This window comes from Xanthobacter variabilis (genome assembly GCF_043831965.2).
GTDB lineage: Bacteria > Pseudomonadota > Alphaproteobacteria > Rhizobiales > Xanthobacteraceae > Xanthobacter.
Map to the genome: position 1 here is coordinate 4321220 of NZ_CM195533.1, position 57671 is coordinate 4378890.

A 57671-nucleotide genomic window follows, 5' to 3' on the forward strand; every position below is an offset into this window, starting at 1 on the left:
AGGCCCAGGGAGAACTGGCGCACGAACGCCTTGGTGCCGCCATAGACGTTGCTGCCGGGATAGGGCCAGTTGGACGCGATGGAGGCGAGATTGACGATGACGCCCCGGGTGGCGATGAGCTGATCCAGCACCAGCCGGGTGACGGTGACGAGGCCCGTCACATTGGTGTCGATCATCATCTTCCACTGGTCGAGGTCGCTGTCCTGCGCGCCTGCAGTCCCCAGCGCGAGGCCGGCATTGTTCACCAGCGCGGAAATGGGCCGGAAGTCCTCGGGCAACCCGGCGAGGGCCGCCTTGGTGGCGGCTTCGTCGCGGATATCGAAGGCGAGCGCGTGCACCACCCGCGGCCCGCCCAGCTCGGCCACCAGCGCGTCCAGCCGCTCGCGGCGCCGGCCGGTGGCGATGATGCGCCAGCCATCGCCCACCAGGCGGTGCGCGATGGCGTCGCCGAAGCCGGCGGTGGCGCCCGTCACAAGTGCGATCTTCGACATTCTGTCGCCCTTCATTTTCATGGGAGGAGGTCCCGGCTGAGCGCGAGGACGGTCTGAATGAGGCCGGCGGCGGCAATGGCGAGAAGGCCCCCGGTCGAAATGCGGCGCCAGGTCTCGAAGCCCATGCGGCTACTCAAAGCCCGGCCGAGCGCGAAGCCCGCGAAGGTGGGCAGCGCATAGATGGCGATGTGGCCGGGAAGGTCCGGGCCCAGCGCGCCGACGATCCCGCGCGCCAGAAGGCTCAGCGCATCCACCGCGCCGAAGAAGACGGCCAACGTGCCCTTCACCAGGCGCCGGTCGGAACTGCGCGCCAGCAGCCAGGCGGCGATCAGCGGCCCCCCGACCGCGAAGGCGGCGAGCAGCCCGCCCACCAGGAAGGCGATGCCCGCGCCGAAGGCGGTGTGCCGCAGCCACACGGGCGGCCGGCGGATCATGGCCACACACGCCGCGAGGAAGATGGCGAGGGCGACCACCTGCTTGGACGTCTGGTCGTCGAGATGGACCGCCAGCAGGCTGCCGCACAGCGCCCCGGCGGCCCCCATGACCAGCAGCAGCCGCGTCACCGGCCAATCCACCCGGCCATGGTCCCGATCCAGCAGGAGGAGAACCGTCAGCACCAGGTCGATGAAGAGGATGAAGGCGACGCCATCGGCCGGCGACGGAAAGATGAACAGGCCCAGCGCCGCGATGAGCGCATAGCCGAAGCCGGTCAGTCCACGAAAGGCCGCGGCCAGGAAGGAGATGCCGCCGAAAAGGAGCATGGACATGGAATTCGGCACCTGGTCCCGGAACATCGCGCGGCGGCGATCAGAAGACATGCGAAGGGGTGCGGGGGAACGCGGCCGGCGCAGTGGCCGGACGCCGCGGGGCGGAGCGCGCAACGGCGGCGGCCTTCAGGCCGAACGCTTTCGAGCGGAGGGAAGGCTGCGGCGCATAACAAATCGTTTCGAATCAATGCGCTATGGCTATCCCGCCCATGGAAGGGGCATGCGCCTTAGCCGCTGGCGCGGACGTTCGTTCCGGATCGTCCCATGGCGGGCGCCCTTTCTTCCGGCGCGCGTTGCGCCTGTTGGATCGTGGCTCCCATTTGTGGTGCGATCGGCCATGGGCATAAGGTCCAGTCGGCGGTCAATGACGGGGCCACCGGCCCACATGCCAGGGTTCAGGCCCAAGCGGCGACGCGGCCGAGCAGGAACAGCGCGAGGCAAACGCAAACGAAAAACCCCGCGAACGCGCGGGCGCTCGCGGGGCTGGTCGGGCACTCATGGAAGGTGGGCGCACCTTGAATCTCGGCCCGCGTGACGAACGCCACACGGGCATTTCGCGGCAGGCATTTCAGGCGGCGTAGCGGCCCAGATCCAGGCCCTCGGTGGAGATGTCGGGCTTGCGCCCGGACATGATGTCGGCCAGCAGCCGGGCCGAGCCGCAGGCCATGGTCCAGCCGAGCGTGCCGTGGCCGGTGTTCAGGAACAGGCCCTTGCAGGAAGTGGCGCCGATCACCGGCGTGCCGTCCGGCGTCATGGGCCGAAGGCCGCACCAGAATTCCGCCTTGGCAAGATCGCCGCCCTTGGGGAACAGGTCCGACACCACATGGGCCACCGTGGCGCGGCGCTGCTCGCGCAGCTTCAGGTCAAAGCCGCAGATCTCCGCCATGCCCGCCACGCGGATGCGGTCGCCGAGCCGGGTGATGGCCACCTTGTGGGCCTCGTCCATCACCGTGGACACGGGCGCCGCGTCGGCATCCACGATAGGCAGGGTGAGGGAATAGCCCTTCACCGGATAGACCGGCAAAGAAAGGCCCAGCGGCCGCACGAGATCGGGCGACCAGCTCCCCAGCGCCACCACCACCGCGTCTGCCCGCAGGGTGCCGGCGGAGGTGACGACGCCGCTCACCCGCCCGCCCGACGACACGATGCGCTCGATGCCGGTGCCGAAGCGATAGGTCACGCCCAGGCCCTTGGAGATCTCCGCCAGGCGCTGGGTGAAGAGGAAGCAATCGCCGGTCTCGTCACCGGGCAGGCGCAGGCCGCCGAGGATCTTCTCACCCACCAGGCCGAGCGCCGGCTCGGCGGCGATGCAGCCGGCCCGGTCCAGCACCTCATAGGGCACGCCGAAGGAATCGAGCACCTTGAGATCGCCGGCGATGGAATCGATCTGCTTCTGATTGCGGAACACCTCCAGCGTGCCCTGGCTGCGCTCGTCATAATGAATGCCGGTCTGCGCCCGCAGCTCCCGCAGCACGTCCCGGCTATATTCGGCAATGCGCACCATCCGCCCCTTGTTCACGGCGTAGGCGGCAGCGTTGCAATTGGCGAGCATCTTCAGCATCCAGCTCCACATCCCCGGATCGAGGGTGGGGCGGATGACCAGGGGCGCGTGGCGGGCGAACATCCACTTCACCGCCTTCCAGGGAATGCCGGGAGCCGCCCACGGCGAGGAATAGCCGGGCGAGACCTCGCCCGCATTGGCGAAGCTGGTTTCCAGGGCCGGCCCCTCCTTGCGCTCGATCACCTCCACCTCGTGGCCGGCGCGGGCAAGGAAATATGCGGTGGTGGTGCCCACCACGCCGCTACCCAGAACAATGACCTTCATGGCGTGCTTCCCGGTTCCGGAATCCAAAATCAGCAAAATCAGAGGGTGTGCCCGGCGCCGTGCCAGCGGCGCTCATAGCGGGCACCCAGCGAGGTGAGCAGCTCGTAACCGATCGTTCCGGCGGCCGTGGCCAGGGTGTCCACGCCATCCGCATCGCCGCCGATCACGTCGATAAAGGCGCCCTCGCGCAGGGCATCGGGCGGCAGGGCGCTCACATCCACGGTGATCATGTCCATGGAGACGGCCCCGACCACGGGCAGCTTCACACCCGCGAACCCCGCATGGGCCTTGCCGGCGAGCGCCCGGAAGAAGCCATCCGCATAGCCGACCGAGACGGTGGCGACGCGCCGGGGCGCGGGGGTCACATAACGCCCGCCATAGCCCACCGCCGTGCCCTCCGGCAGCTCGGCCACGCGCAGCACCCGGCCGGAAACGCGCACCACCGGCGCCATGGGATTGGGCGCGCCGGGGCGCGGCGCGATGCCGTAGAGGGCCGCGCCCGGCCGCAGCAGGTCGAAATGATAGGGCGCGCCCAGGAACACGCCGGAAGAGTTCGCGAACGAGGCTTTCGCCGCCGGCAGACGGGCGCGCAGCCGCTCGAAGGTGACGCGCTGGCGCTCGTTAGAGGGATTATCAGGCTCTTCCGCCGAGGCCAGATGGCTGATGACCAGCCGCAGGTCGAGCCCCTTCAGCCGCTCGGGCTCGGCGGCGAGGCGCTCCACCTCCGCTTCCGACAGGCCGAGCCGGGCCATTCCCGTATCCACATGCAGCGCCGCCGGCAGGGCCCGGCCGCAGGCGCGGGCCTCCGCCGACCAAGCCGCGATCTGGCCCAGGGTGGACAGGACCGGCGTGAGCCCATGGGCGCGCATGTCCGCCTGCAGACCCGGCACCAGACCGTGCAGCACGAGGATATCGGCCCCCGGGACCGCCGCGCGCAAAGCGAGCCCTTCTTCCGGGTGCGCGACGAAGAAGGTCCGGCAGCCGGCCCGCGCCAGGGCCGATGCGACAGGACCAGAGCCGAGCCCATAGGCATCCGCCTTCACCACCGCGGCGGCGGGCACGCCTGCGGCCACCGCCATGAGGTGCCGCCAGTTGCCGACGATGGCCTCGAGATCCACATGGACCACGGCGCCGGCTCGCGTCGGCACGGCAAGGCTTTCACCCCCGCCGGCGACGATGCGGGGGGTGGGTTCGGCAGAGGTTTTCGGAAGCGGCCTGGACATTGCGGGGCACCTGCTGGACGGGCTTCCCCTTCCTCCGCATCATCCGTGCCAAGACGCTTTTCCTGCAAAATCAAGGCATTGATACCAGGACCACAGCCCTGCACGTCCGGAAATCCGTACACCCACGCTCAAGGATGTAGAGTTTCCGCTTATTTCTCAATGGCCTGCCGCAACTGTCCGGAAACCCGTCCGACGTACGGATTTCCTTACGATCGCGTCAGCCCATAGCGCCGCAGACGATCGGCGATGGTGGTGTGCGAGGTGGCGAGGCGCGCCGCCAGTTTGCGGCTGGATGGGAATTGCGGATAAAGGCGCGCCAGCAGGGCCTTCTCAAAGCGCTCTATGGCACTGTCCCAGCTCATGATTTCCTCTTCCGCCAGGACCCGGACCGTGGCTGCGTCGCGGTCGGCGAGGATCAGGTCGGCGGGCTCCAGCACCGGCTGATCAGACATGGTGACCGCCCGGAAGATCACGTTCTCGAGCTGGCGGACATTGCCCGGCCAGGGCTGGCGCTGCAGTGCCGCTTCCGCCTCGGGCGAGAGCTGCGGTGCCGCCCGGCGCGACTGCACTGCGGCGCGGGCCACGAAATGGCGGGCAAGGCGCACCACATCCTCGCCCCGCTCCCGCAAAGGCGGGACATCGAGCGTGAGCACGTTCAGCCGGTAATAGAGATCCTCGCGGAAGGTGCCGGCCGCGACCATGGCGGCCAGGTCGCGGTGGGTGGCGGAGATGATGCGCACATCCACCCGGCTCTCGCGTTCCGCGCCCACCCGCCGGAACGAGCCGTCATTGAGAAAACGCAGCAGCTTGGATTGCAGATAGGGGGACATCTCCCCCACCTCGTCCAGGAACACGGTGCCCGTGTCCGCCAGCTCCATGAGCCCCGGCTTGCCGCCCCTCTCGGCACCGGAAAAGGCGCCGGAGGCGTAGCCGAACAGCTCGCTTTCGGCGAGATTTTCCGGCACCGCCGCGCAGTTGAGCGCCAGGAAGGGCGCCTCGCGCCGGCGGCTGGCCCGGTGGCAGGCCTGGGCCACCAGCTCCTTGCCGGTGCCCGTCTCCCCAAGAATGAGGATGGGGGCATCCACCTCCGCCACCCGCGCCGCCCGCTTCCTCAGCGACTGGATGGCGGATGAGCTGCCCAAAATGGCGTCGAAGCCCCGCTCCGGCTGGGTCTGGAGCCCGCGCATGCGGGCCCCCAGCCGGTGGGGCGAAAGCAGGGTCACCACGCCACCCGCCAAAAGCCCCCCATCGAAGACCGGCACCACGTCGAGCTGAAACGGCACCCCGCCGAACGACACCTCCCGCGGGGCGGCGCGAAAGCCCGAGCGCACCAGATCCGCGAGCAACCGGCCGTCGGCCAGGAGATCCCCCAGGCCCTGCCCGCAGATCTCCTCCACCCGTCGGCGCGAAACCGCAGCCGTGGCCGCGTTGGCGATGAGCACCGTGCCCTGCGCATCCACCAGCAGCACCGGATCCGGCATGCCGGCCAGCAGCGCTTCCAGATGCAGCCGATCCCGCGTGACGGGCAGGATGTCCACGCGACGCGCGGCGGTCACCCCATCCACGCACAGCAAGGCGTCGCACAGATCGACCCAGGCAGCTTCCGAGAGATCCGGCGCATCAATGAAGACGTGGGGCGGGGCTACCTCCACCGCCGTCACATTGAGGCGGCGGGTGGCGAGCGCCGCGAGGATTTCGTGTGCGATGCCGACCCGATCGCAAAAGGCCACGTCAATGCGCATGACAATCCGAGTTCGGCCGAGAATTTGACGGCGGGTGGCGCGGCCAGCCGGGGGCGCCGGTCCCCCAGGGTTAGCCGTCCCCAGAGCGCGCGGCAAGCCGGGGCGGTACGGCCACCAAGGGCCCACCGCGCTGGCCGGAGACGCCGCGCCGCCGGAGCACCGCATACGTCTGCGGCACATGCCGCGAACCGCCCCGCGAGCCGAGCCTCCGTCAGCCCTTCTGGCGCAGCCGCGCCAGGGGCGCATGGGCGGGCATGATGGCGGCGAGGCGCCGGAGCCCCGGCTCGATCCGGTTCGTGGCGATGGAGGTGAAGCCCAGCCGGAAGAAGCGCCGCGCCTCCTCCGGGCGGTCGAAGAAAATGTCGCCGGGCTCGATGAGCACCCCATGGGCCTCGCGCGCGGTCTCGGCCAGGGCCCTCATGTCGGTGCCCTGCGGCGCCTCGATCCAGAAACTGGTGGCGCTGGCGTCGCGGCGCCATCGGCACTGGGGAAACAGCTCCGGCAAAAGTGAGCTGATGAGGTCCGCCCGCTCCTTCAGCACCTCCCCGCTCCGCCGCAGATGGTGGCGGTAGTGCCCAAGGGCGATGAACATGGCGAGGCTGCGCTGATTGTTGGAGGGCGGATGGCGCAGCATCAGGCGCCGCAGCACCCGCAATTCCGCCACCACCGGCGCCGGCGCGACGATGTAGCCGACCCGCAGCCCCGGCGCGAGCACCTTGGAGAAGCTGCCCACATAGATGACCCGCCCGGCCGTATCGAGGCTCTTCAGGCAGGGAATGGCCTGTCCGCCGTCAAAGGCCACGTCGGCCTCGTAATCGTCCTCCACCAGGACGACATCGTGGCGCTCGGCCATGGCCAGCAGCTCCCGCCGCCGGGAAAGCGGCATCACCGCCGTGGTGGGGCATTGATGGCCCACGGTGACGAAGGCCACCTTGCGGCTCGCCAGCCGCGCATCCGGCACCACGCCGTGCATGTCCACGTCCAGGTTCACCACATCGTCGGTGGCGAGCCGGGCCATGTTGCGGATGTCCGTATAGCCGGGATTTTCCACCCCCACCGGGGTGTCGCGGCCCACCAGAAGCTGCACCAGCATGGACAGGGCCTGCTGCGAGCCGATGGTGACGATGATTTCGTCGGGACTGGCGATGATGCCCCGCCGGGAAAGGATCTGCAGCCGCAATTGCTCGACGAGATCAGCGTCGTCCTCGTCGATGAGGTCGCCGGCCCAGCCGTTGATCTGCCGCACATGGGAGGCGGCCCGCACGCTCTCGCGCCAATTGTTGCTGGGAAACAGGGCCGGGTCGAACTGGCCGAACAGGAAGGGATAGGGATAGGAGAGCCAGTCCCGCGGCTTGGCGATCTGGGGCTGGGCCGAGGGCCGCACCGCGAAGCGCGCCGACCAGTCATCGCCGTCGGCCTTCGGCACCAGACGGGGCGTCCGGCTCGGCGCCGACAAGGCCACGAAAATGCCGCAGCGCTCGCGCGCCACCAGCACGCCTTCGTCCACCAGCTGCTGATAGGCGGCGTTCACCGTGTTGCGCGCGATACCCAGCAGGCTCGCGAGCTGCCGCGAGGACGGCAGGCGCACATCAGCGCCCAGAGTGTTGGTCTCCACCGCGTGCACGATGGAGCGCCGAAGCTGCACATGCAAAGGCACGCCGCTGCGGTCCGGCTCTCCAAAAATGCGCTTCCAGCGGAGTTCGTCTTCCACGTCGACCCCTGCTCTTCCAAGACGTTGACCATCTTGAAAAGCAAGTTCGATGCCACGAGCCACCTTAATACCTTCGCGTGGTATTCCAGGGGAGCGAGCCGCTGCACAGGGGGCGAGCAAGGCCGACCCGAAATCCGGCATTGCCTGCCTATTGTGCAGATCGCTGGAGCCGTGCCCCGCGACGGGCGAAGGGTCGTTCATGCCGACAGGGCCATTTCCCCGCTGGAGAAATCCGGGGCCTCGATCTCCCCGGCACGGTGGCAGGCAACGAAATGGCGGGGCGCCACGGGGCGGGGCAGCGGCGTCTCCGCGCAGCAGCGGTCCACCGCGAAGGCGCAGCGGCCGGCGAAGCGGCAGCCGGCGGGCGGATCGATGGGGCTCGGCGGCTCACCCTTCACCAGATACCGCGCCTTCAAGCGCTCGCGCAGGGGGCCGGCCGGCACCGCGGCGGAGATCAGCGACCAGCTATAGGGATGTCGGGGCGCCGAAAAGAAGCTGGCGGTGGGGCCCTGCTCGATGATCTGGCCGAGATACATCACCGCGATCTCGTCGCACAGATGCTGCACCACGCCGAGATCGTGGGAGATGAAGATATAGGCAATGCCCCGCTCCTGCTGCAGCCGCCGCAGCAGATTGAGGATCTGCGCCTGGATGGCCACGTCGAGGGCCGACACCGCCTCGTCGCATACGATCAGCTCGGGTGCCGTAGCGAGCGCGCGGGCGATGCACAGGCGCTGGCGCTGACCGCCGGAGAACTGGTGAGGATAAAGGAAGGCCGCCTCCGGCGGCAGGCCCACCGTGGGCAGAAGCTCGGCCACCCGATCGGCAGCGGCCCGGCGCGAAAGGCCCTCCAGCAGGCGCAGCGGCTCGGCCACCAGTTCCCCGGCCTGACGGCGCGGGTCCAGCGAGGCGAACGGATCCTGGAACACCATCTGGATGCGCCGACGCGCCTCCCGCAGGCGGCCGCCGCGCATGGCGAGGAAGTCCTCGTCCCGCAGCACCACCTGCCCGGAGGTGGCCGGCACCAGCCGCATCACCCCCTGCGCCGTGGTGGACTTGCCCGAGCCGGATTCCCCCACGATGCCAAGGCTGCGCCCCTCATGCACCACGAAGCTCACGCCATCCACGGCATGGACCACCTTGCCGCCCGCAGCGGGGAAATGCACCGTCAGGTCATTGACCTGGAGGATGGGGCGCGGGCGCACATTCTCAACCGCCGTCATGCCACGGCCCTTTCTTCCGGATGCCAGCAGGAGACCTCATGGTCGGGCGAGATCGCCGCCAAAGGCGGCTGGTCCTGCGCCGAACATTTGTCGGTGGCCCGCGCGCAGCGGGGCGCGAAGGCGCAGGAGGGGGGCCGCTGGCCCAGAGGCGGCACCAGCCCGGGGATTTCCTGGAGCGGCTCGGGCACGCCGGCCGCCGCCGCGCCCAGCCGCAGGTGGGGCGAGCAGGCCATCAGGCCGCGCGTATAGGGATGGCGCGGTGCCTCCATCACCTCCAGGGTCGGGCCATGTTCCACGCAGCGCCCCGCATAGAGCACCGCCACCGTATCGGTGATGTCCGCCACCGCGCCGAGGTCGTGGGTGATGAGGACGATGGCCGTTCCCATCTCCTCCTGCAACTCCTTCAGGAGATCGAACACCTGGGCCTGGACGGTCACGTCGAGGGCGGTGGTTGGCTCGTCGGCGATCAGCAGCTTGGGCCGGCACGCCAGCGCCATGGCGATCATCACCCGCTGGCGCATGCCACCGGACAGAGCGTGGGGATAGGCCTGCAGGCGCTGCTCGGCGGCGGGGATCTGCACCGCCTTCAGCATGGCCAGCGCCCGCTCCATGGCGGCGTGCCGCCCGAGCCCCTGATGCAGCCGCAGCGCCTCGCAGATCTGGTCGCCCACCGTGAACACCGGATTGAGCGCCGTCATGGGCTCCTGGAAGATCATGGACATGGCATTGCCCCGCAGCGCCCGGAGGCGGGCGGGAGGAACCTTTGTGACGTCCTCCCCATCCAGGAGGATGGAGCCTTTCTCCAGGGCGAAGCCATCGGGCAGCAGGCCCATGATGGCGAGAGCCGTCATGCTCTTGCCGCAGCCGGATTCGCCCACCAAAGCGATGGTGCGGCCGCGATCGAGCTCGAACGAGAGGTGTTCGAGCACGGGCACCGTGCCGGAGGGGCGCTTCAGCGAGACGGTGAGGTCGCGAACGGACAGAATCGGGCTCATGCTCAGCGCTTCCTCAGGCGGGGGTTGATGGCGTCGTTGAAGGCATCGCCCACCAGGCTGGTCCCGAGCACCGCGAGGAAGATGGCAGCGCCGGGGAACATCACCGTCCACCACGCATCGAGGGCATAGGCGCGGTTCTGGCCCAGCATGAGGCCCCAGCTCATGACATTGGGATCGCCCAGGCCCAGGAAGCTCAGCGCCCCCTCGAACAGGATCGCGGTGCCCACCGCCAGGGTGGCGGAAACCACGATGGGCGGCGCCGCATTGGGCAGGATCACCCGCCAGATGAGATAAGCGGGCGCCGCGCCCGAGGCCCGGGCCGCCTTCACGAATTCCAGCCCCCTGAGGCGCAGGAACTCGGCCCGAGCCAGCCGCGCCGTCGGCGGCCAGGAGACGATGCCGATGGCAATGGTGGTGACCACGAGATGCTGGCCGAAAAGCGTCACCAGAACCATGGCGAACAGCAGTGTCGGCAGGGTCTGGAAGAATTCGGTGACCTTCATGAGCAGCGTATCCGCGGCGCCGCCGAAGAAGCCCGCGAGGGAGCCGAAGGCAACGCCGATCACCACCGTGATCAGGGCCGAGGTGAAGCCCACCGCCAGGCTCGCCCGCCCGCCCTGGAGCAGGCCCGCCAGGATGTCGCGCCCGAGATAATCGGTGCCCAGGAGGGGATCCTCACCCGGCGGCTGAAACGGCATGCCCACGATGTCGAGGGAATCCACCCCATAGAGCTGCGGCCCCGCCAGCGCGGCGAACACCAGCACCACCAGGATGATGAGCCCCCCAAGGCCGATGGGATTGGACAGGAACAGGCGCAGCGCCGTGCCCGCCGGAGAGGCGACGCCTTGCGGCGCACCGGTCTGTGTGGTCGGCAGCGAGGCGCTCATGCGGCCCTCCCGGTGCGAATGCGGGGATCGATCAGGCGGTAGACCAGGTCGGTCACGAGGTTCACCAGGATCACGAGCAGCGCCGAGAAGAACAGGATGCCGAGCAGGGTCGGATAATCGCGCCGCAGGATGGAATCGAACACCAGGCGGCCCAGGCCCGGCCATGAAAACACCGTCTCCACCAGCACCGCGCCGGCGAACATCTGGCCGAACTGCATGCCCACCATGGTGACGAGGGGAATGAGCGCGTTGCGCAGCGCGTGCTTGCCCACCACCACGCGCTCGGACAGGCCCTTGGCGCGCGCCGTGCGCACATAGTCCGCGTGGAGGGCGTCGATCATGCTGGCGCGCATCAGGCGGCTGTATTGGGCGATATAGACGATGGCGAGCGTCACCGTGGGCAGCACCATGTGGCGGGCCACGTCCAGCGCATGATCGAGGCCCGAATACTGGGCGGCGGGGTCCACCATGCCGGCCACCGGCAGGATGGGCCACATGGAGGAGAACAGCACCAGCAGCATCAGGCCGGTCCAGAACACCGGCGCCGCATGGGCCGCGGTCGACACCACCGAAACGAAGCGGCTCAGCGCCCCATCCGGCTTGCGCGCCGCCAGCACCCCCATGCCGCCGCCGACCACCACCGCCAGGACCAGCGCCGCGACCACCAGGAGCATGGTCGCCGGCAGGCGGTCCAGGATCAGCGTGGTGACCGGCTGGTTGAAGTAGAAGGAATAGCCGAGATCCCCATGGGCCACCTTCCCGAGATAGGTGAAAAGCTGCTCGGGAAGGCTCCGGTCAAGGCCGTATTGCGCGCGGATCTGGGCCAGGACTTCCGGCGAGGCGCCGCCCATCTCCCCGCCGATCACCTGCGCCGGATCACCCGGCGCAGTCTGGATCAGCAGGAAGTTGAGGACGACGACCGCCAGCAGCAGACCGACGATGTTGACGATTTGCCGGGCGGCACGCGCCCACAAGGCGGCGCCTCCCTTCATTTGGCGGCCCCGGACGACCAGGTGAGCTCGTCGAGCGGAGACAGCACGCCCCAGATGGAATCCGGAAGGCCGGTGAGGCGCGTGTCGTAGGCGGTCTCGTAGGGGGTCACGTTGATGAAGGTGATCGGCACCTCATCCACCACGATCTTCTGGAACTCGCTGTAGAGCGCCTTGCGCTTGGCAGGGTCGGTCTCGATGGCCGCCGCCTCCAGCAGTTCGTCCACGCGGGGGTTGCTGTATTGCTGGGTGTTGGACCAGATCACGCCCTTGCGGATATTGCTGCCGAGATAGGTGCGCGCCACACCGATCACCGGGTCACCCCAGTTGAACACGGAATCCATGGTCAGGTCGAAGTCGAAATTCGACACACGCTGTGCCCAGGTCGCGAAGTCGGGCGCCGCGCGCACCTCCAGGGTCACGCCGATGCGCTTGAAGGCGGAGCGCAGGTATTCGGCGATGTTGCGCTGGTATTCATTCTGATTGGGAATGTAGTCGATGGTCAGCGTCATGCGGCTTCCGTCGGCGCCCTTCTTCAGGCCCGCCTCGTCCAGCAGCTGCTCGGCCTTCTTCAGGTCCAGCTTGTACTGCTCCACATTGGGCTCGAACAGCGGGGAGCCGGACACAATGGGGCCGGTGGAGGGCTTTGCCGTGCCGCCCAGCAGCTTCTGGGTAATGAAATCGCGGTTCACGGCATAGGCCAGCGCCTTGCGCACGCGCACATCGTCCAGGGGCTTCTTCTTGGTGTTGAAGGCCAGCCAGTTGAGCGGGCCGATGCCCTCATAGCCCTTGGCGGTCACCTCCACGCCGGGCGCCTTCTGAAGGCGCTTCACGTCCAGAACGCCGGTCAGGAACGGCAGCATGTTCACCTCGTGCCGCTCCGTGGCGATCACCAGGCTGTTCTTGTCCGGCAGGATGCGGAAGATGACGCGGTCGAGCTTCGGGCGGCCCGGCAGGAAGAACTTGTCGAACCGCTCCAGCTCGATGGTCTCGCCCTGCTTGTACGACACCAGCTTGAAGGGGCCCGAGCCCACCACGGCGAGGTTGGCCGGATGGGTGCGGATGTCCTGGCCGTCGCCATAGATGTGCTTCGGCAGGATCGGCATCAGCGCCGGCGACATGGCCAGCAGCAGGGCCGGATGCGGCCGCGACAGGTGGATCACCACCGTATAGGCGTCCGGCGTGTCCACGCTCTCCACCGGCGCCAGCATGGTCTTGAACGGGTGGTTGTTCTTGATGATGTCGATGGAGAAGGCGACATCCGCGGAGGTCAACGGCTGGCCGTCGTGGAACACCGCGTTCTTCACCAGGTGCAGCGTCACCGTGCGCCCGTCCGGGGAAACATCCCACGTTTCAGCCAGATAGGGCTTGGGGGTCCACTTGTCGTCGAAGCGCAGCGGGCTGGCGAAGAGCTGGGTGGAGACCATGCCGGTGGCGAGGCCCGATTGCACGGCGCCGTTGAAGTGGCGCGGCACCTGGGTGGTGCCGATCACGAGGGGAGCGATGGTCTCGGCCCTGGCGGGCGCCCCGAGCGCGAGCAGGCACGAAAAGCCCGCGGCGATGAATGCGCGTTTGGTCAGTTGCATCGGGGATCGTCTCCGTAGGGGTTGCGGGACATGGCAGAAGAAAAGTCGGGCCCACCAGCGGCGGCGGGCACCAGGGCATGGTCAAGAAGATCGGCCAAAGCCTCGCCCGCATGGGCGTCACCGGCCGCGATGCCCACCAGCTCAATTCCCCGCGCGGGGGATGAGGCGGGTGCGAGGGTCCACCGGCGCCCCACCATTTGGAGCACGCGGGTTTCGGCAGGCGCGCCCAGGCGCACCCAGCCCTTCAGCCGCAGCACGGACGAAGGCGCGCGCTCCAGCACGCCGCGCAGGGCGCCGGCCTCGAAGGCGCCGGGGCGGCGATAGATGAAGCGATCGAATGCCGCCTCGTGATCGGCGGCGGACGTGGCGCGAAAGCGCGGGCGCTCTTCGCCCATAAGGCCGGGGGCAACGATGTCCGCCGGCATGCGGCCGCCCACCGTCTCCACCACCGGCCGCCCCGGCGCCAGCTCCGCGAGGAGAGCGCGCGCACGCGCCTTGGCTTCATCCCCCGCGAGGTCGCACTTGTTCAGAAGCAGGATATCCGCCGCGCGCACCTGCCGCGCCAAGGTATCGCCCAGGCGGGCATCCGCGATCTGGGCGGGGAAGGCTTCCGCGTCCACCACCACCACGATGGCACTCAGGCGCAGGTCCGGCTCGATGATGGCGATCTCGGCGATGGCCTCGGGGTCGCCGACGCCGCTCGCCTCGATGATGATGTGATCGAACGGCACCGGCTCCGCCAGCACCCGCGCCAGGGTGCCCAGGAAGCCGTCGCCGAGGCTGCAGCAGATGCAACCATTGGTCAGGCGCAGGGTTTCCCCATCGTGGCTGGCGATCAAATCGCTGTCCACGTTGACCGCCCCGAAATCGTTGACCAGGACCGCATAGCGACCCGCGCCACCGGCCAGCAGGCGGTTGACCAACGTGGTCTTGCCCGCCCCCAGGAAGCCGCCGATGACGGTGAGCGGCTGGCGCGGCCGCCCCAAGCGGGTGGCGCCCTGCATCATGGCCGCGCCGCCGGGAAGACCTTGCCGCCCACCACGGTGGCGACAACGGAAATATCCCGCAGCTTTTCCGGAGCCACCGCGAAGGGATCCTCCGCCAGCACCGCGAAATCGGCATGCTTGCCGGGGGTGATGGAGCCCACCTCGCTGTCCATATGCAGCGTATGGGCGGCCCCGAGGGTGATCGCGTGCAGCGCCTCGCCCACGCTCAGCCGCTCATCGGGACCGAGCACCGCACCGGACGACGAGATGCGGTTGACCGCGCACCAGGCCGCGAACAGGGGACCAAGCGGCGTCACCGGCGCATCCGAATGGATGGAGAATGGGATACCCAACCGGCCTGCGCTTTTGGCCGCATTCATGCGCGCCACCCGCTCGGGTCCCACGGTGAGGTCGCGGTGAATGTCGCCCCAATAATAAACGTGGTTGGCGAACAGGTTGAGGCACACGCCCAGCGCCTTGGCGCGCTCCAGCTGGGCGGGGCGGGCGAGCTGGCAATGCTGCAGCGTGTGCCGGTGATCCGCGCGCGGCTCGGCCTTCAGGGCCAGCTCGATGGCGTCGAGGGCGGCTTCCGTCGCCTCATCGCCATTGGTGTGAATGTGAAGCTGCACGCCGGCCGCGTGATAGATGCCGACGATGCGCTTCAAATCATCGGGCGCCACATACCACATGCCGTTGGGCGCGCCATTGTGATAGCCGGGCGCGCCGAGGCGGGCGGTGAAGCCCTGGATCGACCCATCCACGATGATCTTCACGAGGCCGAAGCGCAGCCGCTCCGTATTGTGGGCGCGCAAGGCGGCGATGCGCGCCACCCCGTCCTCTGGCGCGCAGGAGGCGGAGGCGAGCGCCGGCACGATCCGCACCGGCAGATCCTCCGTGCAGGCGGCCCGATAGATCTCAATGGTGCTGTCGGGCAGGTCATTATGCAGGTCGGCAATGGTGGTGATGCCCTGCACCCGGGCCGCCGCGCCGAAGCGGGCAACGTCCGCTGCCTCCAGCTCGCCCGCCCAGGAGGTCCAGCCCAAGGCGCGCAGCAGGCGCAGGCGGGCGGCGATGCCCTGGAGCTCGCCCGAGGGCTGGCCGTCGGCGCCCTTCACCACACCGGCGATGGGCGTGTCGGCATCGAAGCCCGCCATTTCCAGCACACGGCTATTGGCCACGATGATGTGCAGGCTGGCATGAAACACCACCATCGGCCGCTCGGCGGACACCTGGTCGAGGTCCTGCCGCGTGAGGCGCGCACCCTTGATGTGCAGCGGATCGAAGCCCCAGCCCACCAGGGTCTCGTCCGTGGGCGACGCCGCATGCGCCTGCGCGAGGCGCTCCACCACGCCGTCGATGGAGGAGAGGCCGGGAACCAGCTCTCCGGCGGGGTTGCGGCGATCGCCCGCGCCCACATAAGTGTGCTTCCAGAGGGTGCCTTCCATCACATGGGCGTGGCCTTCCACGAAGCCGGGCAGGATCACGCAGTCGGCGAAGCGGCAATCCACCGGCTGGCCCGCGAAATCCTCCGCCGCGCCGATGGCAAGGATGCGCCCGTCGCGCACCGCCACATGAGTCGCGTCCGGCCGGTCCGAGTCCATGGTGATGACGCGCCGGGCCTCGAAAACGGTCATTTCACTCACGTTGCGATCCCCTCATTCTTGGAAGGAGTATGAGGGCGGGCCCGTGAAACGACAGGGACCAGCCAGCCAGGAGCAATGGATCCAGAGCCGCGCCCGCGCAGCCGCGTCGACGGGTCCAGGATGATGGATGCTGTCGGGTGCTCCGCGCGGTGCCGCGCACAGCCTTCGGCCGCCGCCGGAGCCAGGGCGCCATTGCCCCGCCCCTCCACCGATCGGCCTCGCGCGTGGAACCCGCAAGGGGCATGTGCCCCGCGCCCGTCCATGCGTGCCGGCAATCATATCAGGTCTTCCGGCTTGTCCAATGTCCCGCCACGGAAGCCCCCCCGCGCCGCTCATCTCTCGGCAATCGCACCGGCGCGGGGTAGAAGAAAGGCGCGGCACCGGCCGGCGGTGCCGCAGCCGGTTCAGGAGTGTGCTGCCCGTGTCGCCCGAAGGTCACATCCTCATCGTGGATGACGATGCGGACATCCGCCGCCTCGCCGGCAAGTTCCTGCGCGAGAACGGGCTGAAGGTGTCCTCCGCCCAGGACGCCCGCGAGATGCGGGAGGTGATGGCGGCGGGCCCGGTGGATCTCATCATCCTGGATGTGATGCTGCCCGGCGTGAGCGGCCTGGACCTGTGCCGCGATATCCGGCGCAGCTCGCAGGTCCCCATCATCATGCTCACCGCCCGTGGCGGCGATGTGGACCGCATCGTGGGGCTGGAGCTCGGCGCCGACGACTATCTGGCGAAACCCTTCAACCCCCGGGAGCTGCTCGCCCGCATTCACGCAGTGTTACGGCGGGCGCGGCCGGCGGGCGGAGCGGCGACATCCGGCGGCGCCCGCCTCACCTTCCGCGGCTGGACGCTGGATACGCGCCGCCGGGAGCTGACCAATCCGGGTGGGGCGGTGGTGGACCTTTCCACCGGTGAATACGACCTGCTCGTCACCTTCCTGGAACACCCCCAGCGGGTGCTGAACCGCGACCAGCTCATGGACGCCGCCAAGAACCGCACCGCCACGGGCTTCGACCGGGCCATCGACATCCAGGTGAGCCGGCTGCGCAAGAAGCTCGGGGCCCAGCTCGATGTCCATGGCGGCCCGGAAATGGTGAAGACCGTGCGCGGCGCCGGCTACCTGTTCGTGCCCGAGGTCGAGCGCAGCTGACGCGCGCCGTGGTGCCCTGGAGGGCGAAGCTCCGGAGGGGCGCGTTCACCATGGCGGAGAAGCGCCAGCGACCGCCCGGCTTTGGCTAGGGCCATGCGTCCCGCTCACGGATGGGCGCGCGGGCCCTTGCCCTCCTGGTCCTTGAGAGCCGGCAACACTCCCCGCCGCAGGCCCCTTCGCCATCGGCCGAGGCGACACGCCGCCCGCGCCGCCAACCGTCGCGCGCCCGGTCAAATGGTTGCCCGCGAACCGCAGCCCGTATCATATGGCGCCCGGGTGATGACGATGGTGGAGCCAGGTGACGCCGCGCGAACAGACGACACAGCCGCAGGCCGGCCCGCAGCGCGCCGGTGCGCGCCCCGCCATTCCGCGCACCGTATGGGCGCTCGGCCTGGTGAGCATGTTCATGGACATCTCTTCGGAGATGATCCACGCGCTGCTGCCCCTGTTCCTCACGGGCACGCTGGGCGCGAGCATCGCCATGGTCGGGCTGATCGAGGGTGTCGGGGAATCCACGGCACAAATCGCAAAGGTATTCTCCGGCTATCTCTCGGACCGGTTCGGGCGGCGCAAACCACTCATCCTGCTGGGTTACGGGCTCGGCGCGGCCTCCAAGCCCTTCTTCGCCCTGGCCGGCGCGCCGGGCATGGTCCTGGCGGCGCGGTTCGCCGATCGCGTTGGCAAGGGCATGAGGGGCGCACCGCGAGACGCCCTGGTGGCCGATGTCACGCCCGACGAAATCCGTGGTCGCGCCTATGGCCTGCGCCAGGCCCTCGACACGGTGGGCGCCTTCGCCGGGCCCCTTCTCGCCATCGCCCTCATGGCGCTGTTCTCGGATGATATGCGCGCGGTGTTCTGGGTCGCCCTCATCCCCGGCGCGCTGGCGGTGCTCTGCGTGGTGCTGGGCGTGGAGGACCGGGCCGTGGCGGCCGAGGCCGGCGCCCGCCCGCCTCCGGTGAGGATGGCCGATCTCAAGCGCCTCGGCCGGCCGTTCTGGAGCGTGGTGGCCATTGGCGTGGTGTTCACCCTGGCCCGCTTCAGCGAGGCCTTCCTGGTGCTGAAGGCCCATGACGAGGGGCTGCCGCTGGCGCTCGCGCCCTTCGTCCTGGTGGCAATGAATGTGGTCTATTCCCTCGGCGCCTATCCGGCCGGTGCCTGGGCGGACCAGGCCCCGGCACAGCGCCTGCTGTTCAGCGGCCTTGCCGTGCTGGTGGCGGCGGATCTGGCTCTGGCCTTCGCGCCGGGCCTGCCGGGGGCATTCCTGGGCATCGTGCTATGGGGCGCCCATATGGCACTCACCCAAGGGCTGCTCGCCAAGCTCGTGGCTCAGCATGCCCCGGCGGAGCTGCGCGGCTCGGCCTTCGGCCTGTTCAACCTCGCCACCGGCGGCGCCACGCTGCTCGCCAGCCTTGCGGCCGGCCTGCTGTGGGAAAACCTGGGCGCCCAGGCGACATTCATCGGCGGCGCGCTCCTCGCGGTGCTCGCCGCCCTGCTCCTCATCGCGCCCGGCATGGTGCGCCGAAAGGAAGGGGTGAAAGCGCGCTAGCGGCCGAGATACTTGATGAGGGCGGCGATGCCCAGCACCACCAGCATCAGGACCAGCAGGCCGAAAAGCCAAAACCCCCACATGCCGAAGCCCATCATGCCGTCGCCATACATCATCGCATGATCCTCCTCCGGCCGCCGCGTCCGATCGAAGCAAATCGGCATGGACATGAGCCCACGGCGCCGGGTTCCGCCTGGGGCTCGCCCTCCCCGCTCAATCTAAACCCGGATCGACGCCTCCGGGCTGACAATCTCGCGCGCGGCCTCTCAGGCCCGGTTGTTCAGGCCTTGTCGCGTGGGTCGTCGGCGATGAGGGAGGGTTCGGCGGCTTCTTCCTGGGCCAGGGCTTCCAGCACCTCGCCCTTGGCCGCGCGGCCGCCGGCGATGAAGCCGATCACCACCAGCTGCAGGAAGTGGTAGATCATGATCGGCGTGATGATCAGCGACAGCTGCGGCGAGGTGCCGAACATCACCTTGGCAATGGGAAGCCCCGTCGCCAAAGACTTCTTCGAGCCGCAGAACAGCACCGCCGTCGTGTCCGCGTGGTTGAACCCCGCAAACCGGCAGAACAGCCCCAGCAGCCAGTACACCACCGCGAACAGCAGCCCCACACCCGCCACCATGCCGATCAGCAGCAGCGCGCTGTGCCCGCTCCACACCCCTTCCGCGACACTGTCGCAGAACGCGTTGTAGACGATCGCCAGGATCACCGCCCGGTCCGCGATCTTCACGATCAGCTTGTGCTTCTCCACGAACGACAGCAGCAGCGGGCGCACCAGCTGGCCCACCACCAGCGGCAGAATGACGATCATGATGAGCTTCACGATCACATCGCCCAGCGCCATGGAGCCGCCGGTTGCGTGCAGGTACCACGCCATCAGCAGCGGCGTGACGAACACGCCGATCAGCGAGGAGATCGAGGCGTTGAAGATGGCCACCGGCACATTGCCCTTGGCCAGCGACGTCATGGCCACCGACGACGACACCGTGGACGGCAGCGCCGCCAGGAAGAAGAAGCCGATGCCCACTTCCTCCGGCATCAGCCGGTTGATGAGCGGCATGGCCAGCACCACCACCAGCGGGAACAGCGCGAAGGTGGCGAGCTGCACCACCAGGTGCAGCTGCCAGCGGGTCGCGCTCTCCAGCAGCCGCCGGGTGGCAAGCGACACGCCATAGAGGAAGAAGATGACACCGATGCCCCAGGTGGCCGCGCGGTCCGCGTGGAGAAAGCCCCCGGTCACCCCCGGCTGCGGCCAGACCAGGGCAAGCACAACTACCGCCACAAGGGCAGGAAGAAACGGGTCAATCTTGATGCGCACGAACGTTGACCTTGGCAAATGGGAACGGGAACGGCCCCGGCGAGGAGAATAAATCCGATCCGGGGCGGGAAATCATGCGATGGCGTGCGCCGGTCACCCCTTGCGGTGCGGCTCGCCCAGGGTGTGCATCAGCCGGTTGGCCCAGCCGAAGATGGCGACCGCATGAATGAGATCCACGATCTCCAGATCGCTCAGCCCCATGTTGCGCAGATGATGGAGGTGATAGCTCGTCACTGACATGGGATCGGTGGTGATGTCCACCGCGAAGTCGAACAGCGCCTGTTCCTCAAGGGGCAGGTCGGCCTTGGCGCCGTTCTCGAAGATTTCGGCGACGATCTCGGGTTTGCGCGCCTGCTGGATATAGCGCGCCGCATGCACAGACGCACAGAAGACGCAATGATTGACCACCGAGGCCCCCAGCGCCCCAAGCTCACGACCGGCGCGGGAAAGACCGCCCTCGCCATACATGATCTCGTTGAACAAGGGCGTGCGCTCGCGCAGCATGTCCGGCTCGTGGGCCAGCACCAGGACATAGGGCGAAACGCCCTTGTTCGAGGGCGTCACCTTCATGGCGTCGAGCTGCTCGGGGGTCGCGCCGGCCAGGTCGACGGGGGTGATATGGGGGCGCCAGTCCAGCGGATCGGTGGTGAAATCAAGAACCGGATCTTGCATCTCAGTGGCCCTGCATCTCAATGGTCCCGCAGCAGTCGAAGGCCCGCGACGAGCACGATCTGATAGTTCACGAACGCGATGAGGCCCGAGAGCGCGACGATGTCGCGCTCATCCAGCCCACTCGCTTTCAGGGCCTCGATATCGGCCCGCGTCGCGCTTTTCGGCTTCAGGGTCACGAGGTCGGCGTGGCGCAGCACGGCAGCCAGCCGCCCGGCGGGCGCGGGCGGGGACCATGCAGGGTTCGCCATGGCCGCTTCCGCCTCCCCGCCCCCTTCGGCCACCATCCGGGCACGATAATGGGTGGCGAGCTCCTCGCAACGCCACGCGGCGGCCATGCGCGCGGCCAGGGCCGCCCGCTCGGCGCGAGAGAAGTTGCACGGCTCCTCGGCCTCGAGAGCGGCGGCGTAGCTGGTCTGCGACAGATGCTTCAGCATCGGCCGCAGCCCGCGCAGTTCCGGGATCGGCGAGGAGGGCGTGAGACCGAGAACGCTCTCGATCACATCGCCATTCTGACGGGCGGACATGGGATCTCCCTTCGCGGTGCCGGCCGCCATCACTGGGGCGCGGCCTCGGCGTGGCCCGGCGGTGTCCAGTTGCGGCCGGGAACCGCCCCGATCAGCATCTGGGTATAAGGGTGGCGCGGGTTTTCGAGGATGTCGCTCGCCCGGCCAGCTTCCACCATCTCGCCGTTCTTCATCACGATCAGCTCATCCGTCACCTGCGCCGCCACGCGCAGATCATGGGTGATGAACAGCACTGAAAGGCCGAGCCGCTGGCGCAGGCTTTCCAGAAGATCCAGCACCTGCGCCTGCACCGACACGTCCAGCGCCGAGACCGCCTCGTCGGCAATCAGCACCTGCGGTTCGGGCGCGAGCGCCCGAGCGAGGCCGATGCGCTGGCGCTGGCCACCGGAGAATTCGTGCGGATAACGGCTCACCGCCTCGGGATCGAGGCCCACCATCTCGAACAGCAGCCGGGTGCGGTCCATGGCCTTGCCGCGATCGACGCCGCGGGCCACCAGCCCCTGCGCCACCAGCTCGCCCACCCGACGGCGCGGATTGAGCGAGGCGAAGGGATCCTGGAACACCATCTGCACCTTCTGGCTCTCCCGCCGCCACTGGCGCGCGGACAAGGCCAGAAGGTCTTCCGAACCCAGCGTCACGCTGCCGGTATCGGCCGCGATGAGGCGGGCGACGCAGCGGGCGGTGGTAGACTTGCCGGACCCGCTCTCACCGACGATGCCCAAGGTGGCGCCACGCCGCAGCTCGAACGACACGTCGCGCACCGCATGGGTCACGCGGCCCTTACCGAACAGGGTCTTGCGCCCATAGGTCTTGGACAGGCCACTCACCCGCAACAGCACCTCGTTGTCGCACGGCGGGCGCGCGGTGGGCTTCAGCGGCGGCACGGCGGCGATGAGGCTCTGGGTATAGGGATGCTGCGGATTGTTGAGGATCTCGCTGGCGGGGCCCTGCTCCACCACCTTACCCCACTGCATCACCGCGACCCGGTCGGCGATCTCCGCCACCACGCCGAAATCGTGGGTGATGAAGAGCACCCCGGTGCCCTTGCGCTTCTGCAGGTCGCGGATCAGCTTCAGGATCTGCGCCTGGGTGGTCACGTCGAGGGCGGTGGTGGGCTCGTCGGCGATCAGCACCGCCGGTTCAAGCGCCAGCGCCATGGCAATCATGGCCCGCTGGCGCTGGCCGCCCGACAGCTCATGGGGAAACGCCTTGGCGGCCGCCACGGGATCGGGGATCAGCACCTCGCTGAGCAGCTCCTGCACCCGCTTGGCGGTCTCCGTCCGCGTCAGCTTGGTGTGGACGCGGAACACTTCGCCGATCTGGTCGCCGATGGTGCGCAGCGGGTTCAGGGCCGTCATCGGCTCCTGAAAGATCATGCCAATCCGGGAGCCCCGGATTTCGCGCATGGCGGGCTCCGGGAGGGAGAACAGCTCCTGGCCGTCCAGCCGGGCCTGCCCGGCCTGGATACGCACCGAGGGGGGCAGCAGGCGCATGATGGCGCGACCGGTGGTGGATTTACCGGAACCGCTTTCGCCCACCAGGCACAGGATCTCGTTCGAGCCCAGGGTCAGCGAGACGTTGTCCAGAGCGAGCGGCCGGTCGGCGCCCTTGGGCAGGGCGACGGAGAGGCCTTCGACGGCGAGACGATGGCTCATTGTTCATCCAGTCGAGGATTGAGGGCGTCGTTCAGTCCCTGTCCGACCAGAGACACGGCGAGAACGGTCAGCAGGATGGCGAAGCCGGGAATGGCGCTCACATACCATTCCGAGCGGAGCACGGAGCGGCCCAGGCCCACCAGATTGCCCCAGGAGGGCACGTTGGGGTCGGAGAGGTTGAGGAAGGCCAGGGAGCTTTCCAGCAGGATCGAGGTGGCCATCACCACGCTGGCATAGACGATCACCGGCGGCAGGGCGTTGGGCAGGATCTCGCCAAAGATCAGGCGGGTGTCGCTGAGCCCCGAGAGGCGGGCGGCCTCCACGAACTCGCGATTTCGCAGGGTCATGAACTCCGCCCGTGTCAATCGCGCGGGTGCTGGCCAGGAGACGACGCCGATGGCGATCACCACCATCTCGATGCGCGAGCCGAACACCGCGATGAGCAGCAGCAGCAGCAGGAAGTTGGGCAGGGTCTGGAAGGCATCGGTGATGCGCATCAGCACCTCATCCACCAGCCCGCCATAATAGCCGGCCACCGCGCCCACCAGGATGCCGACCGCAATGGCCAGCGAGGTGGCCACCACGCCGATGAGCAGCGAAATGCGGGCGCCGTAGAAGATCTGGGCGGCGATGTCGCGGCCCATATTGTCGGTGCCCAGCCAGAAACGCGGGTTGGCCATGGGCCATTGCAGGGGCCGGCCCGCCAGGGACAGCGGGTTGCGGGGAAAGAGGAAATCCGCGCTGAGCGCCAGCAGCACCACGGCCACCAGCAACACCAGCCCCATCACCGCCGACGAATTGCGGAAGTAACGCTTGAAGGCGGGCATGGATCAGTTTCCTTTCCCGCGGATACGCGGATCGAGGCGGGCATAAATCAGGTCCACCGCGAAGTTGACCAGGATCACCAGCAAAGCCGAAATAAAGACGATGCCGAGCAAGGTATTCAGGTCGCGCTGCACCACGGATTCGTAGGCGAGGCGCCCCAGGCCCGGCAGGGTGAACACGCTTTCCACCACCACAGCGCCACCGAGCATGGTGCCGGCATGCAGGCCGATCAGCGTGACCAGCGGCAGCAGCGCGTTGCGCAGGATGTGTCGGGTCACGATGGAAGTTTCGTCCACGCCCTTGGCCCGCGCCGTGCGCACGAAATCGAGCGTCGACACCTCCAGCATGGAAGCACGCATGATCCTGAGATAGGTGGCGAGGAAGATGAGGCTCAAGGTGATGGTGGGCAGCACCATGTGGTAGGCGATGTCCGCCGCCCGCCCCCAAGCCGAATATTCGACGCCGATCTCCTCGAAGCCGCCGGCCGGCAACCAGCCGAGCTTGATGGAGAAGATCACCACCGCCATCAGACCCAGCCAGAAGGCGGGCGTGGCGTAAAACAGCATGCCGAGGGTGGAAATGAGCGTGTCCTGCCAGCGATGCACATAACGCGAGGCGATGACGCCCAGAACAACGCCACCCAAGGACGCGAGGGTGAGGGACGAGGCCATGAGCAGCAGGGTGACGGGCAGCCGCTCGAAGATGACATCGGCAACCGGCTTGCCATAGATGGCCGAATAACCGAGATCCAGATGCACCAGCCGCACGAGATAGTCGGCAAGCTGGATCCAGGCCGGCGTATCGACACCGTAATGCTGGCGCAGGGTCTCGATCATCTTGGCGTCGCCGCCGCCCATCTGGGCGAGAAGCGCGTCCACCGTGTCGCCGGGGGCGAGTTGCAGCAGGCCAAAGACGCCCACCAGGATAATCAGAAGGCTCGGCAGGCTGATGGCCAGACGCCGCAGCGCGAAACTCAACAGTTGCATGGGGGGCGTCCCAAGGCTGGTCCGGGCGCCGCCGAAGCGGCGCCCGGATCGTTTCACAGATAGAGATCGTGCCAGGAGCTGGAGGGCCAGCGCGGCGTATTATTGTCGTTCTGCAGCTTGACGCTGGCGGCGGTGGTGAACAGGCGCTCGGTGGCGAACCACACCGGCAGCTCCTCATTCACCATCTGCACGAACTTGGCGTACAGTGCCTTGCGCTTGACGGGATCGATCTCGGACGCCGCCTCGTCGATCAGCTTGTCGAGGGCCTCGGACTTGTAGCCGAACTGGTTGGTCCAGGGCGCACCCTTCGGGCTACCGGAGCGGAACCACACCGTGGTGGAAACCGCCGGATCGCCGCGATACTGGTGCCAGCCGGTGGCCAGATCGAAGTTCCATTCCTTGTAGATGGTCGCCAGCGCGCCCGCATTGTCGAGCTGCACCACGTCCACCTTGATGCCCACTTCCGCCAGCGACTGCTGGATGTAGGTGCCGAACAGCGGAACATCTTCCGCGTTCTGCACCGGCACCAGGCGCAGGGTGAAGCGATTGCCGTCGGCGCCGCGCTTGTAGCCGGCCTCGTCCAGCAGCGCCTCGGCCTTCTTGCGATCGAACGGATAAGGGAAGGTGCCGCCGGGATAGAAGGCCTTCGACACCGAGGGGATCGGGCCGGTGGCCACCTTGCCGTTGCCATAGAGGAAGTTCTCGATGAAGAACTCGACGTCGATGGCATGGGCAATGGCGCGGCGCACCCGCACGTCCGCCAGCTCCTTGCGGCGGTGGTTGAACTCGACCGTGTTGTTGAACGGGTTCGCCTCGTTGCCGCGGGTGCCGACGGAGAAGCGCGGATCCTTCTTCAGGCGATCGAGATCAGCGAGCGAGAGCTGATTATAAGCGGAAAGCTGGACCGCACCCGTTTCCATCGCCGCGGCGGCCGCCGACTTGTCGGTGATGAAGCGCCAGGCGATGCGGTCCACATAGGGCTGGTCCTTGCGCCAGTAGTTCGGGTTGCGCTCGGCGATGATGTACTGGCCGCGCTGGTATTCCACGAACTTGAACGGGCCGGTGCCGATGGGCGCGGTATTGGCGGGATTGTCGAGCGGGTTCGTGCCCTCATACAGGTGGCGCGGCACCAGATAGCCCAGGTCCACCATGGCGCGCAGCAGCAGATCCAGCGGCATGGGGCGAGAATAGCGGAAGATGGCCGTACGGTCGTCCGGCGTATCCACCGCATCCAGGTAAAGCTGAAGCTGGGTGCCGTAGTTCTGGTACTTCTTCCAGAGCTGCATGGCATTGTACTGCACGTCGGCGGACGTCAGCGGCTTGCCGTCGTGCCAGGTCACGCCTTCGCGCAGCTTGAAGGTCACGCTCTTGCCGTCGGGCGCGGCCTCCCAGGATTCGGCCAGCACCGGGACGATGGAGCCGTCTTCCCCGAGATCCACCAGCGCTTCCACGATCTTGCCGGTGACGATGAACACCGAGGTCGAGGCACGGATGGCCGGATTCAGGATGCGCTGCTCGGCGCCGAGCTGAACTGTCAGCACCCCTCCCTTCGTAGGCGTGCTTTCGGCCGCGAAGACGCCCTTCGGGAGCACGCCCGCAAGGGCCGCCGCCGAAACGGAGGCAAGAAGGGTACGGCGAGACAAGTTCATGGCTTCCACCTCATTTGGTGCCGGACGCGACCGGCGCGCGGAGAACTCTGACCCCGACTTCCAGGATGCTTGAGGCGGCCCAGGGCCCGCCCCGATCACGCGCCGCAACCCCAATCCGGGACAGCGGCGCTTGGTGTTCACGGTCACCCCGACCTGCGCCGGCTGCGGAAGCAGCCGAGGCGGAAGAGCCCGCAACGCTGTCGATTATTCTGAATTCAGGATCGAATTCAATACCGTATTTTACAGCTTCGACGCTTTTTTACGCTTCCGCAGATATGCACATATCTTGTCCAACCTGCCCATAAAGTACGCTTTTTGCAGTGCAGTCATGATGAGCCTTGCAGCACATTGAGCAAACCTCACGCGCATTTTCCCGCCCAGTGGGCCTATGAATGGAAGATGCAGCCCTCGCCGGGCCCTGCGCGCGCAAGCGAATCCGCGCCAAAGGTCGGCACAGGTGGGGGAGAGAAGGCGTCGTCACGGGAGCGGGAAGCAGTCGCCCCGGCCGCCGCGCGACTGCACTGCAGCATGAAATGACGGAATGAGGGGTGAAGCCGCCCAGGTGACGCCGCAGCGCGCTTTCAGCCGCGTGGAGCGGGAGGGGCAGGCGGTCAACAGACGCGCGGGGATCGGACCCGGGCGCCGGTGACAATCTCGCGTGGTGCGTCAGCGGAAACGGCTGGGGTCGAATCCGTCCAGCGGGATCTCGGTCTTGCGGCCCTCGATGAGGTCCGGCATCAGGCGGCCGGTCCGGGCCGAGGTGACCAGCCCCACATGGCCATGGCCGAAGGCATAGATCACGTCAGCGGAACGGCGCGAGCGGCCGATACAGGCGCGCCCGTCCGCCATCGCGGGGCGGTGGCCCAGCCAGAACTTCGCACCGGACAGATCGAGGCGAGGATAAAGCCGGGCCAGATGGGCCTTGAGGATCTCGGCGCGTCGCCAGTCGGGCGCGGCGTCCACGCTGGCAATCTCCACCTGCCCGGCCACGCGCAGGCCGCGCTCCATCTCATGCACGACAATCTTGCCGTCGGACGCCATGAAGCTGGAGGTGAGCCCCACCGAGGCTCCCTCGACCATGACATGGTAGCCACGCTCGCTTTCTAGCGGCATGGGATCCCCGAGCCGGACCGTCAACGGCTTGGAGCGCGCGCCGGCGGCGATCACCACGCGATCGCACGGCACCTCACCCCGGTCGGTGATCACCGCGCGCAGGCGATCGGCCTCAAAGCGAAAATCGCGTGCGGCGGCTTCCAGCACCTGCGCACCGCGCGCCCGCGCCAGCCCGGCGAGCGCGGCCACATAGGCGCCCGGATCGCGGCAGCGCCCTGCCCCTTCCACCATGCGGGCCACGGTGTAGCGCTCCGGCAGGGCGGGAACCTCGCGATGCAGCGCCTCGCCCGACAGCTCCCGCCACCGGATGCCGACGCTGGAGCGAATGGCCCAGCCCCGGTTTTCCGCCGCGAAGGCCGCCTGGTCCGGATAAGCGTGCAGCACGCCGCCGGGGGCGATGAGGTGGGACACCCCGGCCTCGGAGGCCAGAGCGGTGTGCAGCGCCAGCGTATCCTGGAGCAGCGGCTGGAGAATGCCCGCCGTCCTGGTGATGCGCTCGAAGGTGGAGCCCGCCAGCAGCGAGCGCAGCAGCCAGGGCGCCACGCGCGGCAGATAGGGCCAGCGGATGGCCAGGGGACCCAGCGGGTCCAGCAGGAACCCGGGCACCTTCTTCCACATGCCCGGCGTGGAGGTCGGGATCACCGACTGGCAGGAGAGCCAGCCGGCATTGCCGTAGCTCGCCGCCTGCTCACCCCCCGGCCGGCCGGGCTCAATGAGCGTGACCCGATACCCCGCCCTGAGCAGCTCGATGGCGCTGATGACGCCCACCGCGCCCGCGCCGATCACGGCGACATGAAGAGACATGATGGCACCCCGGAACAGGAATCAGCCGACCTCGGCCACGACCTCGATTTCCACCAGCACGTCACGCGGCAGGCGGGCGACCTCCACGCACGAGCGGGCCGGCGCGTGGCTGCCGAAGGCCTCGGCGTAAACCGCGTTGAACTTGGCGAAATCGGCCATGTTCTTGATGAAGACGGTGGACTTCACCACCTTGTCCAGCGCGCTGCCCGCCCCCGCCAGCACGGCACGCAGGTTGGCGAAGACCTGCCGGGTCTGTTCCTCGATCTCAGTGCCCACCACCTCGCCAGCGAGGTTCAGCGGGATCTGCCCGGACGAATAGAAATAGCCGCCGCTGACGATGCCCTGGGAATAGGGGCCAATGGCGGCGGGAGCGCTCTCAGTATTCACGATCTTCATGGTGGTCTTCCTCTTGGAAGCCGGGCCACGACCCGGCGAAACGATAATCGTCAGGCCCCTTCAGGGCCGGCACCGGTGACCACGTGGTGGGCGCAGACATAGCCCCAGCTCATGAAGGGGCCGAGCGTGGTGCCCGCCCCCACGCCGCGGGTGCCGATGGGATTGGCCATGGACGCCCCCGCGCAATAAAGCCCCTCCACCACCGAGCCGTCCGCCCGCAGCGCCTGCCCGAAGGCATTGGTGCGCGGGCCGCCCTTGGTGGTCATGATGGAGCGGTCGAACCGCAGGGCGATGAAGGGGGCCTTCACGATGGGCGAGAGGCCGAGCCGCTTGCGCTTGTCGGCCTTCTGGTGGGCGCGGGTCTGGCCGCGTCCGAAATCGAGATCCACCCCGCCCGCGCACAGAGCGTTGTAGCGCTCCACGGTCGCCTTCAGCGTCGCGGGGTCAAGGCCGATCTTGCCGGCCAGTTCCTCGATGGTGCGCGCCTTCACCATCCAGCCGGGAACCAGCCGCGCGAAATGGCGCACCAAAGGCGCGATGGAGAGATAGGTCGCATCGGTGATGACATGGGCCGGCAGGTGCCGGGGGCGGCCGTCCGCGTCATATTCGTTCAGGCACTCGCCGATATTCATGGCGAGCTCGTCCACGAAGCGGCGCCCCTCGCGGTTCACCACGATGGCGTTGGGCTCGGCATGGTAGGGCACGGGCATGCCGTGCACGGCGCCATGATAGCGCTTGGGAATGGCGGCGGTGACATTGGCCTCGCCCATGCGGGCCAGCTCCACGCCGATGGCTTCCGCCATCCGGTGCCCGTCGCCGGCATTGCCGCGCGGCGGGCCGAAGAATTGCAGCGGCCCCGGCAAATGGCGGGCCATCATGTCGGCGTTCCACTCGAAGCCGCCGGTGGCGATCAGCGTCGCCCGCGCCGCGCGCACGGGGCGCCGGCCGGCGGGCCCGTCGATGATGGCGCCGGTGACGCGCCCGCCTTCCTCTATCAGCTCCACGCCGCGCGCGTTCAGCTCGAACCGACAGCCATGGTCCAGGCAGCCGCGCACCAGCCCGATCATCAGCGCCGTGCCCTTGCCGGCCGACAGGGTGAGCAGGCGGGGCAGAAGGCGGGGCAGCAGCTTCATCGTGGTGGAGACGGGCTTGTGATAAAGGTCCGTCTCCAGCACCTCATGATAGGTGAACACCTCCGGCAGCGTGGACCCGCGCACCCTGAAGGCGAGATGGCGCGCCGCGAGCCGGCTGATGGGCCGCGGCGACACCATGCGCCCCACGGCCCGCGCGCCGGGATGGGCGGCATAAGGGTCCGGCTCCCCGGTCAGGCGGAAGCGCAGGGGCGTGCGCTCCTCGATCATGCGCAGCATGGGGGGGCCGGCCAGCACCATGTTGCGCCACTGCTCCGGCTCGCGGATGTGGTCGGGCGACACCGAGGCGATGTAGCCGATGGCGTCCTCCACATCGTCGGCAATGCCGGCGGCGCGGGCGAGGTGGTTGGCGGGAACCCAGATCCCCCCCGCCGACATGGCGCTGGCGCCGCCCAGAAGGGCGGTCTTCTCACACACCAGAACCTTGAGCCCCGATGCGGCCGCATGGAGCGCCGCCGTCAGGGCGGCGCAGCCCGAGCCGAGCACGAGCACGTCGCAATCGGCATCGGTTTTCGAGGTTCCCACGTTCGCCCCCTGTCCGCTCGCGCCGCTCGCGTTCAACCCACCACGGCCTGGCCGTCCCGGCGCGGATCGCTGGCGGCGGCGTAGCCCTCCACCGACGGGTCGCCCATGCGCCAGATGAACTGGCCGGCGCCGAAGTCCTGGTAGGAATCGTCCAGGATCGCCGCCTCATGCCCCAAAGCGGTGAGGCCGGCGAGAAGGGCCGGATCGGTGCCCTGCTCGATATTGATGGCCATGCCCCGGTCGAAGCGCCAGCGCGGCGCATCGCAGGCCGCCTGCGGGTTCTGGCCGAAGTCCAGCATGCGCACGAGGGTCTGCACATGGCCCTGGGGCTGCATGTTGCCGCCCATCACGCCGAAGCTCATCACCGGCTGGCCATCCTTGGTGACGAAGCCGGGAATGATGGTGTGGAACGGCCGCTTGTGCGGCGCCACCACATTGGGATGGCCCTCATTCAAGCTGAATCCGAAGCCCCTGTTCTGGAGCGAGAGGCCCCATTCCGGCAGCACCACGCCGGAGCCGAAGCCCATGTAATTGCTCTGGATGAAGCTGACCATCATGCCCGAGGCGTCGGCCGCCGCGAGATAGATGGTGCCGCCCTTCACCGGATTGCCCGGCGCGAACGGCTGGGCGCGGCGCGGGTCGATGAGACGGGCGCGGGAGGCGAGATAATCGGCATCCAGCATGTCCTTCGTCGGGATCGCGGCGGCGGCGGGGTCGGCCACGTAGCGATAGACGTCGGCGAAAGCCAGCTTGATGGCCTCGATCTGGAGGTGCTGCGCCTCCACCCCGTCCACGGCCATGGACGGCAAATCGAAATTGGAGAGGATGCCCAACGCCATCAAGGCGGTGATGCCCTGCCCGTTGGGCGGGATCTCATGCACCGTATAGCCGCGATAGGGCATGGAGATGGGCTCGACCCATTCCGGCGCATAGGCGGCCATGTCGGCGGCCTTCAGCGCCCCGCCATGGGCACGGGCGTTCATTTCCAGCGCTTCCGCGATCTCACCGCCATAGAGCGCCTTGCCCTTGGTTTCAGCAATGCGGCGCAGAGCACGCGCGGCGCCCGGCAGGCGGAAGTGCTCGCCCACGCGCGGCGCGCGCCCGGCGGGCAGGAACGCCTCACTGAAGCCCGGCTGGCCGACCAGGTCCGGCAGGGTCGCGGCCGCCGCCCACTTGTGCTGCACATTGGTGGAAACGAGCCAGCCCGCCTCCGCGATCTCGATGGCGGGGGCAAGGAGGTCGGCAAAGGGCAGCCGCCCGAAGCGCTCCGACAGCGCCACCCAGGAGGCCACCGCACCCGGCACGGTCACCGAATCCCAGCCCCTCTTGGGGGGCGTGGCGGTGTCCTCACCGTACTTGCCGCGGAAATAATCGGGCGTCCACGCGGCCGGGGCGAAGCCGGAAGCGTTGAGGCCATGCAGGCGCTTGCCGTCCCACAGGATACAGAAGGCGTCCGAGCCCAGGCCGTTGCTGCAGGGCTCCACCAGCGTCATGACGGCAGCCGCCGCAATGGCGGCATCCACCGCATTGCCGCCGCGCCACAGCATCTGCAATCCCGCCTGCGCCGCGCGCGGATGGGAGGTGGACACCACATTGTTGCCGAACACGGGCAGGCGCCGTGAGGGATAGCCGGCCGTCCAGTCGAATGTTCCGTGCATGATCATGTTCCGAGGCAGGGCGGCCTAGGGCCTGGTTCCGAAAACGGCGTCGAGACGGGCCGCGTAGGGGGAGACGTCGAGCCCGCTTTCGGCAAGCCAACGGTCGTCATAAAGGGTGGAGCGATAGCGCTCGCCGGAATCGCAAAGCAGCGTCACGATGGAGCCGCCCTCGCCGCGCGCCTCCATTTCACCGATCAGATCGAGGCAGGCGGAAATATTGGTGCCCGTCGATCCGCCGCAGGACCGGCCCGTGATGCTGGAAATCTTGCGCGCGGCCGCGATGCTCGCCGCATCCGGCACCGCGATCATGCGATCCACCAGGTTGGGGTTGAAGGAGGGCTCCACCTCAGTGCGGCCGATGCCTTCGATCACGCTTTTGCAGGCGTCGACCCGCCGCACCGAGCGATCCGCATAATAGCGATGGAACACCGAGGCGGCCGGATCGGCCACGCACAGGCGCGTGGACAGCTTGCGATAGCGGATGTAGCGGCCGATGGTGGTGGCCGTGCCGCCGGTGCCCGCGCCGCACACGATCCAGGTGGGCACCGGATAGACCTCGCGGGTCATCTGGCTGAAGATGGAATCCGCGATGTTGTTGTTGCCGCGCCAGTCGGTGGCGCGCTCGGCGAAGGTGAACTGGTCCATGTAATGGCCGTTCAGGTCGCGCGCGAGATCGCGTGCCGCCTGCGAGGTGTTCCAGCCGTCGATCAGATGGGGCTCGCCGCCCTGGAACGAGATCGCGGCCACCTTCTCGGGCGAGGTCGAGCGCGGCATGACCGCCAGAAAGCGCAGGCCCAGCAGCCGGGCGAAATAGGCCTCCGAAATGGCGGTGGAGCCCGACGACGACTCGATGATTGTCGTATCCGGCCCGATCCAGCCATTGCACAAGGCGTACAGGAACAGGGAGCGCGCCAGCCGGTGCTTGAGGCTGCCCGTGGGGTGGCTCGATTCATCCTTGAGGTACAAGGTGATGGCCGGATTGTTCGGCAGCGGAACGCGAATGAGATGCGTGTCGGCCGAGCGATTGATGTCGCCCTCGATGCGGCTCACCGCCTCGGCCACCCACTCCCGGTTCCGCGCGCCCGGGCGGCTTTCGCAAGCGCCCTGGCCCGGCTGCGGCTCCGGCGCGCGCTGGGGGACGGACTGATTCATGACGGGCTCCGTGCAGAATTGGCGATGCAAAGAAATTCGAGGTGAAAAGCCGGCAGGGCCAGGGTGGCCACATCCGGGCCATGGCGGTGCCAGACGGCCGCGGGAAGCCCCTGCGCCCGCCGCTCGATCTCATCGAGCGCTGCGAAGATGAGCTCGGCTGTGACGAAGCGGGCCTTTTCGCCCTTGCGAACCACCAGATCCGCATTGGGCAGCGGCACCCGCCAGCCGGCGGCGCCGGGCGCCACCTGGCTTCCCGCCACGGCGGCATAGCGCTCGGCCATCCGGTCCGCATCGGGGCTTTCAATGATGACGCGGCCGATGCCGCAATAGCCGTTGGCATGGACCAGCCATTCAGGCCGCCACACCAGATCTGGCGTCATATGCTGGCAGAAATAGGTGCGCCCCGCCGGCAGGAATCCCGGCGCCATGCGCACGGTGCGGAAGGCCACATCGCGTTCAACGCCATCCACCACCAGCGGCCGCGAGAAGGCCAAAGGCTCCAGCGCCGGCAGGTCCGCACCCGAGAGGCGCGCGAAGGTTTCCTCCGCCGTGTCGCTGGCGAAGACGAGGCCGCTGATGCCCAGCGGACTGTCCAGCACCTCCTGGCGCTGCAAGCCCGTCTCCGGCACGCCGACCAGTTCAAGATAGGAATCGCGCGACACCATCAGGTGGTTGATGGAGCCCAGGGAATGATGCCCCCGCGGCGTCAGCGTGAAGCCGAGCGCCGCAAACGCCGCCTCCGCCGCATCCATGTCCTTCAGCACATTGATGACAAGGTGATCAAGCGCGCTCGCCCCGGCCTGCTGCCCGCGTCCCAGATCCGGACTTTGAATGGACATTCGGCCTTCTCCTTGATGGTCGAGGGGAACTTTGCGACAGCTTCGCCGGGCGGGACAGGGCGACGCAACAGGTATCGGCCGCGCTGTCGATTATTCTGAATTCAGGTCGAAATGCAATACCGTATATCGACATTGCCATGCGCTCCACACCGCCCGAGAGGCGTCTGGAGGAAGCGCTCCGAGGGGCGGACTTTGCGGCACCCTGCTGTGGCAAAGGGGCGAACGGTTGCTGTTTCCTGATTTGCGCGGTACTCTGTATGCTAAGCAGCATACAAAGCGACAGGGAAAGCGACAGCCGATGAGCGTAGACGCGGACGGCTCGGAAAGCATTGTCGACAGGGTCTACGCCGAGCTCCGCTCGCGTGCGATCAGCTTCGACTTCAAGCCCGGTGAACGCCTGAACGAGGGCGATCTCGCCAAGGGGCTCGGCGTGTCGCGCACGCCCCTGCGCGAGGCGTTGAACCGCCTGAACACCGAGGGGTTCCTGCGATTCTCGCCGGGGCGCGGCTTCTTCTGCCGCGAGCTGGACGCGCAGGAGATCTTCGATCTTTATGAGCTGCGCAAGTCGCTGGAGGTGGCCGCCGTGCGCATCTCCGCCGAGCGGGCTTCTGATGGGCAGATCGACTCGCTCTTGTCCTGGCTCAATTCCGCTTTGCCCTCGACCGACCTGGACACGCCCAAGCTGCTGGAGCTCGACGAGGAGTTTCACGAGCGGCTGATGGCCCTGTGCGGCAATGCCGAGATGCTGCGGGTGCTGCGCAACGTGAATGCCCGCATCCATTTCGTTCGCCAGACGGACATGACCAGCGCCAACCGCTCCTCCACCCAGCAGGAGCACCGCGTTGTGGTGGAGCATCTCAAGAGGCGCGACGGCCAAAGCGCCGCCCTGGTGCTCTCGCAGCACATCGACCGCCGGATCGACCGCATCAATGCCGCGATCAAGGAAGGCTACGCGCAGATCTACATGGCCAGCAACGCCCGGCGCAGCTGAACACACCGCGCGCTTGCGCCCTGCCCCATGACGGGGCCGCCATTTGGAAGCGCATCGCAGCCAGAAGCTCGCGCCCTCAAGCCCTCCGCGGACGGGGGCATGGGCCCGCGAAACAGCATGCCCTGAACCTCTCGGCGAGGCAGCAAGGCGCGCTGACGGATCGCCATGTCGCTTGATCGAGTCCAGGTTGAAGGAATAGGATCACGTTACCAACGGTGATCCTTTCCACTGCCGGCAGCGCCTTGAAAAGGCGCGTCATCCAGCGGGAACGGGCCGCCACGGCGTTCCCCTGTTGCACGGAATCCGGGACATGGCTTCGCGACTTGAGCTGACGCGCTTTCGGGGCGCGCCCTCCCCGCCCTTCCGCCTGCAAAAGCTTTAAAATCGGGAGCATTCAGCATCGTCCGGAAGACGACCGGCGAGTTTTACTGTTCCGATCCCATCTTAGATGATCAGTGGCGGCGGCACATGGCGTCCAGGACGAGTGAAACCCTCTACCCGCTGCTTTTCGGGACGCCGAACCGGGTGCTGACCCGCTCCATACTGCAGATGCAGGATCAGATGCAGCGGGCCATGGGGTGGGCAGCCGAATACGACGCCATCGGCGAGCGGGCCGCTTTTGCCACGCAACAATCGTCCCTCGTCGTCAATGGGTTGAGGATCAGTGCCCTTGCCCACACGCCCATTCGCACCCGAGTGGACTCCGACGAATTCTCCTTCTTCATGCCAGTGGATGGCGGCCCTATTCAATCGCAGGTGAATGGGGAAAGCATCCGCTGCGAGCCCGCGAAGGCCGCGCTGCTGGCACCGGAGGGCGAGCGGATCGGCATCGGCGGCTCGCGCTCCATCGTCGTCGCGACCCTCGACAAGCTGCGTCTGGTGGCCACGGCCCGCACCATGCTTGGCGGCGACGACGTGCGGCTGGATCTGCAGCGGCCCACGGTGATTCCGCTGAGCGCCGGCAAGATGAATTTCAATCTTCTGCTGCGCAGCAGCTGCAGCGCCCTCGATGCCTGCCGGATGAACGGACAGGCGGCCGCGGCCATGGCCCTCGACGACGTGTTCTATCGCACGCTCTGCGCCATGCTGCTCCACGAGCGCTTGTTTCCGGAAGAGGCCCGGTCGCCCGGCGCCAGCGTGGATGGGGGCCTGGACCTGGCGTGCCAATACATCGTGGTCCATCTCGCCGAACGCCTCAGCATGACCGACCTGGAGCAGATCAGCGGCCTTTCGGCCCGGGCCCTGCAATATGCCTTTCAGCGACGCTTCGGCTGCACCCCAGTAACCTGGATCCGCAACGAGCGCCTGAACGCCGCGCGTGAGCGCCTGCTTGCGGCCGGCGAGCAGGCGACCGTCACCGACGTCGCGCTTGCCTTCGGCTTCTCCAATTTGGGGAATTTCTCGAAATATTACTCGGATAAGTTCGGCGAATACCCCTCGCAGACCTTGAGTTCAGCCCGCGGCAAGCCGTGATATCGCGAACAGACGCAAGGGACCGGTGAAGCGGCAGCTCCGCCGGCCCCTGTCTTGTCGTCAGCCCGTGCTCAGTTCAGAGCGGAGGCAGGCGCGCCATCGCCGGCCGTGGCGCGTTCCATCAGCGTGAGCCAGCTCCCCTGCGAAGCAAAGTGCAGGACGATGAGGTCCAGCCAACCCTTGGCATGAAACTCCGCCACCACATCCGCGGGCAGGGCCCGGAAGGTGGGCTCGTCGATGAGGCGGAAACCCTGCACCACCTGCTCCGTGCCGTTGGGGTGCTTGATCCGCGCGGAACGCTCCGCCAGCAGGCCATGGGCCACCAGCGCGGCGGCAAAGGCGCGGGTGCGCTCATATTCCACCGCGTATGCGTCGCAGAAGGCCATGGCGGCACTGCCCACCTGGGTGGGCTTGCCGTCAGCCGTAAACAGCCGGTCCGCCCCGTCGCGGGCCGCATCCGCGCTCACGCGCGAGGAGGTGGCGTCGAGCCCGAGCATGGTGGCGCCGCCCGCTTCCGGCGCCATGCTGATGAAGGGATAGCGCCGCACATAGCCGGGCACATAGGTGCCCGCGGTCCAGTTCCCCTGCGGATCGACGAACAGGTTCCGCCCCACAGTAAGGCCCGTCACCGCCAGCGGCATGGCGCCTTCATTGCTGGCGAAAACGATGGGGTAATGCCGCTGCGCCTGCGCGAACTCAGTAGCGACCAGCGGAATCGCAGTGGCTTCCGCCGCAAACCCGAAGGTGACCTCGGGCCGCAGCCCGAACTGCCCATGCTCCTTGAAATTCAAGAGCACGGGAGACTGGTAGAACAGGGGGCTCGACGTCGGCGTGGCGCTGGAAGGGGTTGCGGCCATCGGATTGCCTTTTGCTTCAGCGGAAGGTGAAAAACGGCATCTCAAGACTTCAGGCTGGCGTCAAGTGCCGCTCCAAAACCTTTGAACGAGATCGGCAACGTCAACGTGCGCCGCGCACCATTCTCAAAAGTGAAGTTGCCCGGCTCGCTGGCGGCGCGCAATTGCTGAAGGGCGGCCGCATCCAGGGTCGCCTCGGCGAAGCAGCTTTGCAGGCACTTCTTGAATTCAAGCTGGATCGGCTTCGCCTTGTCGTCGACCTGCACCTTCACGCCCGCCGGCAGCCACACGCCCGGCGGCAGTTGAATGACGAGGCTGACGGGCCCCTTCGGATCGGCGCGGCCGACGGCGATGCTCGCCACTGTGCCCTGGCCTTGCATCTGCAGGTTCTGGGCGATCTCGCAAACGCGCCCGCCACCCTGCCCGCCGCCCTCCTGGGTCACGCAGCGCAACACCCAGTCCTGATAGGTGGCCGTGGTGGCGCCCGGCTGGGAGGGCTGGGCGCCGGCGGCGGGCGCGGGCGGTGCTGCCGGCTTCTGCTGCGCCATGGCGGATCCGGCGGAAAGAAGGGACAGGCCCAGCACGCCGGCCACCCGGAAAAGCGAACATCTCATCTTGAAATTTCCATCCTTGCCAAGGCATTGCCCGAAGCCACCGCGATGGCGTGCAGCGGGCGAATGCGTCAGACCCCAAAGCGTTTCCGAGCATCGCGGGAACCAGCTCGTGTGAAGGACCCGCGCAAGGGCATCGACGGCCTCGCTCCTTCCATCAACGAACCTGAAGCGGCCTAAAGCCGAGGCCGGCCGCTGGCATCATGTGTCCAGCGGCCGGCCTTTTCTTCTCGCTGACGCTCGGGTCGCAGCTCCCGTCAGAACTTCAGGGAGAACTGAGCAGTGAAGGCATTCTGCGAGGCCGAGGTCGCGAACTGGCCGCTATAGGTCACGGCCAGGGTCGCCGCATCCGACACGCCGTACGCAAGGCCCGCATTCAGCAGCAACGCATCCTGCGCGATCGGCACGCCCTCCACCTCAAACGGGGTGGTCCCGCTCAGGAAGCGCATGGCGGCGGTGGGCGCGATGTCGCCGAAGGCGTGCTGCCAGCCCAGCGTCATGCTCGGCGTCAGGGCCCGCCCGAACAGCTCCACGGAGGTCGCGGCGCGCACGCCCAGGGTGCTGTAGAGCGTGTCCATGGCGCCAGTGTCCACCGCCAGCGCGGCGGCGCGATAGCTTTCGGAGAACGAGGCGCCACCGACATTCACATAGGCAAGGCCGGCGAACGGCTCGAAGGCATAGCCGCCGAGGGAGACATCGTAGCCCACCTCGCCGAAGAGCTGGGAAGTGCCCAGGCTGTAGCCGCCGCTGGTGGTCTCGCTGAAGCCAGAGAAGGCGATGGACCGGCTCACCGACACATCGTGCCACCCATAGGCGAAACCGCCCCGCAGCGCCCAGGCTCCGAATTGCCCGCCGGCATAGAAGCCCACGTCGTAATTGTCGCTGTTGCCGCTGGAGGCGCGGGCATCCACCTCGAAGCTGGAGCGGCTGTAGCCGCCGAACACGCCGGCCCATACATTGGGCTGAACCACCACATCGGCGCCGATGAGGAAGCCACCCAGGCTGTTGGAAATGCTGGCGGCATTGCCGTTGCCGAAGCTGTTGCCCCAGCCGCCATAGCCATGGGCCCACAAGGTCACATCCAGCTCCTGGCTCAGGCGCGCTGTGGAGGGACCGGCCCCCTGGGCGGCGCGGGCCAGGGCATCGGGGCCGCTGGCCGCCTGCCGCAGGCGCGCGCCCACAGCCTCGCGGACATAGATGGACTCTTGCAGCAGCACCGTATCCACCGAGGCATAGACCTCGCCGGAAAGGGCGTTGAAGGCCGCGGCCACGGCCCCTTCCGGCAGGCCGAGGATGGCGTCATACACCCCGTTGCCGGCGCCGAGCGCCTGCGCCGCCACGGCCACGCCCGCCTCATTGGGCGTGCGGGCATAGGTGATGAAGTCGACCCCACTGTAGATCAGGCTCAGATAGACGTTCTGCGCGTCATAGGTGAGCGTCGGATCAAGGAAGGCGAAGTCCGATGTCACCGTGCCGAAAGTGCCAGTCAGCGCTCCGGACGTGGACAGGATGGTGATGCTGCTGGACGCCGGATAACGGCCACTCTCCGCCAACACCTGCACCGCGGCACCGTCGGAAATGGTGACGGCACCGGTGGCGGTGATCAAATCGTGCTCGCCCGCCGGCGTCACGTCCACCCGATAAACGGCGCCCGAGTTGAAGGTGACGGCCCCGTTCACCGTCAGGGTTCCCGGCGAGTAGCCGGGCGCGGCGATGCCGCCCGCATTCACCGTCAGCCCGCCAATGGTGGCGGTGCCGCCGAGCACGCCGCCGTCATTCACGGTGAACGGCGAGGGGGTGACCGTGCCCTTGGTCAGCACCACCGCCGCGTTGTCCACCGCCACCGGGCCCTCATAGGGCGCGGAGAAGGTCACCTCGCCGCCGCCGGTGAAGGTCACGAGACCGGTTCCGGAAATGGAGCCGTTGAAGGCGTAGCTGTCCGAACGGTTGAACACCAGGCTGGCATTGTTCACCACATCGCCGACGATGGACCCCGTGGTGCCGCCATTGCCGAGCTGCAACGTGCCCTCGGCGATGGTGGTTCCGCCCGCATAGGTGTTGGTTCCGGCCAGGATCAGCGTGCCGCCGCCGGCCTTGGTGAGGGCGCCATCGCCCGACACCACGCCCGACAGCGTCAGCGTCTGCGCGGCGTCGACGGCGAAGGTGCCGCCGCCGCTGCCGTCCATGGCCGTGAGCGTCACGCCGCCACCATAGGCAAAGGTGCCGCCCGCGCTGAGGGCGCCCGCCCCGCTGAGGGCCAGCGCCCCGTTTCCGAGCGCCTGTGCCGCCGCGACCCGCACGGTGCCGGAGGCGATGGAGAGCCCGCCGGAGAAGGTGTTCGCGCCGCTGAGCGTCAGCGTGCCCGTGCCCTTCTGCACCACCGCGCCGGTGCCGGAGATGGCCCCCGCGAAGGTGCTTTCGCCGGAAAGGTCGAAGGCGAGGGTGGCGTTGTTCAGCACATCGCCCAGGATCGAGCCCGCGGCACCGCCATCCCCGAGCTGGAGCGTTCCGCCCGAGATGGTGGTGCCGCCCGTATAGGTGTTGGCGCCGGTGAGGATGAGGGTGCCGAAATCGCTCTTCTCGATGCCAGTGGAGCCCTTCAGCACGCTGGCGATGGTGGCCACCGTGCTCGCGCCGGCCTCGGTGCCGTCACCCACGCGGATGGGCGCGGGCGAGACGCCGGAGAGCAGGATATCCCCGCCGGTCACCACATAGCCCGTGTCCAGGAACTGCATGCCGAGCGCGGTCACCTGGCCGTGGCTGTTGTCCACGCTCACCGTTCCAGCATTCGCCTGGAACACGGCGAAGCCACTGTTCCACGCCTTGGAGATGGTGCCACTGGCGTTGATCCAGTTGGTCTGGGCATCCGCCGACCACGTCCCGGTGCCTCCCAGCACCGTCTGCGTCGGCGTGGTGTTCGCACCGTTCCAGAACAGGATCGGGCTGCCGGGCTCGTCCACCACCAGGTTCACCTGGCCGGCGACGGAGGTTTGCACGCCGCCTTCATAGCCGCCGGGCATGGCGCCCACCTCAAGGCCATTGTCGGTGAGCGCGCCGGTGTAGCTGACGATCCGGTAGACACCGAGGCCGAAGCCGGCGGCGGAGGTCACGTTCAGTGTGCCGTCCAGCGTCACGTCGCCATTAACGTTGAACACCGCGCTGTCGCTCACCGCGCCCAGGGTCACCGCCAGGGTCGCGCCGGAGGACAGGTCGAGCCCGCCCATGGTGAGGCCGCTGGACTGGGTGCCGGCCAGGGTGCCGCCATCAAGCACGTGCACCGTCCGCGCGATGGTGCCTCCGCCCGAAAGGGTCGCCTGATCATAGACATAGACATCCCCGGCAACGCTGCCGTCCACCTTGAGGGCGCCGCCGTTCACCGCCGTGTCGCCCGCATAGGTGTTCGCGCCCGAAAGGGTCAGCACTCCCGTGCCGGTCTTGGTGAGGCCGCCGGTGCCGGTGATGGAACCGGAGAAGCTCGTGCTGGCATTGTTGCCGCCGGTGACGAGACTCGCCCCCGCCAGCTCCACGCCGCCCCTGCCGCCGATCGAGCCCACCGTCTCGTCCGAGCGGAGGATGAAGCGGGCGCCGGAGGCCACATTCACGCCGCTGGTGTCGCCGATGGCCTGGCCACCGGTGGCGATGAGGGTTCCGGCATCCACATTCGTGTCGCCGCCATAGCTGTTGGCACCGCCGATCACCAGCGTGCCGGCGCCGGTCTTGGCGAGGTTGCCGAGGCCCGCAATGGTCCCTGTCAGCGTGAGGGTCTTGGTGTCGTCCACCTCAAAGGTGCCTCCCCCCGCGCCGCCGGTGGGCGTCAGGGAGATGGCCTTGGCGAACGTGAAAGTGTCGCTGGCGCGCAGGGTGCCGCTGCCGGAAAGGGCGAGCGGGCCGCTGCCAAGCGCGCTTTCGCCATAAACCTGCACCGTGCCTTCGGAAACACTGGTGCCGCCGTCATAGGTGTTGGTGCCGGTGAGGGTCAGCGTGCCCGCCCCGCTCTTGGCCAGGCAGCCCGAACCGGTGATGGAGCCGGAGAAGGTGGAGCTGGTGCCGTCGCCGCCCGTGCTGAGGCAATGGCCGTTGAGCGCCACGCCGCCGGCGCCCGCCAGCGAACCCACCGCCTCGTCCGCATCGGTGAGCGAGAGGCTGGCGCCGCCCGCCACCGACAGGCGCGCCGTATCGGAGAGCGAGGAGCCGCCGGCGATGAACAGCCGGCCGGCGCTGACAGTGGTGGCGCCGCTAAAGGTGTTGGCGCCCGTCAGCCACAGGTCGCCCGTGCCGCTCTTGGTGAGGTTGCCCGCGCCGGAGACGATGCCGGACACGGTCAGCACCTGCGCGTCATCCACCCTGAGGGTGCCGCCGCCGCTGGTGCCGGACGGGGTCAGGGACACACCCTTGGCAAAGGTGAAGCTGCTGCTGGCGCGCAGCGTGCCCGGCCCCTGAAGGGCCAGAGCGCCGCTGCCCAGCGCCTCGCCCCCCCACACCTGGACGGTGCCTTGGGAAACCGTGGTTCCGCCGGCATAGGTGTTGGCGCCGGTGAGCTTGAGGGTGCCCGCCCCCTGCTTCACCAGGGCGCCGGTGCCCGAGATGGCGCCGCCATAGGTCACGGTGTCGGCGCGGTTGAAGGCGAGCGTCGCATTGTTGACCACATCGCCCAGGATCGAGCCGGAGGTGCCGCCATCACCGATCTGCAAGGTGCCCTGGCTGACGGTGGTGCCGCCCGTATAGGTGTTGGCGCCGGTCAGGATCAGGGTGCCGAGATCGGTCTTCATGAGGCCGGTCGCGCCCTGCAGCTCGGAACCGATGGTGGCCACGTAGCTCGCGCCCGAAGGGGTGCCGTCACCCACGCGGATCTGGGTCTGGCCCGAGGGCGCGGCCAGCATGATCCGCCCGCTGTTCACCACATAGCCATCCACCATGAACTGGATGCCGGTAACGGAAGCCGCGCTGTCGGAACTGTCCACCGTCACCGTCCCCGGCGCGCCGGCGAACACCGCATAGGTGCTGTTCCACGCCCGCGACTGGTTGAGGGAGGAGGTCAGCCAATTGGTCTGAGACGCGCTGGGGCTCCAGGTGCCGCTTCCGCCATGAACCGTCCCGTCGGGCGAGGTGGTGGTGCCGTTCCAGTAGAGCATGTCGCCATTGAGCACGGCGAGGTTCACCTGGCCCGGCGCCTGCTGGATCTCATAGGCATAATCGGTGGGGGTTGTGCCCAGGGTCAGCCCGTTGTCGGCGGTCAGCGTGGTGTAGTCGAGGATGCGATAGACACCGAGGGACATGCCGCCCGCGTCGGTGACATTGAGCACGCCGTCCAGGCTCAGCGCCCCCGTGGAAACCACCGCATTGCCAGTGTTGGAGCCCAGCACCACATTGACGTTGGAGCCGCCGGACAGCACCAGGCCGCTCATGGAAAGCCCATAGGTTCCGGCCGCGCCGGTGGGGGCGGCGAGCAGCGTGCCACCATCCCGTACCGTGACCGTCCCGTCCACGCTGGCGCCCGCGATGCCGCTGGTTTCACCCTTCAGCGTGGCGCCGGAGCGCACGATGATGTCGCTCGCGAGGCTCACCCCGCCCAGCAGCTCCAGCGTGCCGGCCGCCACCGTGGTGCCCGCCCCGGCGCTGTTGGCGCCCGTCAGGGTCAGCGTGCCCGCCCCCTGCTTCACCAGGGCGCCGGAACCGGTGATGGTGCCCGCCGCCGTCACGGCATCCGAGCGATCGAAGATCACGGTTGCGGAATTGACGATATCACCCAGGATCGAGCCCGAAGTGCCACCGTTGCCGATCTTGAGCGTGCCGCCCGCCACCGTGGTGCCGCCCAGATAGGTATTGGTGCCCGTGAGGGTGAAGGTGCCGGAGCCCACCTTGGTCAGGGACAGGGTGGCGTCCGTGTCCTCGAACATGGTGCCCGAGAAGGTGGTGCTGGCATTATTGGCGCCCGTCACCAGTCCCGCCGCGCCCTGGCCCACGACGAGGCCGGAGCCCGCCAGCGAACCGATGGTCTCCGACGCATCGGAAACGGCGAGGATGCCATCCGCGCCGATGGTGACGGCGACGGTGTCGGCAACCGCCGAACCGTTGAACAGAAGCAGCGCGCCTTCCTCGATCTGCAGCGGTCCGGTGAACGTGTTGGCGCCCGACAGTTTCAAGTTGCCGGAGCCCGTCTTGGTCAGCCCACCGGTGCCCGACATGCTGCCGGAAAAGCCATTTCCGCCGGAGGCGACAACCGTCAGAGTGTTGCCGCCGAGCTGAACCTGCCCGCCCCCGCCCAGGCCACCAATGGTTTCGTTGGCGTTGGTCAACACCAAGGTCGCGCCCGTGTCGACCGCCACTTTCGAGACATCGCTCACGGCGCTGCCACCCGCGAGCAGCAGCCGGCCCGCGCTCACGGTGGTGGCGCCCGAATAGGTGTTGGCGCCGCTCAGCGTCAGGTCGCCGGTGCCCACCTTCCGCAGGCTGAGGGTGCCATTGTAATTGGCCATGGTGCCGGAGAAGGTGGTGCTGCCATTGTTCGCGCCCACGATCAGCGTCGCATCGGCGGAGCCGCTTTGCGCGCCGCCGAGCACCGTGCCGCTGCCGGCCAGCGAACCGATGGTCTCGGTGCTGCTCAGCACAGCAAAGGCCGCACCGGAGCCCACATTCACCGCCACCGTATCGGCAAGCGCCGAGCCGCCGGTCACCGCCAGGATGCCGCCGGAGACCTGAACCGGGCCCGTGAACGTGTTGGTGCCGGCCAGAAGCTGGGCGGCGCTTCCCGTCTTGGTCAGCCCTCCGGTGCCGATGATGGCGCCGCTGAAGCTGGCATCCACATTGGCGCCGCCAAGAGTGAGGGTGTGGCTGCCGAGGCTGACGGTGCCGCCCACCGAAATCGTGTTGGCCAGTGCACCGATCGTCTCGTCAGCATTGCCCAGGGTCAGGGTCGTGCCAGTCTGGACGTAAACGCGAGCCGTATCCGAAACCGCGGCCCCACCTTCCAGTCGCAGAACGCCGGCATTCACCAGAAGGTTACCGAAACTGTTGGTGCCGCTCAAAGTCAACGCGCCGCTACCGTTTTTCACCAGGTCTCCGCCGCCCTGAATGGAACCCGAGAATGTGGTCGAGTTGTTATTTCCGCCAGCCGTGAGCTGAGTACCGGTCGCCAGGTTTAGGCTGCCGCTACCCGCCAACGAGCCGATGATGCGTGTGCTGTCCACCGCGAGGATGGCTCCGGCTTCCACGGTATAGGCGCTCTCGTTGTTCACCAATGCGGACGGGCCGCCAGCCAGCCGGAGTGTTCCGCCCGTGACGTTCGTTGCGCCGCTGTACGTGCTCGCGCCCGTCAGCACCAATTCACCCGAACCGGCTTTCTCCAATGAGCCGCTGCCGGAGATGCCCCCCGCATAGGTGAGCAGGTCCGAACGGTTGAACACCAGCGCGCCGTCATTGATGATAAAGGCGCTGACGGACCCGGTGGTGCCGCCAGCTCCAATCTGCAGTGTGCCTTCCGCGATGATGGTGACATTCGCGTAGGTGTTGTCGGCGGCCAGAACGAGGGTGCCGGCACCCGTCTTCCTCAGGCCGGAGGCGCCGCTCAGGACCGAGCCGATGGTGGCGGTCGCGTCCCCCTCCACCGCCACCTGGACCGAGCTGCTCCCCGAAACCGGGGTGAGAACGATGCCGCCGCCCTGGATCGCGTATCCATCCACCAAAAATTCCATGCCGGCGACCTGCGGCGCCGTGGCGCCACTGACGGTCACGGCGCCGCCGCTCCCCGCGAAGATCGCAAGGCTCCCCTGGGTCCAGGCGGAGACGGCACTGCCGGTCTCGGTGGTCCAATTGGTCGTGGCGGCGGCGACGTTCCAGGTGCCTGAGCCGCCCGTCACCGACCCTGCCGCGCTGGTGACGGAGCCATTCCACCACTGCCCCGCCACCACCACCAGGTCGACCTGGCCGGCGGCGGACGTATCGACGGCGTAGAGGGAGTGCGCGGGCGCCGAGCCAATCTCCAGCCCCTCATCCGTCAACGTGCCGGTATAGTTGATCAGGCGGTAGGTTCCCGTGGCAAAACCGGTGGCCGCAGTGAGATCCAGCGTGCCGTCGAGATGCAGGCTCCCGGCGGACAGGACGGCCGTCGTCGTGGGGGCCGCAAGCGCTACCGCAAGCGTGGATGTCTCGCCGAACGAAAGTGCGCCGAAGGTCGAGAGCGTGGAGCCGGTGCTTCCGGCGAAGGTCGCCCCGTTCTTCAGCGTAATGTCGCCAACCACCCAGCCCGCGCCGGTGAGCCGCGCGCCGTCCTCCACCTCCACGTCGCCACCAAGAGTGGCGGTCCCGCCGAAAGCAAGCGTACCGGACGACACCTTGGTGTGACCCGAGAAGACGAGGCTCGGCCCGGTCAGGGTCAGCGTACCGGTACCGGCCTGTTCCAGGGTGCCCTGGCCGGTGATAACGCCAGTATAGGTCAGATCGTCGGAACGGTTGAAGGCCACCGTCCCCACATTGGCGCCGACACCCGTATAGATCCCCGCGAAGACGGAACCCGTCGTCCCGCCATCGCCGATCTGGAGCGTGCCGCCGGAAACCGTCGTTTGGCTGGTGATGGTGATGTCGCCGGTCACGACCAGGGTGCCGGCGCCCATCTTTTCCATGGAGCCGGTGCCGGAGATATCGCCCGCGAAGGTGCTGTTGTCGGAACGGTTGAAGACCAGGGCGCCGTTGTTCACCACATCGCCCGTGATGGACCCGCTGGTGCCGCCATCACCGATATTCAGCGTGCCGGACGAGATGGTGGTGCCGCCGGTGTAAGTGTTCGCGCCGGTGAGGGTCCAGGTGCCGCGGGTGGTGAGACTGCCCGTGCCGGTCGCGATCGCCCCGGACACACTGCCGACCGTGCCGCTGTCGGCCGTGAGGGTGAGGTTCTTGCCTGCCCCACTGATGCCGCCGCTAAGGGCGAGGCTGCCCGCCGCCACCCCGATCTCGGCGTCGCCGGTGAGGGTGATGGCGCCCGCATAGCTGCTGTCGCCCCCCATGTTCGTCAGCGCGCCGAGGGTGCCGCCAAGGCCGCTTCCGGAAAGGCTCAATGCCTCACCGCCGATGGAAAGGCCGGCTGCGCTCCCAAGTGCCAGCGTCGCGCCGTCGGCGACCACTGTGCCCCCGCTTGTGGAGCCCAGCGCTTCGTCGTCGCCAATCACCAGCGCGCCAGCAAGAACGTTTGTCGTTCCGGCATAGCTGCTTGCGGTGGCAAGGGACACCATAGCCCCGCCATCGACTGTGAGGCCGCCGGAGCCGAGGTTCAATGGCCCAGTGAAGTTTGTCAGGCCGGAACCGTTGACCGTGAGCGTCGTGCCCGATCCGCTGACGGTACCGCGGATATTGAGTGTCACTCCGTCATTCTGCACGCGCGTATCCGCGAGCAGGGTGATCGGGCCGTCCAAATAAATGGAACTGTCAGTATTCGTCGCCGCGGCGCGCAGCGCGCCGTTCCCCCCCGCGCCCGTCCCCGAGAGTGTCAGGGGCTCGGCCGCGAAGGTGAGCATGGCGGGCGTGGCCGAGGTGTTCAACAGAAGCAGCGTCGCCCCCGACGCCACCGTGGTGCCACTGGTGATCGCCCCCAGCCCCTGGGCCGCAGTGACCTTCAAGGTTCCCGCGCTCACCGTGGTGGCGCCGGAATAGCTGTTGGCGCTGGACAGGGTCAGCGTGCCGGCGCCCTTCTTCTCCAGCGTGCCCGTGCCGGAGATCACGCCCGCAACGCTCACATCGTCGGAGCGGTTGAAGACCAGGGCGGCATTGTCCGCGATATTCCCCGCGATCGATCCGGACGTGCCGCCATCGCCGATCTGGAGCGTGCCGGCGGTGATGGTGGTGCCGCCGGTGGCCTGCATGTCGCCGGTGAGGGTCAGCGTGCCCGCGCCCTGCTTCTCCAGCGTGCCGGTGCCCGTGACAATGCCGGAATAAGTCACCGCATTGGAGCGGTTGAAGATCAGCGCCCCGTCATTGGCGATGTCGCCGGACACGGACCCCGAGGCGCCCCCGGCACCCAGCTGGAGGGTGCCGGCCGAAATGGTGGTGCCGCCCGTATAGGTGTTGTCCGCGGTGAGGATCAGCCTGCCGTCGCCGCTCTTCTCAAGACCATCCGAGCCAACGATCCCCGCCGAGATGGTGGCGATGGCGGACGCATCGACCACATTCACCACCGGCTGCGCCGAAGCATTGGCCAAGGTGAGAACATAGCTCGAGGAATCGGCCGCGATCTCATAACCCGAGGTGACGAACTTGAGGCCCTTGGCGATGACCGCGCCCGAGGTGGTATCCACCCACACGGTGCCGGCCGCGCCCGCGAACACGGCGTTCTTGCCGTCGGTCCACGCGACGTGGCTGGTGCCGCCGGAATTGGTCCAGTTGGTGGAGCCGTTGGCGCTCCAGGTCCCGGTGCCACCGTCAACCGAGGAGGTGCTGCCCCCCGTCGTGGTGCCGTTCCAATAGAGGCCGCCATCGGCCACCAGAAGCTGCACCTCGCCCGCAATACTGGTGTTGATGGTATATTCGAAGTCCGTCGGCGCGGTGCCGATGGTCAGGCCGGAACCCGCCAGCGTGCCGTCGTACTGAATCAGCAGATAGGTGCCGAGCCCCATCGCACCATTGTCGGTGATGTTCAGCGTGCCGTTCAGCGTGAGGTTCGTCGACGCGTAATAGACGGCGTTTCCGCTATCCGGCGCGCCAAGGGTGGCGTCGAGGATCGCGCCGGAATGGAGGATGATCGCGCCCGCCCCGGACGAAATGGCCGATTGGTTCGCCACCACCGTGGCGGCGAGGTGGCCCCCGGCCTCAACCGTGATGTCGCCGAAGATGTATCCCGTGTGCGTCCCAGCGGGATCATTGGACAGGGTCGCGCCGCTCGCCACCGTCGCCGACACCATGAGGCCGCCATTGACGCTCGAATCGCCGAGCTGCAGCGTGCCCGATTGCACCGCCAAAGCCGGGGCCGTCACAAAGGTTCCCCAGTTCACGGATGAGAAGTTCTTCACCACCCAGGTGCCGGCGGTGGCCACCTCGATGGCCGCGAAATTCTTGAACTGCCCGCCATTTCCCGCATCGATGACGGCCGCGTCGAAAACACCGCCGGCACCAGAAAGCTTCAAGGTGTCGGTGCCGCCGGACACAGCCACCACGTCGCCTGTGATCGTGGCATAGGCAGAACCGTCGCCGGCGAGTTCGAGAATATTGGTTCCACCGGTGAACGCGATGGCATTGGCGCGGGTCACCCCATCCCCACCCAGGCCACCCGACACCGCCGCGCCCGCGTCGAGGTGGAGGGCGAGGCCGGAACCGGCGATGCCGACGCCGCCGGCGCCCGCCGTGGCCGCGACCAGCCCGCCACCGGCGCCGCCCTGCACCACCGCGCCATTGGCCAGGTTCACAGTGACGATGTCGGAGCTGCTGCCATTCACCACATACAGGCCGCTGCCGCCGGCACCGCCGTGATAGGAGCTGCCACCGACGCCACCGGTGACAATGGAGCTGATGGTGGCGGACGCCGCGGCGCTACTGGAGATGAAGAGACCACCGCCGCCGGCGCCGCTGTATGAATCCCCACCGCCGCCGCCCGGAACGCCGCCCGCGCCGCCGGCGCCGCCGGTCACGGCCGTGGTCAGCACACCCAGGTCGCCGGAACCTTCGACGATGGCGCCAAAGCCACCGCCGCCACCGCCGCCGCCGCCACCTCCACCGCTCATGCTCGGCGAATTGCCGTTGCCGCCGTCACCGCCCTTGCCGCCGGAGACCGCCGCCGTGGGCAAGGCACCGCCCACATAGCCGTGGGCGCCACCACCACCGCCGCCCCCAGCCCCCGTATCGCCCGCGGCAACGCTGCCGCCATCCACGCCATCGCCGCCCAAGGGCGCTCCGCCCGCGCCACCGCTGCCGTTGACAGCGAATCCGGCGCCGCCCGCGCCAGACGTGCTGCCGCCATCGCCACCATTCCCCGGCTGCGCGATGGTCGCGAGGCCGCCATCCCCCGCTGTGCCGCCATACGCGCCATAGCCGCCGGCACCGGCGGGAGCGAGCGAGTTCGCGCCACCGCCACCACCGCCGCCGCCCGCGCCACCACCGCCGCCACCGCCGGCCGTTCCGCCCGCGCCGCCCGCGCCACCTGCGGCCGAGGGAATGTAGGTCTGCCCCCCGCCGGCGAAGGCGGGGCCTGCGACCGTCAGGGAGAGCGCCAGCACCGGCACCAGCGCGGACGTTACCAGGAGCCGCCGGCGGATGGAGACCACGCCGCCCGCGGCGCGCGCCTGAAGGGCCATGCCCGCCTCGCCATCACGCGCCAACCGGCCGCCAACGTTCTTCCGCACCATGACCACTCCCCCGGAATGCCGCCGAGCGCAGACACAGCGACAGGGGGTGCCTGCCGGATCCGCGCGTTCCTTGGGGATTTCTCTGAGGAAGCCGTTAGGCCGCTACCACGATTGCGCAGCGGCTCGTCGAGATTACGCAACCGGAGAAAATAAATCTGCGGCGGGTATTTACGCCACAGACGCCGGCCTTGTTCGAACCGGCCCCCCGCATTCGCGCATCGACCAATGGGCGAGAGCCACGCGAGGCGTTCGCGCCTAACGTGTGAGGCGGAAGCGAATTCCGCTTTCACCACGGGGGATATAGTGCACTCATACCTCCGCCCGCACGGGTGAGAGGATCGAGGATTGCCCTGCTCGGCGCAGAACGCCAAGCGCGCTGGACTGGACAAAGTGGGACGCCATGACCATGCCAACGCCCGAGCGGCTCGACGATGTCATCTATGCGATCTACGGCGCCGCGCTGGACCCGGAGCTGTGGCCGCAGGTGCTGTCCAAGATCGGCGCCGTGGTCGATGGCGAAGGGGCCATCGTGCTCTTCTACAAGGAAAACGCGCCTTCCGAATTCATCCACGCGCCGGAGCTGCACGCCGCGGTGCGCACCTACCTGAACGGCGAGTGGTGGACGCGCGACCTCCACGCGCTGCGCGCCATTGAGCATCACCTGCGCGACGGCGACGTGATGAGTGATTTCACCATCGCCACCAAGGAGGAGATGGAGACCCACCCCATCTATACGGAATTCTTCCGCAGCGTGGGATTCGGCTGGCTCATGTCCGCGGTCATGCTACCGGATTTCGGATATCTGGTGGCGCTCTCGGTGCCCCGCGCCAAGGACAAGCCGCCATTCAGCCAACAGGACATGGAAACCCTGCGCCTGCTGGGCCGGCATGTGGAACAGGCGCTGCGGGTGTCCATGCGCATCGCCAATCTCGACACCTCGCAGGTGGCCATGATCGCCGCCCTGGACGCCGTTTCGGCGGGCATCTACGCCCTCGACGCGAGCGGGCGGCGGGTGATGGCCAACAAAAGCGCGCTTGCCCAGTTCGCCTCGTTCTTCTGCGAGCCCGCCGGCCGGATGATGCCGCGTCAGCCCGCCGAGCGACCGCGCTTCCAGGCGATGGTGAAGGCTGCGATGGAGGCCAGCGCATCGAGCGAGCCGCCCCATGCGTGCGTCCTGAGTGACGAGGATGGCCAGCGGCTCGCGGCATGGGCCCTGCCGGTGAGGGCGGAGGCGCAGGCGCGCTTCGGTGGGCAGGATGGCGAAGCGCGCACCCTCATCGTCGCCGTGCCCCTGGAACAACACCAGATGGTGGCGCCGGCGGTGATCCGCGACATGTTCGGGCTGTCGCTGGGCGAAGCGCGACTCGCCGCGCTCATCGGCAGCGGCGTGGCCCTGCAGCAGGCCGCCGGGCAGCTTGGCATCACCCAGGGCACCGCCCGTGTGGTGCTCAAGCGCGTATTCTCCAAGCTGGGCATCAACCGCCAGACGGAACTCGTACTCCAGCTCTCCAAGCTCACGGGCTGGTAACGTTCCACGCCCCCTTCGAGCAAAGGTGGGCTAGGCCGGCGGGGAGCAAGCCCGTCTTTGCCATGTGCGACCGGCGCGGGCGGGCATAACGGGGCCCGCGCCGGTCGCACCGGCTTTCGCCTTTTTATCGGGAGTGAGGGGCGCCCCTCACTCCATCCCCATCTTCGCGAGATAGCCTTCGATCAGCGGCACGTCGGAGGGATTGTTCAGCTCCCAGAAGGCAGCGCCTCGCGCTTCCACCTCGACGGCGGCAATGGGCGTGCCGTGCTCCAGGAAGCGCAGCTGCTCCAGCCCCTCGAGGGTCTCGAGAACTCCCTGCTCCATCCGCCCATAGGCATCAAGCGCGCTGCGGCGGTAGGCATAAAGGCCCACATGGTGGAACACCGGCACCACGCCATCCACCTTCGCCTTGCCATTGGTGAAGGGAATGACTTCCTTGGAAAAATAAAGGGCGTTGCCGGCCCGGTCGAACACCACCGTGGTCGCCCCGACCCGCCCGGCCCGACGGTCGGCCAGAAAATGCTCCAGCGATTCCTCGTCGCAGCGCAGGACCGGCGTCGCAACCTCGCGCGCAGGCTCGTCACGCATGGCCTTCACCAGGGCCGTCACGAAGTGCGGCGGCGTCAGCGGCGCGTCACCCTGAAGATTGACGATGATTTCCGCCGTGATGGCGGCCCGCTCCACTGCCTGCGCCACGCGCTCGGTGCCATTGCGGCAAGCGGCATCGGTCATGATGACGGGCGTCGACAGGCGCCGGGCCTCGTCCGCGATTCGCTCGTCGTCCGTCGCCACATAGACCGCCGCGCCATCGGCCCCGGCGCGGGCCGCCAGAATGGAGCGCTCCACCAGGGTGCGCTCGATGCCGCTCGCGCCCTTCAGCTTCGCCAGCGGCTTGCCGGGATAGCGGCTCGACGCATATCGCGCCGGAATGATGATGGCGACGTCACTCATGCTGCACCTTTCGGCAGAAGATGGGAAAAGCCCGAGCGCCGGCCTCCGCGGGGGTGGGGCGACGCGCAGGCCGGAGCCGCGCCTCAGAAGGCGGCAGTGAGGGACTTGTTCTTGGCGATGGCGTCGAGGGCGGTGAGATCCCTCAGCAGCGGACCAATCCACTCCAGCGGCAGCATGTTCGGCCCATCGGAAGGCGCGTGGTCCGGGTCATCATGCGCTTCCGCGAAGATGGCGGCCGCCCCCACCGCCAGCGCCGCGCGCGCGAGCGCCGGCGCGAAATCGCGCTTGCCACCGGAAGAGCCGCCCCGCCCGCCCGGCTCCTGCACCGAATGGGTGGCGTCGAAAACGATGGGGTAGCCGGTCTGCGCCATGATGGGCAGGCCACGGAAGTCGCTCACCAGCGTGTTGTAGCCGAAGGAGGTGCCGCGATCGCACAGCAGGATGCGCTCATTGCCGGTGGACGCGATCTTGTCGGCCACATTGGCCATGTCCCACGGCGCCAGGAACTGCCCCTTCTTCACATTCACCACGGCGCCCGTCTCGCCTGCCGCGATCAACAGATCGGTCTGCCGGCAGAGGAAGGCGGGAATCTGGATGATGTCCACCACCTTGCCCGCGGTCCGCGCCTGCTCGATGTCATGGATATCGGTGAGCACCGGACAGCCGAACTCGGCGCGCACAGCCTCCAGGATCTTCAGCCCCTCGTCGAGGCCGATGCCGCGCCGGCCCTTGAGGGACGTGCGATTCGCCTTGTCGTAGGACGATTTGAAGATGAAGGGCACGCCGGCCTTCTCCGCTTCCGCCTTGAGAAAGGCCGCCAGGCGGAAGGTGTGATCCCGGCTTTCGATCTGGCACGGACCCGAAATGAAGGCGAACGGCAGATCATTGCCGAACGTCACGTTGCCGACGGTCACATGCTTTACAGCGTCGCTCATCCTGCACCCATTCGGCGCCGGCATCGGCGGCACCCTGTTCCAGAGCCAGTGCGCCGCTGGCCGCGGCGCGCGAAACATGCGCCAGGAGCGCCAGCCGCTCAAGTGCTACCCTCGCGCATCGCGGGCGACACCGCTCACGGAGGCGACAGAGTTAGACTGAATTGAGCAGACTTTCTGAAAAACTCCGCCAAGAGCTAAAAGCTCAATTGGCTATTCCCCTGGAAGGAGACTGGTGGAGCCAGGCGGAATCGAACCGCCGACCTCTTGAATGCCATTCAAGCGCTCTCCCAACTGAGCTATGGCCCCCAGGGGAGGCGCGTAAATGCCATAGGGAATCGCACCTGACAAGCCCGCCGCTGAGGCCGTCCATTCAAATACGGTGGACAACTTTCCGAAACCCAGAAGCCGCAGAGGTTCGCGCGCCACATGCGAGCCCGCAATCCAAGTGCCGCCATGGTCAAAGCGGGCCATGACCCGAGTGGGGCAGCGGCCCAGATGGGGTCACGACCCGCGTCAGGCCTCAGGCCGTGACACCAGGGGAGCCGCGTGCCGTGCGCCGCCGCGCGCGCAAGCTCCGCTAATGCGGTGCCGGTCGGGCCCCTGAAGTGGGTGACAAAGCGGATCAGGAAAAGTGATCTCAGACCCGCGCGCAAGCCAGCGACGCCGCCCTTGTTCAAGGGCACGGTCGCCAACGCGGCATGTTCAGGATCTGATGGGATTAGAAATTTGGTGGAGCCAGGCGGAATCGAACCGCCGACCTCTTGAATGCCATTCAAGCGCTCTCCCAACTGAGCTATGGCCCCACCGGGCCGCGGGTGCGCGCAGCGATCTTGCGAACCTAATGGTTCCTCGACCTTTAGCGCGCCGGGAAGCCCCGCGGCGGGAGCCCGGCGGTTCATGTCCGCCGAGCGAGAGCGGCCTTAAAGCACAGACCGCGTTTGACTGCAAGCCCTTTTTTTTCAGGCTTCCTCGTCGTCCTCGCGACCTTCGCCGATCAGGCCGGTCACGTCGTTGCCGTCGTCCTCGTCTTCCTCCAGGAAGGCGTCTTCGTCACCGGCCTCGATGTCTTCATCCATATCCACGTCGGGGGAAGCCGCACCCGCCTTGGTGGTGCCGGCGGCCTCCTCGTCAGCCTCTTCCAGGCTGATGACATCGGCGGCGGGTTCCTCGCCGTCGTGGTCGTCTTTGGTCACTTCTTCGGTGCGGCTGGCACCGCGGGCCGCAGGCTCGAAATAGGACCTGGGATAGGATTCGCCCGTGAAAGGAGAAACCACCGGGTCCTTGTTCAGGTCATAGAATTTGCGCCCCGTAACAGGACAGATGCGCTTGGTGCCGAGTTCAGGCTTCGCCACGGCAAAGTTCCTCGGTAGGGCTGTAACAGAGCGTGCTCCATTGGCGCCTCGCACGATTGGTGTCAAGGCACAATCTTGCTGATGCGGCCGCCATCCCGCCCGGAGCAGGCGCGTGGCACCGGCGAAAGGGCTGTGCTAAACGGCGCCGCACCCCATAAAAAGAACGTGGCGCGGCAGGGTTCGCCAGCCGCGTGCCGACGCCCGAGGCCCGATCGACCATGAGCAGCGCTTCCGCAAGCCCCTCTCCCGCCACGGCCCGCCGTTCGCCGCCGCTTCACGGCTCGGTCCGGGTTCCCGGCGACAAATCGGTGTCCCACCGCGCGCTCATTTTCGGCCTGTTCGCGGAAGGGCGCACCCACATCACCGGCCTCCTGGAAGGCGAGGACGTGCTCAACACCGCCGCCGCCTGCCGCGCCTTGGGCGCCACGGTGGAGCGGCTCGGGCCGGGCGAATGGATCGTCGACGGCGTGGGCAACCGGGGCCTTGTGTCTCCGGCCGCCCCGCTCGATTTCGGCAATTCCGGCACCGGCGTCCGTCTCATGATGGGCGCGGTGGCCGGCCAGGACATCACCGCCACCTTCGACGGTGACGCCAGCCTGCGCCGTCGTCCCATGAAGCGCGTGCTGGACCCGCTGACCATGATGGGTGCCCAGGTCGTGTCCATGGCCGAGGGCGGCCGCCTGCCGCTCGCGCTCAAAGGCAGCGACCGTCTCGCCACCGTCACCTACGAAACCCCGGTGCCTTCGGCCCAGGTGAAGTCCGCCGTGCTGCTGGCCGGCCTCGGCGCCGACGGCGAGACGGTGGTGGTGGAGCGCGAGGCCACCCGCGACCACACCGAGCGCATGCTCGCCCATTTCGGCGCTGATGTGCGCGTTGAGCCGTTCGGCCATGCCGGCCGCCGCATCACCCTGCAGGGCCACCCGCGCCTGAAGGCCGCGCCGGTGGACGTGCCCGCTGACCCCTCCTCCGCCGCCTTCCCGCTGGTGGCGGCGCTGCTGGTGCCCGGCTCCGAGGTCGTGCTTACCGACCTCATGCTGAATCCGCTGCGCACCGGCCTCGTCACCACCCTGCAGGAAATGGGGGCCGACATCGCCATTCTCGACGCCCGCGAGGAGGGCGGAGAGACGGTGGCCAGCCTGCGGGTGCGGCACTCCCGCCTCATGGGTGTCGAGGTGCCGCCGGAGCGCGCCCCGGCCATGATCGACGAATATCCGATCCTCGCCGTCGCGGCCGCCTTCGCGGAGGGAGAGACCGTGATGCGCGGCCTCTCCGAGCTGCGGGTGAAGGAGAGCGACCGCCTTGCGGCTGTGGCCGACGGGCTCGCCGCCTGTGGCGTCGCCCACCGGGTGGAGGGCGACGACCTCATCGTGTCCGGCCGTTCAGCGGTTGTGGGTGGCGGGCCGGTGAAGACCCACATGGATCACCGCATCGCCATGTCCTTCCTGGTGCTGGGGCTGGCCAGCGACGCGGGCGTCACGGTGGATGACGTGTCCTTCATCGCCACCTCCTTCCCCACCTTTCTCCCCATGATGCGTGCGCTCGGCGCCCAGATCGATTGAGACAAGCATGATCATCGCCATCGACGGGCCGGCGGCATCGGGCAAGGGTACCCTGGCGCGGCGCCTCGCGGCCCATTACGGCCTGCCGCATCTGGATACGGGCCTGCTCTACCGCGCGGTGGGCGCGCGCTGCCTGGCGGCGGGCGTGCTCGGCGATGCCGCGGCGGCGACGGCCGTCGCGCGCGCACTCGACGCCGCCGATCTGGATCCGGATGCGCTGCGCTCGGCCGAGGCGGGTGAGGCCGCATCCGTGGTTGCCGCCAACCCCGATGTCCGAGCCGCCCTGCTCGATCTGCAGCGCCGCTTCGCGGCCCAGCCCGGGGGCGCGGTGCTCGACGGGCGGGACATCGGCACCGTGATCTGCCCCGATGCGCCGGCCAAGCTGTTCGTCACCGCCTCCCCCGCGGTCCGCGCCGAGCGGCGCCACAAGGAGCTGGTGGGGCGCGGCGACGCGGTGAGCTACGACGAGGTGCTCGCGGACATCCGCAGGCGCGATGAGCGTGATTCGAACCGCGCCGCCGCCCCTCTGACCCAGGCGAGCGACGCCGCTTTTCTGGACACCAGCAGTCTCGGCATCGCGGAGGCCTTCGCCGCGGCCCTCGCACTGGTCGAAAGCCGCCGCTGAAGGCATGCACGCTGCGGCAGCATGACTTCCGTCCAAGCTGGACGCATGGCGGCGAGAGAGCGCTTCAAGCGCGGCGAACAGCCGATACTGTGAAGGGGCCGCGGCGACCTATTGCGCGCGGCGCAAAAGGCCGGCAGCCGCCACCGCTTTTCTAGACCGCGCCGATGCCCCCACCTCAATCGGCCGGCGCCGAATCATCCGCCGGCGGGGAGGCGGTGCGGCGGCGGGTGCGCCAGGGCAGCGCGATGAAGGCCAGATCGTCCATCATCTCCAGAAGCTTGCCGCCCCGCGCCAATTCCTGATCGAGAGTCGCCATGGTGCGGGAGAGGCCGGGGTCGTCATCCTCAAGCCACACCTCCAGCACCCGAGCGAAGAGCACCGCCAGCCCCTTGGCACGCACCGCGCCCGCAAGGCCCGCGCAATCAATGCCGGCAGCCGCTA

At 68.0% G+C, this 57671-nt stretch carries 40 protein-coding genes and 2 tRNA genes (2 of these 42 running past the window's edge); 7 read left to right on the forward strand and 35 right to left on the reverse strand.

Annotation, left to right across the window (positions count from 1 at the left end; all coding sequences use genetic code 11):
• From V5F26_RS18745 to V5F26_RS18805, 13 genes are all read right to left on the reverse strand, one after another.
• Window positions 1-491, reverse strand: the 5' portion of a protein-coding gene (locus tag V5F26_RS18745; protein ID WP_394947111.1) for an SDR family NAD(P)-dependent oxidoreductase. The gene continues 271 nt to the left of window position 1, outside the view; 491 of the gene's 762 nt are visible here — the first part of the coding sequence; it begins with the start codon at window positions 489-491; its stop codon lies off the left edge, out of view.
• A gap of 17 nt (window positions 492-508) precedes the next feature.
• The gene (locus tag V5F26_RS18750; protein ID WP_394947110.1) at window positions 509-1258 is read right to left on the reverse strand and encodes a TSUP family transporter; all 750 of its coding nucleotides are present in this window, start codon (window positions 1256-1258) and stop codon (window positions 509-511) included.
• A 568-nt stretch (window positions 1259-1826) separates the two neighbouring features.
• The gene (locus V5F26_RS18755; RefSeq protein ID WP_394947109.1) at window positions 1827-3083 is read right to left on the reverse strand and encodes a D-amino acid dehydrogenase; all 1257 of its coding nucleotides are present in this window, start codon (window positions 3081-3083) and stop codon (window positions 1827-1829) included.
• Window positions 3084-3121: 38 nt separating this feature from the next.
• Window positions 3122-4306: an alanine racemase gene (gene alr / locus V5F26_RS18760; protein WP_394947108.1), complete on the reverse strand. Its 1185-nt coding sequence runs from the start codon at window positions 4304-4306 to the stop codon at window positions 3122-3124.
• Window positions 4307-4512: 206 nt separating this feature from the next.
• The gene (locus tag V5F26_RS18765) at window positions 4513-6048 is read right to left on the reverse strand and encodes a sigma 54-interacting transcriptional regulator (RefSeq protein WP_394947107.1); all 1536 of its coding nucleotides are present in this window, start codon (window positions 6046-6048) and stop codon (window positions 4513-4515) included.
• Between the two features lie 211 nt (window positions 6049-6259).
• Complete coding sequence (pdxR, locus tag V5F26_RS18770; protein ID WP_394055806.1) at window positions 6260-7759, reverse strand: MocR-like pyridoxine biosynthesis transcription factor PdxR; 1500 nt, start codon at window positions 7757-7759, stop codon at window positions 6260-6262.
• Between the two features lie 197 nt (window positions 7760-7956).
• Window positions 7957-8982 (reverse strand): ABC transporter ATP-binding protein, encoded by a 1026-nt coding sequence (locus V5F26_RS18775; protein WP_394947106.1) that lies wholly within the window; start codon window positions 8980-8982, stop codon window positions 7957-7959.
• Entirely contained in the window at window positions 8979-9977 is a 999-nt protein-coding gene (locus V5F26_RS18780; RefSeq protein WP_394947105.1) for an ABC transporter ATP-binding protein, read from the reverse strand. The genes V5F26_RS18775 and V5F26_RS18780 overlap by 4 nt, the downstream gene beginning before the upstream one ends.
• Window positions 9978-9979: 2 nt before the next feature.
• Window positions 9980-10864, reverse strand: a complete 885-nt coding sequence (locus V5F26_RS18785) for an ABC transporter permease (RefSeq protein ID WP_394055811.1) — start codon at window positions 10862-10864, stop codon at window positions 9980-9982.
• The gene (locus V5F26_RS18790; RefSeq protein ID WP_394947104.1) at window positions 10861-11856 is read right to left on the reverse strand and encodes an ABC transporter permease; all 996 of its coding nucleotides are present in this window, start codon (window positions 11854-11856) and stop codon (window positions 10861-10863) included. Before V5F26_RS18790 ends, V5F26_RS18785 begins: the two co-directional genes overlap by 4 nt.
• The gene (locus V5F26_RS18795) at window positions 11853-13439 is read right to left on the reverse strand and encodes an ABC transporter substrate-binding protein (RefSeq protein WP_394055814.1); all 1587 of its coding nucleotides are present in this window, start codon (window positions 13437-13439) and stop codon (window positions 11853-11855) included. Before V5F26_RS18795 ends, V5F26_RS18790 begins: the two co-directional genes overlap by 4 nt.
• The gene (locus V5F26_RS18800; protein WP_394947103.1) at window positions 13430-14446 is read right to left on the reverse strand and encodes a CobW family GTP-binding protein; all 1017 of its coding nucleotides are present in this window, start codon (window positions 14444-14446) and stop codon (window positions 13430-13432) included. The genes V5F26_RS18795 and V5F26_RS18800 overlap by 10 nt, the downstream gene beginning before the upstream one ends.
• Complete coding sequence (locus V5F26_RS18805) at window positions 14443-16059, reverse strand: amidohydrolase (protein ID WP_394947397.1); 1617 nt, start codon at window positions 16057-16059, stop codon at window positions 14443-14445. The genes V5F26_RS18800 and V5F26_RS18805 overlap by 4 nt, the downstream gene beginning before the upstream one ends.
• Before the next feature lie 430 nt (window positions 16060-16489).
• On the opposite strand from V5F26_RS18805, the gene V5F26_RS18810 reads away from it, so the two are divergent.
• Both V5F26_RS18810 and V5F26_RS18815 read left to right on the forward strand, forming a co-directional pair.
• Window positions 16490-17215 carry a response regulator gene (locus V5F26_RS18810; protein ID WP_394947102.1) on the forward strand — a complete coding sequence of 242 codons (726 nt, stop codon included), beginning with the start codon at window positions 16490-16492 and terminating at the stop codon, window positions 17213-17215.
• A 400-nt stretch (window positions 17216-17615) separates the two neighbouring features.
• Window positions 17616-18761 (forward strand): MFS transporter, encoded by a 1146-nt coding sequence (locus V5F26_RS18815; protein WP_394055855.1) that lies wholly within the window; start codon window positions 17616-17618, stop codon window positions 18759-18761.
• Between the two features lie 280 nt (window positions 18762-19041).
• Here V5F26_RS18815 and V5F26_RS18820 read toward each other — a convergent pair whose 3' ends face one another.
• The 13 genes from V5F26_RS18820 to V5F26_RS18880 all read right to left on the reverse strand — a co-directional run bounded on the left by V5F26_RS18820 (window position 19042) and on the right by V5F26_RS18880 (window position 34028).
• Window positions 19042-20079 carry a bile acid:sodium symporter gene (locus V5F26_RS18820; protein WP_509210527.1) on the reverse strand — a complete coding sequence of 346 codons (1038 nt, stop codon included), beginning with the start codon at window positions 20077-20079 and terminating at the stop codon, window positions 19042-19044.
• 93 nt (window positions 20080-20172) lie between these two features.
• On the reverse strand, window positions 20173-20751 hold the full coding sequence (locus tag V5F26_RS18825; RefSeq protein WP_394058429.1) for a peroxidase-related enzyme: 579 nt from the start codon (window positions 20749-20751) through the stop codon (window positions 20173-20175).
• 17 nt (window positions 20752-20768) lie between these two features.
• Window positions 20769-21275 (reverse strand): CMD domain protein, encoded by a 507-nt coding sequence (locus V5F26_RS18830; RefSeq protein WP_394058431.1) that lies wholly within the window; start codon window positions 21273-21275, stop codon window positions 20769-20771.
• A gap of 29 nt (window positions 21276-21304) precedes the next feature.
• Complete coding sequence (locus V5F26_RS18835; protein WP_234052892.1) at window positions 21305-22930, reverse strand: ABC transporter ATP-binding protein; 1626 nt, start codon at window positions 22928-22930, stop codon at window positions 21305-21307.
• Window positions 22927-23757 carry an ABC transporter permease gene (locus V5F26_RS18840; RefSeq protein WP_234052893.1) on the reverse strand — a complete coding sequence of 277 codons (831 nt, stop codon included), beginning with the start codon at window positions 23755-23757 and terminating at the stop codon, window positions 22927-22929. Before V5F26_RS18840 ends, V5F26_RS18835 begins: the two co-directional genes overlap by 4 nt.
• 3 nt (window positions 23758-23760) lie before the next feature.
• Window positions 23761-24741: an ABC transporter permease gene (locus V5F26_RS18845; protein ID WP_234052894.1), complete on the reverse strand. Its 981-nt coding sequence runs from the start codon at window positions 24739-24741 to the stop codon at window positions 23761-23763.
• Between the two features lie 53 nt (window positions 24742-24794).
• Window positions 24795-26390: an ABC transporter substrate-binding protein gene (locus tag V5F26_RS18850; RefSeq protein WP_234052895.1), complete on the reverse strand. Its 1596-nt coding sequence runs from the start codon at window positions 26388-26390 to the stop codon at window positions 24795-24797.
• Between the two features lie 666 nt (window positions 26391-27056).
• Window positions 27057-28307 (reverse strand): NAD(P)/FAD-dependent oxidoreductase, encoded by a 1251-nt coding sequence (locus tag V5F26_RS18855; protein ID WP_394946498.1) that lies wholly within the window; start codon window positions 28305-28307, stop codon window positions 27057-27059.
• Window positions 28308-28328: 21 nt separating this feature from the next.
• Window positions 28329-28703: a RidA family protein gene (locus tag V5F26_RS18860; protein WP_394946499.1), complete on the reverse strand. Its 375-nt coding sequence runs from the start codon at window positions 28701-28703 to the stop codon at window positions 28329-28331.
• A 50-nt stretch (window positions 28704-28753) separates the two neighbouring features.
• The gene (locus tag V5F26_RS18865; RefSeq protein ID WP_394946500.1) at window positions 28754-30379 is read right to left on the reverse strand and encodes an FAD-dependent oxidoreductase; all 1626 of its coding nucleotides are present in this window, start codon (window positions 30377-30379) and stop codon (window positions 28754-28756) included.
• A gap of 32 nt (window positions 30380-30411) precedes the next feature.
• On the reverse strand, window positions 30412-32037 hold the full coding sequence (locus V5F26_RS18870) for a gamma-glutamyltransferase family protein (protein WP_234052899.1): 1626 nt from the start codon (window positions 32035-32037) through the stop codon (window positions 30412-30414).
• Between the two features lie 24 nt (window positions 32038-32061).
• A complete protein-coding gene (locus V5F26_RS18875) occupies window positions 32062-33189 on the reverse strand; it encodes a PLP-dependent cysteine synthase family protein (RefSeq protein WP_394946502.1) in 1128 nt (375 codons plus the stop codon).
• Window positions 33186-34028: a VOC family protein gene (locus V5F26_RS18880; protein WP_394946504.1), complete on the reverse strand. Its 843-nt coding sequence runs from the start codon at window positions 34026-34028 to the stop codon at window positions 33186-33188. Before V5F26_RS18880 ends, V5F26_RS18875 begins: the two co-directional genes overlap by 4 nt.
• 298 nt (window positions 34029-34326) lie before the next feature.
• Here V5F26_RS18880 and V5F26_RS18885 point away from each other — a divergent pair, with 298 nt between their 5' ends.
• Entirely contained in the window at window positions 34327-35019 is a 693-nt protein-coding gene (locus tag V5F26_RS18885; protein WP_234052902.1) for a GntR family transcriptional regulator, read from the forward strand.
• A 525-nt stretch (window positions 35020-35544) separates the two neighbouring features.
• Complete coding sequence (locus V5F26_RS18890) at window positions 35545-36492, forward strand: AraC family transcriptional regulator (RefSeq protein WP_394946505.1); 948 nt, start codon at window positions 35545-35547, stop codon at window positions 36490-36492.
• Between the two features lie 71 nt (window positions 36493-36563).
• On the opposite strand, the gene V5F26_RS18895 is transcribed toward V5F26_RS18890, so the two are convergent.
• From V5F26_RS18895 to V5F26_RS18905, 3 genes are all read right to left on the reverse strand, one after another.
• A complete protein-coding gene (locus V5F26_RS18895; RefSeq protein ID WP_394058444.1) occupies window positions 36564-37349 on the reverse strand; it encodes a SapC family protein in 786 nt (261 codons plus the stop codon).
• A gap of 41 nt (window positions 37350-37390) precedes the next feature.
• A complete protein-coding gene (locus tag V5F26_RS18900; protein WP_394058446.1) occupies window positions 37391-37960 on the reverse strand; it encodes an invasion associated locus B family protein in 570 nt (189 codons plus the stop codon).
• 254 nt (window positions 37961-38214) lie between these two features.
• Complete coding sequence (locus V5F26_RS18905; RefSeq protein ID WP_394946507.1) at window positions 38215-50280, reverse strand: autotransporter-associated beta strand repeat-containing protein; 12066 nt, start codon at window positions 50278-50280, stop codon at window positions 38215-38217.
• A gap of 400 nt (window positions 50281-50680) precedes the next feature.
• Here V5F26_RS18905 and V5F26_RS18910 point away from each other — a divergent pair, with 400 nt between their 5' ends.
• Window positions 50681-51808, forward strand: coding sequence for a helix-turn-helix transcriptional regulator (locus V5F26_RS18910; RefSeq protein ID WP_394058449.1), 1128 nt, complete (start codon window positions 50681-50683; stop codon window positions 51806-51808).
• A 147-nt stretch (window positions 51809-51955) separates the two neighbouring features.
• Here V5F26_RS18910 and V5F26_RS18915 read toward each other — a convergent pair whose 3' ends face one another.
• The 5 genes from V5F26_RS18915 to V5F26_RS18935 all read right to left on the reverse strand — a co-directional run bounded on the left by V5F26_RS18915 (window position 51956) and on the right by V5F26_RS18935 (window position 55046).
• Complete coding sequence (locus tag V5F26_RS18915) at window positions 51956-52759, reverse strand: 3-deoxy-manno-octulosonate cytidylyltransferase (protein ID WP_234052914.1); 804 nt, start codon at window positions 52757-52759, stop codon at window positions 51956-51958.
• Between the two features lie 83 nt (window positions 52760-52842).
• Window positions 52843-53694 carry a 3-deoxy-8-phosphooctulonate synthase gene (kdsA, locus tag V5F26_RS18920; RefSeq protein WP_234052915.1) on the reverse strand — a complete coding sequence of 284 codons (852 nt, stop codon included), beginning with the start codon at window positions 53692-53694 and terminating at the stop codon, window positions 52843-52845.
• A gap of 230 nt (window positions 53695-53924) precedes the next feature.
• Window positions 53925-54000, reverse strand: a tRNA-Ala gene (locus V5F26_RS18925).
• A 421-nt stretch (window positions 54001-54421) separates the two neighbouring features.
• A tRNA-Ala gene (locus V5F26_RS18930) sits at window positions 54422-54497 on the reverse strand.
• A 156-nt stretch (window positions 54498-54653) separates the two neighbouring features.
• Complete coding sequence (locus tag V5F26_RS18935; RefSeq protein ID WP_234052916.1) at window positions 54654-55046, reverse strand: TIGR02300 family protein; 393 nt, start codon at window positions 55044-55046, stop codon at window positions 54654-54656.
• Window positions 55047-55264: 218 nt separating this feature from the next.
• Between V5F26_RS18935 and aroA the strand changes: the two genes are divergently transcribed.
• A complete protein-coding gene (gene aroA / locus V5F26_RS18940; RefSeq protein WP_394946508.1) occupies window positions 55265-56605 on the forward strand; it encodes a 3-phosphoshikimate 1-carboxyvinyltransferase in 1341 nt (446 codons plus the stop codon).
• Window positions 56606-56612: 7 nt separating this feature from the next.
• A complete protein-coding gene (gene cmk / locus V5F26_RS18945) occupies window positions 56613-57230 on the forward strand; it encodes a (d)CMP kinase (protein ID WP_394946511.1) in 618 nt (205 codons plus the stop codon).
• A 175-nt stretch (window positions 57231-57405) separates the two neighbouring features.
• Here the strand turns inward: cmk and V5F26_RS18950 are convergent, their stop codons facing one another.
• Window positions 57406-57671, reverse strand: the 3' portion of a protein-coding gene (locus V5F26_RS18950) for a TetR/AcrR family transcriptional regulator (RefSeq protein WP_234052919.1). 391 nt of this gene lie beyond the right edge of the window; 266 of the gene's 657 nt are visible here — the last part of the coding sequence; the start codon falls outside the window, past its right edge — the gene reads right to left on this strand; its stop codon occupies window positions 57406-57408.

Excerpts from the sequence above, each read along its gene's own strand:
- V5F26_RS18830 (WP_394058431.1), bottom strand. The coding sequence starts at position 21,275 with ATGTCCGCCCGTCAGAATGGCGATGTGATCGAGAGCGTTCTCGGTCTC.
- V5F26_RS18790 (WP_394947104.1), bottom strand. The coding sequence starts at position 11,856 with ATGAAGGGAGGCGCCGCCTTGTGGGCGCGTGCCGCCCGGCAAATCGTC.
- V5F26_RS18795 (WP_394055814.1), bottom strand. The coding sequence starts at position 13,439 with ATGCAACTGACCAAACGCGCATTCATCGCCGCGGGCTTTTCGTGCCTG.
- V5F26_RS18895 (WP_394058444.1), bottom strand. The coding sequence starts at position 37,349 with ATGGCCGCAACCCCTTCCAGCGCCACGCCGACGTCGAGCCCCCTGTTC.
- V5F26_RS18910 (WP_394058449.1), top strand. The coding sequence starts at position 50,681 with ATGACCATGCCAACGCCCGAGCGGCTCGACGATGTCATCTATGCGATC.
- alr (WP_394947108.1), bottom strand. The coding sequence starts at position 4,306 with ATGTCCAGGCCGCTTCCGAAAACCTCTGCCGAACCCACCCCCCGCATC.
- V5F26_RS18850 (WP_234052895.1), bottom strand. The coding sequence starts at position 26,390 with ATGAACTTGTCTCGCCGTACCCTTCTTGCCTCCGTTTCGGCGGCGGCC.
- V5F26_RS18825 (WP_394058429.1), bottom strand. The coding sequence starts at position 20,751 with ATGCAAGATCCGGTTCTTGATTTCACCACCGATCCGCTGGACTGGCGC.
- V5F26_RS18785 (WP_394055811.1), bottom strand. The coding sequence starts at position 10,864 with ATGAGCGCCTCGCTGCCGACCACACAGACCGGTGCGCCGCAAGGCGTC.
- V5F26_RS18870 (WP_234052899.1), bottom strand. The coding sequence starts at position 32,037 with ATGCACGGAACATTCGACTGGACGGCCGGCTATCCCTCACGGCGCCTG.
- V5F26_RS18845 (WP_234052894.1), bottom strand. The coding sequence starts at position 24,741 with ATGCAACTGTTGAGTTTCGCGCTGCGGCGTCTGGCCATCAGCCTGCCG.
- V5F26_RS18750 (WP_394947110.1), bottom strand. The coding sequence starts at position 1,258 with ATGTCCATGCTCCTTTTCGGCGGCATCTCCTTCCTGGCCGCGGCCTTT.
- V5F26_RS18840 (WP_234052893.1), bottom strand. The coding sequence starts at position 23,757 with ATGCCCGCCTTCAAGCGTTACTTCCGCAATTCGTCGGCGGTGATGGGG.
- V5F26_RS18815 (WP_394055855.1), top strand. The coding sequence starts at position 17,616 with ATGTTCATGGACATCTCTTCGGAGATGATCCACGCGCTGCTGCCCCTG.
- V5F26_RS18900 (WP_394058446.1), bottom strand. The coding sequence starts at position 37,960 with ATGAGATGTTCGCTTTTCCGGGTGGCCGGCGTGCTGGGCCTGTCCCTT.
- V5F26_RS18875 (WP_394946502.1), bottom strand. The coding sequence starts at position 33,189 with ATGAATCAGTCCGTCCCCCAGCGCGCGCCGGAGCCGCAGCCGGGCCAG.
- V5F26_RS18800 (WP_394947103.1), bottom strand. The coding sequence starts at position 14,446 with ATGATGCAGGGCGCCACCCGCTTGGGGCGGCCGCGCCAGCCGCTCACC.
- V5F26_RS18885 (WP_234052902.1), top strand. The coding sequence starts at position 34,327 with ATGAGCGTAGACGCGGACGGCTCGGAAAGCATTGTCGACAGGGTCTAC.
- V5F26_RS18860 (WP_394946499.1), bottom strand. The coding sequence starts at position 28,703 with ATGAAGATCGTGAATACTGAGAGCGCTCCCGCCGCCATTGGCCCCTAT.
- V5F26_RS18855 (WP_394946498.1), bottom strand. The coding sequence starts at position 28,307 with ATGTCTCTTCATGTCGCCGTGATCGGCGCGGGCGCGGTGGGCGTCATC.
- kdsA (WP_234052915.1), bottom strand. The coding sequence starts at position 53,694 with ATGAGCGACGCTGTAAAGCATGTGACCGTCGGCAACGTGACGTTCGGC.
- V5F26_RS18915 (WP_234052914.1), bottom strand. The coding sequence starts at position 52,759 with ATGAGTGACGTCGCCATCATCATTCCGGCGCGATATGCGTCGAGCCGC.
- V5F26_RS18905 (WP_394946507.1), bottom strand. The coding sequence starts at position 50,280 with ATGGTGCGGAAGAACGTTGGCGGCCGGTTGGCGCGTGATGGCGAGGCG.
- V5F26_RS18765 (WP_394947107.1), bottom strand. The coding sequence starts at position 6,048 with ATGCGCATTGACGTGGCCTTTTGCGATCGGGTCGGCATCGCACACGAA.
- V5F26_RS18755 (WP_394947109.1), bottom strand. The coding sequence starts at position 3,083 with ATGAAGGTCATTGTTCTGGGTAGCGGCGTGGTGGGCACCACCACCGCA.
- aroA (WP_394946508.1), top strand. The coding sequence starts at position 55,265 with ATGAGCAGCGCTTCCGCAAGCCCCTCTCCCGCCACGGCCCGCCGTTCG.
- V5F26_RS18805 (WP_394947397.1), bottom strand. The coding sequence starts at position 16,059 with ATGACCGTTTTCGAGGCCCGGCGCGTCATCACCATGGACTCGGACCGG.
- cmk (WP_394946511.1), top strand. The coding sequence starts at position 56,613 with ATGATCATCGCCATCGACGGGCCGGCGGCATCGGGCAAGGGTACCCTG.
- V5F26_RS18880 (WP_394946504.1), bottom strand. The coding sequence starts at position 34,028 with ATGTCCATTCAAAGTCCGGATCTGGGACGCGGGCAGCAGGCCGGGGCG.
- V5F26_RS18780 (WP_394947105.1), bottom strand. The coding sequence starts at position 9,977 with ATGAGCCCGATTCTGTCCGTTCGCGACCTCACCGTCTCGCTGAAGCGC.
- V5F26_RS18835 (WP_234052892.1), bottom strand. The coding sequence starts at position 22,930 with ATGAGCCATCGTCTCGCCGTCGAAGGCCTCTCCGTCGCCCTGCCCAAG.
- V5F26_RS18775 (WP_394947106.1), bottom strand. The coding sequence starts at position 8,982 with ATGACGGCGGTTGAGAATGTGCGCCCGCGCCCCATCCTCCAGGTCAAT.